The 54,798-nt window shown below is 66.9% G+C and carries 56 protein-coding genes and 4 pseudogenes (2 of these 60 only partly in view); 35 read left to right on the top strand and 25 right to left on the bottom strand.

Annotation, left to right across the window (positions count from 1 at the left end; translation table 11 throughout):
- On the top strand, positions 1 to 546 hold the 3' portion of the coding sequence (locus tag IEW87_RS12620) for an ABC transporter ATP-binding protein (protein WP_188712529.1). 471 nt of this gene lie to the left of the window's left edge; the window shows 546 of its 1,017 coding nt (coding positions 472–1,017); the start codon falls outside the window, past its left edge; it ends in the stop codon at positions 544 to 546.
- Entirely contained in the window at positions 543 to 1,487 is a 945-nt protein-coding gene (locus tag IEW87_RS12615) for a PDR/VanB family oxidoreductase (RefSeq protein WP_188712528.1), read from the top strand. The genes IEW87_RS12620 and IEW87_RS12615 overlap by 4 nt, the downstream gene beginning before the upstream one ends.
- Positions 1,488 to 1,505: 18 nt before the next feature.
- Here the strand turns inward: IEW87_RS12615 and IEW87_RS12610 are convergent, their stop codons facing one another.
- From IEW87_RS12610 to IEW87_RS12595, 4 genes are all read right to left on the bottom strand, one after another.
- On the bottom strand, positions 1,506 to 2,174 hold the full coding sequence (locus IEW87_RS12610; RefSeq protein ID WP_188712527.1) for an SGNH/GDSL hydrolase family protein: 669 nt from the start codon (positions 2,172 to 2,174) through the stop codon (positions 1,506 to 1,508).
- 110 nt (positions 2,175 to 2,284) lie between these two features.
- A complete protein-coding gene (locus IEW87_RS12605; protein WP_188712526.1) occupies positions 2,285 to 3,106 on the bottom strand; it encodes a CPBP family intramembrane glutamic endopeptidase in 822 nt (273 codons plus the stop codon).
- A gap of 109 nt (positions 3,107 to 3,215) precedes the next feature.
- Positions 3,216 to 3,650, bottom strand: coding sequence for a DUF4345 domain-containing protein (locus tag IEW87_RS12600; RefSeq protein ID WP_188712525.1), 435 nt, complete (start codon positions 3,648 to 3,650; stop codon positions 3,216 to 3,218).
- Between the two features lie 3 nt (positions 3,651 to 3,653).
- Complete coding sequence (locus IEW87_RS12595) at positions 3,654 to 4,322, bottom strand: TetR/AcrR family transcriptional regulator (RefSeq protein WP_188712524.1); 669 nt, start codon at positions 4,320 to 4,322, stop codon at positions 3,654 to 3,656.
- Between the two features lie 133 nt (positions 4,323 to 4,455).
- Here IEW87_RS12595 and IEW87_RS12590 point away from each other — a divergent pair, with 133 nt between their 5' ends.
- On the top strand, positions 4,456 to 5,184 hold the full coding sequence (locus tag IEW87_RS12590) for a hypothetical protein (RefSeq protein WP_188712523.1): 729 nt from the start codon (positions 4,456 to 4,458) through the stop codon (positions 5,182 to 5,184).
- On the opposite strand, the gene IEW87_RS12585 is transcribed toward IEW87_RS12590, so the two are convergent.
- On the bottom strand, positions 5,126 to 6,748 hold the full coding sequence (locus IEW87_RS12585; RefSeq protein ID WP_188712522.1) for an FtsX-like permease family protein: 1,623 nt from the start codon (positions 6,746 to 6,748) through the stop codon (positions 5,126 to 5,128). The genes IEW87_RS12590 and IEW87_RS12585 overlap by 59 nt on opposite strands.
- A gap of 77 nt (positions 6,749 to 6,825) precedes the next feature.
- Positions 6,826 to 7,392: pseudogene (locus IEW87_RS12580) on the bottom strand (PhzF family phenazine biosynthesis protein); the annotation flags it as partial.
- A 167-nt stretch (positions 7,393 to 7,559) separates the two neighbouring features.
- On the opposite strand from IEW87_RS12580, the pseudogene IEW87_RS12575 reads away from it, so the two are divergent.
- Positions 7,560 to 8,878 (top strand): annotated as a pseudogene (locus IEW87_RS12575) (ISL3 family transposase).
- A 504-nt stretch (positions 8,879 to 9,382) separates the two neighbouring features.
- Here IEW87_RS12575 and soxR read toward each other — a convergent pair.
- On the bottom strand, positions 9,383 to 9,898 hold the full coding sequence (soxR, locus tag IEW87_RS12570) for a redox-sensitive transcriptional activator SoxR (RefSeq protein WP_188712520.1): 516 nt from the start codon (positions 9,896 to 9,898) through the stop codon (positions 9,383 to 9,385).
- 13 nt (positions 9,899 to 9,911) lie between these two features.
- Positions 9,912 to 11,330, bottom strand: coding sequence for an MFS transporter (locus IEW87_RS12565; protein WP_229731148.1), 1,419 nt, complete (start codon positions 11,328 to 11,330; stop codon positions 9,912 to 9,914).
- A gap of 327 nt (positions 11,331 to 11,657) precedes the next feature.
- Here IEW87_RS12565 and IEW87_RS12560 point away from each other — a divergent pair, with 327 nt between their 5' ends.
- On the top strand, positions 11,658 to 12,167 hold the full coding sequence (locus IEW87_RS12560; RefSeq protein ID WP_229731147.1) for a dihydrofolate reductase family protein: 510 nt from the start codon (positions 11,658 to 11,660) through the stop codon (positions 12,165 to 12,167).
- A gap of 117 nt (positions 12,168 to 12,284) precedes the next feature.
- Here IEW87_RS12560 and IEW87_RS12555 read toward each other — a convergent pair whose 3' ends face one another.
- The 5 genes from IEW87_RS12555 to IEW87_RS12535 form a co-directional block, all read right to left on the bottom strand.
- The gene (locus tag IEW87_RS12555; protein ID WP_188712518.1) at positions 12,285 to 12,872 is read right to left on the bottom strand and encodes a TetR/AcrR family transcriptional regulator; all 588 of its coding nucleotides are present in this window, start codon (positions 12,870 to 12,872) and stop codon (positions 12,285 to 12,287) included.
- Positions 12,869 to 13,285, bottom strand: a complete 417-nt coding sequence (locus IEW87_RS12550) for a DUF4267 domain-containing protein (RefSeq protein WP_229731146.1) — start codon at positions 13,283 to 13,285, stop codon at positions 12,869 to 12,871. The genes IEW87_RS12555 and IEW87_RS12550 overlap by 4 nt, the downstream gene beginning before the upstream one ends.
- Before the next feature lie 289 nt (positions 13,286 to 13,574).
- Entirely contained in the window at positions 13,575 to 13,709 is a 135-nt protein-coding gene (locus tag IEW87_RS15155) for a YciI family protein (protein WP_268234602.1), read from the bottom strand.
- Positions 13,710 to 13,988: 279 nt separating this feature from the next.
- Entirely contained in the window at positions 13,989 to 14,402 is a 414-nt protein-coding gene (locus IEW87_RS12540; RefSeq protein WP_188712516.1) for a VOC family protein, read from the bottom strand.
- A gap of 60 nt (positions 14,403 to 14,462) precedes the next feature.
- Positions 14,463 to 15,035: a dihydrofolate reductase family protein gene (locus IEW87_RS12535; protein WP_229731145.1), complete on the bottom strand. Its 573-nt coding sequence runs from the start codon at positions 15,033 to 15,035 to the stop codon at positions 14,463 to 14,465.
- Positions 15,036 to 15,143: 108 nt separating this feature from the next.
- On the opposite strand from IEW87_RS12535, the gene IEW87_RS12530 reads away from it, so the two are divergent.
- Positions 15,144 to 15,848 carry a winged helix-turn-helix transcriptional regulator gene (locus tag IEW87_RS12530; RefSeq protein WP_188712514.1) on the top strand — a complete coding sequence of 235 codons (705 nt, stop codon included), beginning with the start codon at positions 15,144 to 15,146 and terminating at the stop codon, positions 15,846 to 15,848.
- Positions 15,849 to 15,908: 60 nt separating this feature from the next.
- On the opposite strand, the gene IEW87_RS15100 is transcribed toward IEW87_RS12530, so the two are convergent.
- Together IEW87_RS15100 and IEW87_RS15095 are read right to left on the bottom strand one after the other, a co-directional pair.
- A complete protein-coding gene (locus IEW87_RS15100; protein ID WP_229731144.1) occupies positions 15,909 to 16,451 on the bottom strand; it encodes a hypothetical protein in 543 nt (180 codons plus the stop codon).
- Between the two features lie 289 nt (positions 16,452 to 16,740).
- Positions 16,741 to 17,073: pseudogene (locus IEW87_RS15095) on the bottom strand (ABC transporter ATP-binding protein); the annotation flags it as partial.
- A gap of 371 nt (positions 17,074 to 17,444) precedes the next feature.
- On the opposite strand from IEW87_RS15095, the gene IEW87_RS12520 reads away from it, so the two are divergent.
- From IEW87_RS12520 to IEW87_RS12510, 3 genes are all read left to right on the top strand, one after another.
- Entirely contained in the window at positions 17,445 to 18,527 is a 1,083-nt protein-coding gene (locus tag IEW87_RS12520; RefSeq protein WP_188712513.1) for a sensor histidine kinase, read from the top strand.
- Positions 18,524 to 19,156 (top strand): response regulator, encoded by a 633-nt coding sequence (locus IEW87_RS12515; RefSeq protein ID WP_188712512.1) that lies wholly within the window; start codon positions 18,524 to 18,526, stop codon positions 19,154 to 19,156. Before IEW87_RS12520 ends, IEW87_RS12515 begins: the two co-directional genes overlap by 4 nt.
- 136 nt (positions 19,157 to 19,292) lie before the next feature.
- Complete coding sequence (locus tag IEW87_RS12510; RefSeq protein ID WP_188712511.1) at positions 19,293 to 20,888, top strand: GMC family oxidoreductase; 1,596 nt, start codon at positions 19,293 to 19,295, stop codon at positions 20,886 to 20,888.
- 68 nt (positions 20,889 to 20,956) lie between these two features.
- Here IEW87_RS12510 and IEW87_RS12505 read toward each other — a convergent pair whose 3' ends face one another.
- On the bottom strand, positions 20,957 to 21,370 hold the full coding sequence (locus IEW87_RS12505) for a CBS domain-containing protein (protein ID WP_188712510.1): 414 nt from the start codon (positions 21,368 to 21,370) through the stop codon (positions 20,957 to 20,959).
- A 260-nt stretch (positions 21,371 to 21,630) separates the two neighbouring features.
- On the opposite strand from IEW87_RS12505, the gene IEW87_RS12500 reads away from it, so the two are divergent.
- Positions 21,631 to 22,242 (top strand): flavodoxin family protein, encoded by a 612-nt coding sequence (locus IEW87_RS12500; protein ID WP_188712509.1) that lies wholly within the window; start codon positions 21,631 to 21,633, stop codon positions 22,240 to 22,242.
- A 42-nt stretch (positions 22,243 to 22,284) separates the two neighbouring features.
- Here the strand turns inward: IEW87_RS12500 and IEW87_RS15090 are convergent, their stop codons facing one another.
- From IEW87_RS15090 to IEW87_RS15080, 3 genes and pseudogenes are all read right to left on the bottom strand, one after another.
- Positions 22,285 to 22,851: a thiamine pyrophosphate-dependent enzyme gene (locus IEW87_RS15090; protein WP_229731143.1), complete on the bottom strand. Its 567-nt coding sequence runs from the start codon at positions 22,849 to 22,851 to the stop codon at positions 22,285 to 22,287.
- Between the two features lie 295 nt (positions 22,852 to 23,146).
- A pseudogene (locus tag IEW87_RS15085) lies at positions 23,147 to 23,434 on the bottom strand (thiamine pyrophosphate-requiring protein); the annotation flags it as partial.
- Positions 23,325 to 23,957, bottom strand: a complete 633-nt coding sequence (locus IEW87_RS15080; protein ID WP_229731142.1) for a thiamine pyrophosphate-binding protein — start codon at positions 23,955 to 23,957, stop codon at positions 23,325 to 23,327. The pseudogene IEW87_RS15085 and the gene IEW87_RS15080, both read right to left, overlap by 110 nt.
- Positions 23,958 to 24,097: 140 nt before the next feature.
- Between IEW87_RS15080 and IEW87_RS12490 the strand changes: the two genes are divergently transcribed.
- Positions 24,098 to 25,471: a glucose-6-phosphate dehydrogenase gene (locus IEW87_RS12490; protein WP_188712508.1), complete on the top strand. Its 1,374-nt coding sequence runs from the start codon at positions 24,098 to 24,100 to the stop codon at positions 25,469 to 25,471.
- Positions 25,472 to 25,504: 33 nt separating this feature from the next.
- Here IEW87_RS12490 and IEW87_RS12485 read toward each other — a convergent pair whose 3' ends face one another.
- The gene (locus IEW87_RS12485; RefSeq protein ID WP_188712507.1) at positions 25,505 to 25,789 is read right to left on the bottom strand and encodes a hypothetical protein; all 285 of its coding nucleotides are present in this window, start codon (positions 25,787 to 25,789) and stop codon (positions 25,505 to 25,507) included.
- Between IEW87_RS12485 and IEW87_RS12480 the strand changes: the two genes are divergently transcribed.
- Positions 25,788 to 26,108: a sugar ABC transporter ATPase gene (locus tag IEW87_RS12480; protein ID WP_188712506.1), complete on the top strand. Its 321-nt coding sequence runs from the start codon at positions 25,788 to 25,790 to the stop codon at positions 26,106 to 26,108. The genes IEW87_RS12485 and IEW87_RS12480 overlap by 2 nt on opposite strands.
- A 19-nt stretch (positions 26,109 to 26,127) precedes the next feature.
- Here the strand turns inward: IEW87_RS12480 and IEW87_RS12475 are convergent, their stop codons facing one another.
- Positions 26,128 to 26,340, bottom strand: coding sequence for a hypothetical protein (locus IEW87_RS12475; protein WP_188712505.1), 213 nt, complete (start codon positions 26,338 to 26,340; stop codon positions 26,128 to 26,130).
- A 122-nt stretch (positions 26,341 to 26,462) separates the two neighbouring features.
- Between IEW87_RS12475 and doeB2 the strand changes: the two genes are divergently transcribed.
- The 9 genes from doeB2 to IEW87_RS12430 all read left to right on the top strand — a co-directional run bounded on the left by doeB2 (position 26,463) and on the right by IEW87_RS12430 (position 35,136).
- Positions 26,463 to 27,707 carry a N(2)-acetyl-L-2,4-diaminobutanoate deacetylase DoeB2 gene (gene doeB2 / locus IEW87_RS12470; RefSeq protein ID WP_229731141.1) on the top strand — a complete coding sequence of 415 codons (1,245 nt, stop codon included), beginning with the start codon at positions 26,463 to 26,465 and terminating at the stop codon, positions 27,705 to 27,707.
- Positions 27,708 to 27,730: 23 nt separating this feature from the next.
- Positions 27,731 to 28,996: an aspartate aminotransferase family protein gene (locus tag IEW87_RS12465; protein ID WP_188712504.1), complete on the top strand. Its 1,266-nt coding sequence runs from the start codon at positions 27,731 to 27,733 to the stop codon at positions 28,994 to 28,996.
- On the top strand, positions 28,993 to 30,207 hold the full coding sequence (gene doeA / locus IEW87_RS12460) for an ectoine hydrolase (RefSeq protein ID WP_229731140.1): 1,215 nt from the start codon (positions 28,993 to 28,995) through the stop codon (positions 30,205 to 30,207). The genes IEW87_RS12465 and doeA overlap by 4 nt, the downstream gene beginning before the upstream one ends.
- A gap of 19 nt (positions 30,208 to 30,226) precedes the next feature.
- Entirely contained in the window at positions 30,227 to 31,621 is a 1,395-nt protein-coding gene (locus tag IEW87_RS12455; RefSeq protein WP_188712503.1) for an NAD-dependent succinate-semialdehyde dehydrogenase, read from the top strand.
- A gap of 109 nt (positions 31,622 to 31,730) precedes the next feature.
- Positions 31,731 to 32,567: a transporter substrate-binding domain-containing protein gene (locus IEW87_RS12450; RefSeq protein ID WP_229731139.1), complete on the top strand. Its 837-nt coding sequence runs from the start codon at positions 31,731 to 31,733 to the stop codon at positions 32,565 to 32,567.
- Positions 32,568 to 32,633: 66 nt separating this feature from the next.
- On the top strand, positions 32,634 to 33,305 hold the full coding sequence (locus IEW87_RS12445) for an amino acid ABC transporter permease (protein WP_188712502.1): 672 nt from the start codon (positions 32,634 to 32,636) through the stop codon (positions 33,303 to 33,305).
- Entirely contained in the window at positions 33,302 to 34,027 is a 726-nt protein-coding gene (locus IEW87_RS12440) for an amino acid ABC transporter ATP-binding protein (protein ID WP_308420927.1), read from the top strand. The genes IEW87_RS12445 and IEW87_RS12440 overlap by 4 nt, the downstream gene beginning before the upstream one ends.
- Positions 34,028 to 34,134: 107 nt before the next feature.
- The gene (locus tag IEW87_RS12435; protein ID WP_188712501.1) at positions 34,135 to 34,755 is read left to right on the top strand and encodes a flavin reductase family protein; all 621 of its coding nucleotides are present in this window, start codon (positions 34,135 to 34,137) and stop codon (positions 34,753 to 34,755) included.
- Between the two features lie 120 nt (positions 34,756 to 34,875).
- Positions 34,876 to 35,136: a DUF7218 family protein gene (locus IEW87_RS12430; RefSeq protein ID WP_188712500.1), complete on the top strand. Its 261-nt coding sequence runs from the start codon at positions 34,876 to 34,878 to the stop codon at positions 35,134 to 35,136.
- A 7-nt stretch (positions 35,137 to 35,143) separates the two neighbouring features.
- Here IEW87_RS12430 and IEW87_RS12425 read toward each other — a convergent pair whose 3' ends face one another.
- Together IEW87_RS12425 and pgi are read right to left on the bottom strand one after the other, a co-directional pair.
- Positions 35,144 to 35,614: an FHA domain-containing protein gene (locus tag IEW87_RS12425; protein ID WP_188712499.1), complete on the bottom strand. Its 471-nt coding sequence runs from the start codon at positions 35,612 to 35,614 to the stop codon at positions 35,144 to 35,146.
- Between the two features lie 123 nt (positions 35,615 to 35,737).
- A complete protein-coding gene (pgi, locus tag IEW87_RS12420; RefSeq protein ID WP_188712498.1) occupies positions 35,738 to 37,402 on the bottom strand; it encodes a glucose-6-phosphate isomerase in 1,665 nt (554 codons plus the stop codon).
- A gap of 267 nt (positions 37,403 to 37,669) precedes the next feature.
- Between pgi and IEW87_RS12415 the strand changes: the two genes are divergently transcribed.
- From IEW87_RS12415 to IEW87_RS12405, 3 genes are all read left to right on the top strand, one after another.
- The gene (locus IEW87_RS12415) at positions 37,670 to 39,031 is read left to right on the top strand and encodes an ATP-grasp domain-containing protein (RefSeq protein ID WP_188712497.1); all 1,362 of its coding nucleotides are present in this window, start codon (positions 37,670 to 37,672) and stop codon (positions 39,029 to 39,031) included.
- Complete coding sequence (locus IEW87_RS12410) at positions 39,028 to 41,067, top strand: CocE/NonD family hydrolase (RefSeq protein ID WP_188712496.1); 2,040 nt, start codon at positions 39,028 to 39,030, stop codon at positions 41,065 to 41,067. Before IEW87_RS12415 ends, IEW87_RS12410 begins: the two co-directional genes overlap by 4 nt.
- Before the next feature lie 268 nt (positions 41,068 to 41,335).
- A complete protein-coding gene (locus tag IEW87_RS12405; protein ID WP_373285120.1) occupies positions 41,336 to 42,322 on the top strand; it encodes a fatty acid desaturase family protein in 987 nt (328 codons plus the stop codon).
- A gap of 21 nt (positions 42,323 to 42,343) precedes the next feature.
- Here the strand turns inward: IEW87_RS12405 and IEW87_RS12400 are convergent, their stop codons facing one another.
- Positions 42,344 to 43,750: a dihydrolipoyl dehydrogenase family protein gene (locus IEW87_RS12400; RefSeq protein WP_188712495.1), complete on the bottom strand. Its 1,407-nt coding sequence runs from the start codon at positions 43,748 to 43,750 to the stop codon at positions 42,344 to 42,346.
- Between the two features lie 197 nt (positions 43,751 to 43,947).
- On the opposite strand from IEW87_RS12400, the gene IEW87_RS12395 reads away from it, so the two are divergent.
- The 6 genes from IEW87_RS12395 (at position 43,948) to pepN (ending at position 50,228) form a co-directional block, all read left to right on the top strand.
- Positions 43,948 to 44,769 carry an ABC transporter ATP-binding protein gene (locus tag IEW87_RS12395; protein ID WP_188712494.1) on the top strand — a complete coding sequence of 274 codons (822 nt, stop codon included), beginning with the start codon at positions 43,948 to 43,950 and terminating at the stop codon, positions 44,767 to 44,769.
- Between the two features lies 1 nt (position 44,770).
- Entirely contained in the window at positions 44,771 to 45,439 is a 669-nt protein-coding gene (locus IEW87_RS12390; protein WP_188712493.1) for an ABC transporter permease, read from the top strand.
- Complete coding sequence (locus IEW87_RS12385; protein ID WP_188712492.1) at positions 45,436 to 46,170, top strand: ABC transporter permease; 735 nt, start codon at positions 45,436 to 45,438, stop codon at positions 46,168 to 46,170. The genes IEW87_RS12390 and IEW87_RS12385 overlap by 4 nt, the downstream gene beginning before the upstream one ends.
- 14 nt (positions 46,171 to 46,184) lie before the next feature.
- Complete coding sequence (locus IEW87_RS12380; protein WP_188712491.1) at positions 46,185 to 47,090, top strand: ABC transporter substrate-binding protein; 906 nt, start codon at positions 46,185 to 46,187, stop codon at positions 47,088 to 47,090.
- A 97-nt stretch (positions 47,091 to 47,187) separates the two neighbouring features.
- On the top strand, positions 47,188 to 47,694 hold the full coding sequence (locus IEW87_RS12375; protein ID WP_188712490.1) for a flavin reductase family protein: 507 nt from the start codon (positions 47,188 to 47,190) through the stop codon (positions 47,692 to 47,694).
- A gap of 41 nt (positions 47,695 to 47,735) precedes the next feature.
- Positions 47,736 to 50,228 (top strand): aminopeptidase N, encoded by a 2,493-nt coding sequence (gene pepN, locus IEW87_RS12370; protein WP_188712489.1) that lies wholly within the window; start codon positions 47,736 to 47,738, stop codon positions 50,226 to 50,228.
- 12 nt (positions 50,229 to 50,240) lie between these two features.
- Here the strand turns inward: pepN and IEW87_RS12365 are convergent, their stop codons facing one another.
- Positions 50,241 to 50,828, bottom strand: coding sequence for a TetR/AcrR family transcriptional regulator (locus tag IEW87_RS12365; protein WP_188712488.1), 588 nt, complete (start codon positions 50,826 to 50,828; stop codon positions 50,241 to 50,243).
- Between the two features lie 94 nt (positions 50,829 to 50,922).
- On the opposite strand from IEW87_RS12365, the gene ftsE reads away from it, so the two are divergent.
- The 5 genes from ftsE to IEW87_RS12340 all read left to right on the top strand — a co-directional run.
- Complete coding sequence (gene ftsE, locus IEW87_RS12360; RefSeq protein WP_188712487.1) at positions 50,923 to 52,005, top strand: cell division ATP-binding protein FtsE; 1,083 nt, start codon at positions 50,923 to 50,925, stop codon at positions 52,003 to 52,005.
- Entirely contained in the window at positions 52,002 to 52,913 is a 912-nt protein-coding gene (gene ftsX, locus IEW87_RS12355; protein WP_188712486.1) for a permease-like cell division protein FtsX, read from the top strand. The genes ftsE and ftsX overlap by 4 nt, the downstream gene beginning before the upstream one ends.
- Before the next feature lie 54 nt (positions 52,914 to 52,967).
- Positions 52,968 to 53,444, top strand: coding sequence for an SsrA-binding protein SmpB (gene smpB, locus IEW87_RS12350; protein ID WP_188712485.1), 477 nt, complete (start codon positions 52,968 to 52,970; stop codon positions 53,442 to 53,444).
- Positions 53,445 to 53,516: 72 nt separating this feature from the next.
- A complete protein-coding gene (locus IEW87_RS12345) occupies positions 53,517 to 53,981 on the top strand; it encodes a prepilin peptidase (protein WP_188712484.1) in 465 nt (154 codons plus the stop codon).
- Between the two features lie 10 nt (positions 53,982 to 53,991).
- Positions 53,992 to 54,798: the 5' portion of a YihY/virulence factor BrkB family protein gene (locus IEW87_RS12340; RefSeq protein ID WP_188712483.1), read on the top strand. It continues 282 nt past the right edge of the window; the window shows 807 of its 1,089 coding nt (coding positions 1–807); it begins with the start codon at positions 53,992 to 53,994; its stop codon lies beyond the right edge, outside the window.

Genomic DNA, 54,798 nt, shown 5'->3' with positions numbered 1-54,798 from the left:
TGCCAGCGCATCGCGATCGCTCGCGCGATGGTGCTCGAGCCCGAGCTGCTCATCTGTGATGAACCGGTGTCCGCGCTCGATGTCTCCGTCCAGGCGCAGGTGCTCAACGTGCTCGAGGACATGCGCAGCACCCGCAATCTCGCGATGCTGTTCATCGCGCACGATCTCTCCGTGGTCCGCAACGTCAGCGACCGCGTCGCCGTGATGTATCTCGGACGGATCGTCGAGATGGGTGACGCCGATGAGGTCTATCGCGCGCCCGCGCATCCGTATACGCGAGCGCTGGTCGATTCCGTGCCGGATCCGGATCCTCGCGCGCCGATCAGAGACACGCGTCTCTCGGGAGAACTGCCGTCGCCGCTCGACCCGCCGAGCGGATGCCGCTTCCGCACGCGTTGTCCGATGGCGCAGCCGCGATGCGCGGTCGAGGAGCCGGAGCTTGGCCCCGTGTCCGAGACGAACGGAGACGCTCGTACGGTCGCGTGTCATTTCCCGCTTGTCGGGGCCGCACACGACGACACAGCCACGGAAGGGGCGTCACGATGAGCGCAGACCGGATCGACGTCGTGGTCGAGTGCAAGGAGTCGATCGCGGACGACGCGGTACGCGTCCGATTGCAGTGCGCGAGCGGCGATCCGCTCCCCGCGTGGGAGCCGGGCGCGCACATCGACGTGGCCCTGCCCGGGGATCTGCTTCGGCAGTTCTCCCTCTGCGGGGATCCGACTGACCTGTCGTCATACGAGATCGCCGTGCGACGCGAGGCGGATGGACGCGGCGGCTCCGCCCTCATTCACGATCGCCTGCGCGCAGGCGATGGCGTGCAGATCAGTGTGCCGCGCAACCACTTCGCCCTGGATGACGCCGAGAGATACGTGTTCATCGCCGGCGGCATCGGCATCACGCCGATCCTGCCGATGATCGCGGTGGCCCAAGCGCAGGGGCGGGAGTGGGAACTCGCGTACTGCGGCGGCTCACAGCGTTCGATGCCGTTCGCCGCCGATCTCGCGGATGCATACGGTGATCGGGTGCGACTGTACCCGTCAGACGAGGGGCGTCGACTGGATCTGGTCGAGCTGCTAGGCCGATGCGACGACGCGACGGCGGTGTACTGCTGCGGTCCGACGCGTATGCTCGATGCCGCTGTCGAGCATGCACGGGAGCGCGCATACGACGGAGTGCGTGTCGAGCGATTCACACCGATCGAGGTCACGGAGTCGGACGTGGAGTTCGAGGTCGAACTCGACACAACAGGGGAGGTGCTGCCGGTTCCGGCGGGGCGTTCGATCCTTTCCGTCGTTCGCGAGGCCGGTGTGGAAATCGAGTCGTCCTGCGAGGAGGGCACCTGCGGCACCTGCGAGACCGTCGTCTTCGAGGGGGAGCCTGAACATCGTGATGCGGTGCTGAGCGACCTCGAACGAGAGTTCGGTGACACGATGATGATCTGCGTCTCCCGTTGCCGCGGAGGGCGTCTCGTTCTGGACCTGTGAACACGACGAATGACCGGGTCAGTCGGCGTTCCGGGACGCGGCGGAATCACGCACGGCCTCGCCGATCGCCTCCCCAATCACGCGCGCGCCCGCTTCGGTGGGATGGATCCCGTCGTAGCTCATCTCGTCCGCGTATCCGTCGCCGTCGCGGAGGTCGGCCGCGGAATCCACCCATACCCAGTCCTGCTGGTGCGCGAGGTCTTCGAGGGAGGAATTCAGCTCGGCGGCGCCGCCAAGAGAGAAGGCATTGGGGGGAATCGACGAGAGCACGACCTCGTCGATCTCCGCGGTTTCGGTGATGTCGGCAAGGTGCCTGCCGACCTCTTCGTGCGGCGTCCATGCCGCATCGTTCGTCCCCGCGAGGATGACAAGCACGTCCGCGTCGAACGGCCCCGTCACGCCCTGCGCCATCGCCTCCGCCGAGGCACCCCATTCGGCCCAGCCGCCGACGAAGTCCACCTCCGGTCCGACCGCGTAACTGACCCACGATTGCGGCCCCGGAACGCCGCCCGCGAAGTCTCGACTGTCGCCATCGGTGATCGAATCGCCGACGGCCGCCATGCGAATCGCGTCAGGTTCGGGATCCGCCATCTCCGGAGGATCCTCGCGTGGCGGCGGAGTGCTGCACCCGGCCACCGCGAGGCAGCACGAAACCGCGATGGTCGCCGCGGCCGCTCGTCGTGCCATCACTCCACGGTAGGTGCACTTGTGGTGAACCGGCGCGGGTTGATGCGGATTTTTCTGAGCTGAAGGAGGGCGCCCTCCAAGAGAAAAGCGAGGCGCGGCCGTGGCCTCTGCTACGCAGGTGAGGAGGGGTCGCGCGGAGACCCGTCCATCGCTCGCGCCGACATCCGTCGACGCCAGGGGGCGAGGGCCCTCACGATCACCGCCACCGCGAGCATCGCCATGGCGGCGACGAGAGCGGGGAGGGTGGTGGCGAGCGGCTCGTCGGGCGCGGCGAGGCTCGCGATGCCGAGGTTCACGCCGAGATGAATCACGACTGCGGGCAGCATGCGCTGCCAGACGGATCCGTCGAACAGCGTGAAGATGGCGAGACTCATGAGCGTCGCGGTGACCGCGAACGTCAGGAGCGGGATCGGCCCCAGAGACCAGTAACCGAGGTGCGTCGCGCCGAAGAGGAAGCCCGCGATCGTGGCGACGACGATCGGCGGAGCGAGGCGCTCGCCGGCGCGCTGCACGACGCCGCGCCAGCCGAGTTCCTCGCTCAGGACGCCGAGCGCTTGGAGCGGGAGGAACGCCCAGAGCGGGGACGCGATCCCCGGCGCATCCCACGAGGGAACTCGGTCGGTGAGTGCGGCCAGCGTCACGATGAACACGATCACCGCGACGCACGCGGCGACTGTCGCTGCCGCGACGCGCAACGCTCGCACCGGCGACCACCACGGTGGCATCCACGACGGTCGAACGACCACCACGAGGCTCGCGAACGCCGGAGCGAGCATCACGAACGAGATCAGCTCGAAGGGGATACGCAGCGCAGCCTGCGCGATCGGGGCCAGCGCCGCGAACAGCGCCAGCAAGACGATCCAGGTAGCGAGGAGCAGACCGGGGCGCGCTCGGTGCGAGTGTGCCGCTGCGCCTTCTCGTCCGGTTCGCACGGCATCAGCGTAGCGGGTCGACAAGTCGCCCTCACAGGATCGGCATCGTGCCCGGGCTTCGCGTCATCGGGACCGGTCGCCACGGCTCCCATTGTGTCCCTACTGAACGTCAGCGGCGGCGCGCCGCCATCCTCCGTCGAACGGCAATCAGCACCGGTGGCAGGAGCAGTTCGCTGACCGTCAGGGCTTCAAAGAGCCGATGGGGTCGGCCGCTGGTGCGCATGGCGGCCAGACGGGCGAAGCCGCCGAGGAACATCGTCGCGCAGACGGCCCTGAGTCGGCGTTCGTCGAGGTCAGGGTCGCGGGCCAGACGCCAAGCGGCCGGGCCTTGGGCGGCCCACCAGACCGCATAGAAGCGCAGCGCGCTGTCATTGCTCGCCACGGTCGGAGCGCCACCGGGAATGCTGGCGGTGCCGCGCAGGGCGACCAGAAGGCCAGTGCCAGTGGCTATCGTTCCCAGAATGGCGAGTACGGTGCGAATCACCCCCGCCGAGAGCTCAGGTTCCATCGAGTCCGGGGAACTGCGCCGTGGCGTGGTCTTCATGAACTACTCCTTGTGGTCCGCGTTGAACGTAACGCTAGTGAAGAGTTCGACGTGCTGCAGGACGTCGGCGCGTGCCTGCGTCCGCTCCTCCGGGGTCGCATCCGCGTGGAGGTGCATCACGCGAGCAAGCCCGATCGGGCCAGTGAAGGAGAACGCGAGCCGTTCGGCCGGCCCGAGATGTGCGGGTAGCCATCCGGCAGCGAGCCAGTCGTCGAAGAGGCTGGTGACATATGCGCGCATGCCGACCAGGGCCGTGCGGAGCGCGTCGCTGTGCATCAGCCCGTCGCGGGTCACGAGGCTGATTAGGAGTCGCGCCTCCTCGCGGTCCCAGTGCTCAAGAAAATCGCTGACCATTTTCGCGAGGAACCGCGGGGGATCGGTTTCGGCGAGCATGGAGGCGATGGCGGTGTGTGAATCCGTCGAGCCTTGTGGTCCGAATCTGGCGAGAGTGGCTTCGAAGAGGGCCTGTTTGCTCGTGAAGTGAGCGTAGAGCGCGCTCTCGCTGAGGCCCACCTCTCGGGCGATCGCGCGGGTCGAAGTTCCCGTGAAGCCGTGCCGCGCGAACAGTCGCACCGCGGCCCGGGTGATCTCCGCCTTGGTGTCGCCGGAGTCGGCTTTCCGGGGACGGCCCGGTCGTCGACGTGCGGGCGTGCCCTGCGGCAACGTGTCCATCGGCTGTTTTCCTCGGTGTCGCGGATGAGCTTCCGTTGACAATAATAGAGCAATCGCTTAGTTTTAGTCGTGCCATCGCCTGAGATCGCGCCAGGAGCCGGTCGCACGAGAGGAGCAGCCGATGAAACCAGACATGGTGCGGCACGACGACCGGCCGGTCTTCGGTGAGCCGAGCACGGATCTCTTTCTGTACGCCGGCTGGTGCGTCGACCCCCCGAGGAGGCTGCCGTTCGTGAGGCGCAGTGCCAAGCGGCAGAGGATGGTCGAACGCTGCCGCGAATTTGCCGCGGCAGCCGAGGGCCGCGAGGGAGTGGTCACGGCAACCGCGTATGAGACCGAGCTCATTCCGCCGTTGCCCGATATCCCTCGCTACGACGTGCTCATGCTCATCCGAACTCGCACTTTGGATGCACTGCATCGGGCCGAAGCGAGCGTGCGAGGCCTTGCCCCCGACTTCGTCATGCCAGCCCGGAACAGCCGACGAATCGGAGACACCGACCGCACCCGCCGGGCGAGCTTCCTGTTCAACCACTTCGCCGCGCAACGCCCCGCCGTGGCGATCGAAGCGTTCGATCAGGTAGCGGGCTGGTTCCCCGACAAGTTGGGCGTCGACAACACCACCCTGCTTCAGCCCGTCGACGAGGCGGCAGTTCCTTATGCGTTCGTGAACTACGTCCGCGTCCCCGGCAGCGCGCGCGGCTTTATGCTCGACATGCTCACCCGGCCCAGCTTCCACACCCACGTGCGGCGGATCCTGCGGACGTATGACATGTCCGCACTGCCCTTGTTGGCGAAACCGGCGATCACCGCGCCGCCAGGCCGATCGCCGGCGGCACACGACTCGCGGTCCGCATGGGAATAGTCGCTGCGAGCAGCGCGGCCACGACGACGCCGACAACAAGCGCCGCGAGTGCGATGATCGGCGGGGGACCGGCGGCCATCCCGAGCACTCGCAGGGCGAGCAGACCGTAGACCACGCCGACCAGGGTGCCGAGCACGGCGCCCACGAGCGCGGCGAGCGCGGCCTCGGCTGCGACCGACCGGCGGGGTGCGGATCGGCTGAGGCCGAGAGCGCGGAGGAGCGCGAGTTCCTGGCGTCGCTCCGCCACGGACAGCGCCAGCGTGACGAGCACGCCGATGAGCGCGACGAACAGGGTGACGCCGATCATCGACGAGCCGACGACCTGCCCAATCAGGATCACCTGCTCGATCCCCTCACGCACGTCCGACGCCCAGTAGACGACGGTGCCGACGTCGACGGCGTCCTGCACGGCGGTGCGCAGCGACTCGAGACTCGACCCGACGGCCGGGTCGATGAGGATTTCCGTCTCGCCGACGCGCGCCTCAATCGCCGGATGTGCGGCCAGTTCCTGTGCGAATGACTCCGGATCGGACACGTCCGACGTCAGGATGAGCGCCTCCGTGGGGAAGTTTCGCTCGAGATCGAGCCGGGCATCTTCGGTCGCCCCCGCCACACCGACGGTCAGCGCGGCCGTGAGGCCGACGCCGAGCGTCAGGACCGTCGTCATGGACGCCGTGCGGCGCGAGGCGCGGCGGGCGTTCGCAAGCGTGAGACGGATCGGCGCCGAGCGAACGGCTGCGGGCCGCAGCAGGCGCGCCGCCGATCGGATCAGGAACGGACCCACGGCGACGAGTGCGACGAAGAGGAGGATCCCGCTGAGCGCGGCGAGACCGAGCCCCATGAACTCGTCGGTGCGCGCGATGAGCGTACCGCCGGCGGCCGCGGCGATGGCGGTGAACGACAGGACTCCCGCGAGGGCCAGGCGCGCACCGAGGCGAACAGGCCGAGATTCCGACGACCGCGCGTTCGTCAGTGACTGCACAGGCGAGGCGCGGCTGGCTTCACGGGCCGCGGGCAGTGCCGCGACGACGGATCCGAGGATCGCGAGGGCGATGCTCGCGGCGAGGCCGATCGGGGACGAAACGAACGGGGCGTCGACGAGTCCGGCGCTCCGGGCGATCTCGACGAGCGCTGCCGATCCGGCGAACCCGATCGCCGCTCCGACCACTCCGCCGATCAGACCGATCGCCGCCGCCTCGGACAGCACCAGGCGACGGACCTGAACGCTCGTGGCACCGACGGTGCGCAGGAGGGCGAGCTCGGCGGCGCGACGTCCGAGCAGGATCCGGAAGGTCGATCCGACGATCACGAGCGCGGAGATCACGGCGAGGCCGACGAATACCACCAGCGCCCCGAACACTCCGACGCTCGAATCGGTGACGGTGCGCACCTCTGCGGCGCGCGCCTCGTCGCCGGCAAGCACGGTGGCGTCGTCGTCGACGAGCGCGGCGACGGCATCGACGTCGATATCGCCGGTCGCCAGGATCCGCGCCGTCATCATCGCGTCGCCGAGCGCCGCGGCGTCCTCCTCGTGGATGAGGCACGCACGATAACTACAACACAAAATAAACGCTGCAGGTCGTGTACGAGATGCTAATGGTTGACGGAGCCAGAGAGAACGACCTCTGTTCGCCCGCCGACTCAGACTTTACGGTGACTTTCAGTGACATGGATGCGTCCATGCCTTCCCATCGTGGTGCCCTGCGCGGCGACGTAAGGCGCGTTAAAGTTGCCGGTGCCGATAAGCCATTCGGCGGCTGCGGCGCTCAAACTGCCGGTCACTGGATCTTCTCGCAGCGGTTCAACAACATCGGTGAAGAACGCTCGCAACTCTAGTAACGTCGCCGACTCGGGGTTATGGGCACCGATAACTCCGATATCCCAGCGGCCTGTATGCTTTGACGTATCGGGGTGCAGCTTCAATACAGTGTCAGCGTGATCGAGTAGAAGGCCCACCCAGCCAGGCCAGTTGTCAAGCCACTCCGCTTCCAGGACCTGCTCATGTTCGATCCCGAGAATCTCAATCAGGGTTTCTAGCATCTCTGAATCGACGGGGCCGGAGCGCAATCGAGGAGGCGCTGAGAAGTAGAGTACGTCGCCTTCGATGCGGATGGGTACTAGCCCCGCGCTGCACTCCTGAATCACCAGATTTGGAGTTGCCGGAACGCCCCCTGCATCTAGCCAGGCTCGCGCAGTTCCCAGGGTGGATGGCCTGCAAAAGGTAGTTCAGAATTGAGGCTGAATATGCGCACACTATAGTGGCTCTTGGGGCATCCGGTAGGGGCGACGCGCGCGGAGTGGGGTCCGCCGGGTAGGGGTCGAGGTCCCCGAGGATCAGAAGCGCTAACTCTCTGATCGATCACGAGGACCTCGACGTGTCTCACGATACTTCCGCGCGCCCGAACGCTCCCAAGCCCACCGCCCCGTGCGGACGATGCGATCTGTGCTCGGAATCGACAGCGTCCATGTCGAACGCGTTGACCGTGGCGAGAACGTGATGACGATCACGGTGTCGACATCGCCGGGACTGACGGGATGCCCGGATTGCGGCGTGATCGCGGTGGGGCGCGGGCGTCGCGTTCGTGTGCTGCGCGACGTTCCCGGCGACGTCCGGGTCGAGTTGCGGTGGCGGCAACGTGTGTGGCGATGCGAGGAGCCGGGGTGCGCGCGCCGCGTGTTCGTCGAGGACGTGCCCGCTCTCGTCGCGCGCCGCGGATCGATCACCCGCCGCGCGATCTCGTGGGCGATCGGACAGCTTCGCCGCGAACACGCAACCGTCCGCGGCCTCGCCCGACAGATCGGAACATCGTGGAAGACGCTCTGGCGTGCGCTCCGCCCGGTCCTCGAGGACATCGTCGGCGACGAGGGCCGCTTCGCCGGAGTGAGAACCCTCGGCGTCGATGAACACGTCTGGCATCACGTCGACCCACGCAGGCGCGGCCCGAAGGAGCTGACCGGGATGGTCGATCTCACTCGTGATGCGGACGGCGTCACGCATGCGCGGCTGCTCGATCTCGTCCCCGGCCGGTCAGGGAAGGCCTACGCGGGCTGGCTGAAGGACCGCAGCCCGGCGTTTCGCGACAGCGTCGAGGTCGCCGCGCTCGACCCGTTCGCGGGCTACAAGACCGCGATCGATGACCACCTCGATGACGCGACCGCGGTGCTCGACGCGTTCCACGTCGTGAAGCTCGGCACTGCCGCGGTCGACGAGGTGCGGCGGCGCGTCCAGCAGGAGACTCTCGGGCATTGCGGCCGGAAGGGCGACCCGCTCTATGGCATCCAGACCGCCCTCCGTGCCGGACGCGAACGCCTCACCGAGAAGCAGCACGCCCGCCTCGCGCGTGCGATCGAGGCCGACCCCGCGCACGAGGAGGTGTTCATCGCCTGGCAGTGCGCTCAGCAGCTGCGGTCCGCGTATCGGCAGGAAGATCTCACCGCGGGACGCAGGATCGCGGAGAAGGTCGTCGCGTCGTTCTCGTCGTGCCCGATCCCGGAGATCGCCAGGCTCGGCCGGACCTTGAAACGCTGGAAGGACGCATTCCTCGCGTACTTCACCACCAAGCGAGCGAACAACGGCGGCACCGAGGCCATCAACGGGATCATCGAACTCCACCGCCGCCTCGCCCGCGGGTTCCGCAACCGAGACAACTATCGACTCCGCATGCTCCTCGCCGCCAGCGGACTCACCCCATGACCCCTACCGGATGTCCCAAGAGCCGTATAACTTGACATCGACGCTGAGGGCGAGCGGTTCGTCCAGCCAGTTCATCAACGTCCCTGTGCCATCCTCCCTGGGTGGAGGATCTGGGTGAACTCGGAATAGAGCTGTCCGACCATCCTTCCTCATCGAACTGGTCCGCAAGAAATGCGGCGTGTCGCCAGAAAAACTAGTCGACCGAGAAGCCCGTGTCGACATAGATCGTCGTGAACATGATGCGTCACTCGGGTTCGCTGCCGCAGAGCACGTTCACTCCCAGCGTCACGACGTCCCCGAGCGAGATGGGGCGTTCTCCGAATTCTCCGAATAGGATGGCGGAGCCGTCGCGTACAACGAAGATCTTCGCACAGTTATACATTACTTGTGCGATTGGACGATGGATCGTGCTGGTGCGAGCAATCAGCGGAAAGAACCCCGACTCATGCAAGCTGAACCGGCCCCTCTTCGAAGCCCCCACAGCATTTCCTGTCACTAGCAGTCCTACGGGAACGCGGTTCCATGAGAGTCGTGCTCATCTCGGATTCTTACGGGACCGGGACCTAATGGTTGTAGAGCATCATCGGGATTGAGAAGTAGGCACGCTTTCATTGAAAGACAGCCGCATCCAATGCATCCGGTGAGTTCACGTTCCAAAGATTCGAGCTGACGGCGACGGGCTTCGAGCTGACGCTTCCAAATCCGGGAGACACTCTGCCAATTCTTGTGAGTCGGAGCGTGCTTGGATGGGAGCTGCTGGAAGATCTCTGCAACATCAGCGAGCGGTATACCCAGCCGCTTTGCGACGAGAATCAAGGAAATTCGACGAAGCATGTGGCGTTCGTAGACTCGCTGGTTCGACGAGTTTCGCGAACTTAGGATGAGACCTTTGCGTTCGTAGAAGTGCAGTGCGGAGGCTGGTACTCCGGTTCGCCGGATGACTTCGCCAACGGTTAGTGGCGTTGATGGATCGATGTGAAGACTGGCGGGCGAGTCGGAATCATCAGTGATTTTAAACATTGCTCCTGCGATCTTATGTAAGATGTCGCCGAGTGCGTCCGAATAGAAGGACAGCAACGACGATTGACAGGACTAGACAAACGGCACCGATCACAGTTTGTGTCAGGTGCCAGGCGGTAGTGAATGCCTCGACCTCGACCTGAGAGTCCGAGCCGTTGCGGGAACCGAGGTTACCGGCGGCAACCTCTGATGCGTGACCAGAATCGGTAAGTTGACTTGCGAGGAATCCAAAGAGTAACGCGCTGAAGACCGCGATAACTAGAGCTTCAGCAGCACCTCGAAGGGTGTTAAGGAACCCGGCTGCTGTGCCTACTAACCGCGCTGGAACCAACGACATCGCCTGTCCATCTGTGATGCCAAACGACGTACCCATGCCAATCCCGATGAGCAGCAGGGGTGCTGCGACGAGCGCAGTTGTGTTTTCTGGGCCAAGGAGCAGTAAGCCGAAGTTGCCAGTGACTACCAGCGTCAGCGCAACAAGAATGAGAAGTCGCGCCGAGACGCCGCGATTGACCAGCGTTACAGCGACGATCGGAGCGACAAGCACGGGAGCGGTCAGCAACAGCATCGTCAGGCCTGCTTTGACAGGCGTGCTCCCGGCAGCAGTCTGGAGGTATGTCGGCAAGAACACCAGCGCGCCGAGAAAGCCAATCGAGGTAGTGAGTGTTGCCAGACACCACCCCATGAACGCACGGTGCCCTACAAGTTCAGGAGCCAGAATCGGTGCTGCACTGTGTCGCTGCACGAACGAGAAAGCGATGAATGCGGCCGTGCCGACAGCGAGTGATCCCCAAACCAGCGGATGACCCCAGCCGAGTTCAGGACCTTCGAGGAGTACGAGCATGAACGCGCTCAGCACGATAACAAAGAGCACACTACCGACCCAGTCGGCGCGGCCTTCGTCAGCGCGCGATTCATTTAGACGACTCGCACCACACACGACCAGGACTCCGACAACCGCGAACGCGACAAAACTTCCACGCCAACCTGTCGCAGATATCAGAGCGCCGACGATCGTCGGACCGATGGCGATACCAACGCCCGCCATAGTTCCCATGAAAGCGAAGGCTCGATTTCTGGCGGCACCCTCGTAGTTCGATGCGAGTAGTGCGCCACCAGACGCCATAACTCCCGCGCCGCCGACGCCCGAAATGATGCGCGCCGCGTCGAGGATCAGAATCGACTGTGACGATGCCGTCAGGATGAATCCCGCCGAAAACACGGCCGCTGAGATGATAAAAATCCGGCGCCTGCCTACGCGATCTGCTGCTGCGCCGGCAACGAGTGTGATCGCAGCGAACGCGAGATTATAACCCGCAACTACCCAGTTCAATGGAGAGCCCGACACAGAAAGATCTTGACCGATGTTCGGCAGTGCAATCGCGGTGCCTGAGATCGACATCGCCACTAACGCGACACCAATCAAGACCACGGGTAAAATTAGCCGTGATGGTGAGCCGCGGGCTGATCGGGGCAGAGCGCCAGCGGACGTAGTGGGTGACACAGAATCCATTGCATAGGCCTTTCAGATCTTTCGAACGTTCCCGAATAGCAGTAGTCAAGCACCTCAACCTAAGTTAAGGTCAAACGGGGCTGCCGGGTTAGTTGCAGTTCGTGAGATGGCTGTTGCACCCGTAAACGCGATCCTTTTCCGTGTAGCTTCAGTTCAACGCCTTGAGGGGCCTGTAGCTGCCCCACCCGCCTCAGCATCTCGCTGGATGGCTTCTACACAGGTGTAGACGCAAGCCCCGAGCTCCCGATGGGGCGCGGCGGCGAGCGACTACATGAATGGTTCGCGCAAGACGTCGCGGATCGGGCGCAGCTCACAGTCGACGAGGTCCTGGCCCCCGAATTCGAGCGCACCGGCGCGATGATCATGGGTCGTGACAGCTACGACCACGCCGAGGCCCTGTGGGGCGAGCACCCGCCGTTCGAGATGCCCATCTTCGTGATGACGAGCCGCCTGCGCGAGGATGACGTGCGCGAGGGAACCGCCTTTCAGTTCGTCGACCGCATGGGCGCTGCGCTTGCGCGCGCCGTGCCGGAGGCGAACGGGAAAGCCGTCGGGCTGCACGGGGGCGGCGCAATCCGGCAGGGACTGCGCTCGGTAGCGTTGCACGAGCTGCAGCTGCACCTCGTTCCGGGGTTCCTCGGCAGGGGACGCCGACTGTTCTCGAACCTCGGTGACGGGCCCGTCGCAATGGAACTTATTCGGGTTGCTGAGGGGCCGGCGGTCATGCATCTCAAATATGGGGTGTGTGAGAGGTGACCGTCTCAGGGCGTGCAGCTATAGGGGTCGGGCCTCGGTGAGGTGACGGGTCGAGTGCGCGACGAACGGGGCGTTCCACTACACCCGGCCGCGCAGTTCGGACGGTCACGGTGCTTCTTACGACGAACTGTCGAGGCGTACGATCTCAGCGACACGGTGAATGTGGTGGTCTAGCCTGTCCGGAGGGATGCGTCCGGCGTCAAGCAGCGTTACGAGGCCGTGGCTGCATGCCCAGAACAGTTCGGCGCTGGCTTCGGCCACGCCTGGAGCCTCGCGAGCGATCACGCTTGCCAGTGCGTCGAAAGCTTTCTGCAGCTCTGGCGGAGTCTGGGGCTGGGCGAACGGCAGCTCGGTGGGGTGGGTGAACATTGCCTCGTAGAGGCGGGGGTGTGCTGTGCCAAAGTCGATGTACGCCCGGGCCAGATCCTCCAGCGGGGTGGCGCTCGCCGACTGTGAGACCGAGTTGATGCGGTGAGTTAGGGTGACGAATCCCTCGATGGCGATGGTGCGGATCAACTCGTCGCGGTTCTTGAAGTGCTGATAGATGACTGGCTGACTGTAGTCGATCGCGTCGGCTAGGCGTCGGGTGGTGACGGCATGCCAGCTCTCCTCTTCGGCAATCTGGAGGGCGGTGTCGAGGATCTGGCGGCGGCGCGCGAGGAAGCGGCGCTGCTTGCCACTGGCGCTCCGTTCGGGCGAAGTCATGCGTTGATCAGAAGGATTGCGCCGACGGTCATGATCGCTGCTGTCGTTCCGTGTATACCCCATGCGGCCTTGGTGTCGCCGCGTGCGGCCAGCACGATCGCCGCGTCCCCGACTGGGATGATTGCGAAGGCGAGCAGGATCCATCCAATCACGGTCGGAGGCGCCAGTAGAAGGAGGACGCCAGCTACGACGCCGGTTGTGAGGTCGCGGATGCCTTTGAGGCGGAGCCACGGTGTCGCGTCCTCGTGCGGCAGTGCGGGCAGCCCGAAAACTGTTGCCATCATGCGTGGCCGTACAAGGTAAAGAACGCCAATAGCGGCGATCGCGAGTCCTGCAAGTGCGGCAATCACGAGTCCCATGGTTTCCATCTCCCTCCTATCGTTGATAGTAATACTAGCGTCGACAGAAATCATATGTGCTTTCCGTTCCACTAAAGAGGGAACCGGAACTTAGGAGGCTGGGCTGCGTTGCGCGGCCCAGCGGTCGAGCCAGAGCAAACTTCCTCGCACGTTCGCGTTGGATAGAATCGTGACCTAAGCCGGGGTGTACTTTCCATTCCTTGCTGAAGCACACGAGATCACTATTGCACCCGTAAAGCGAGCCTGCTTCCGTGTAGCTCTGGGTCAACGGCACCGAGGGGTCTGCAAGACCCCACCCGTCGTCTCGCTGGTTGAGGATCTTTCAGTGGGTAACAAGGCTGGGCTAATCCTTGAGTTGCCAGACCTCCACGACGCCGTACGCGATCGCACAGGGAGTGTCTGCGACCAGCTCAATGGCGTGATCGAGGTTGTTTGCCTCGATGAGCATGAAGCCTGCGACCGGCAACTCGGAGCTCATGAAGGTGCCATATTCTCGTTGAACACCTCGCCCTTCAGGGTTTCGGGCCTGTACTGACTGCCCTGCGCGCCCGATTCGTGCTCCGTCTTTGGCTAGCTGTTTGTCGTGTGCATGTGCTCGGTCTCGAACTGTTGGGTCCGTTCTGTCGTACCCGGCTTGATCCCCGTATCCGATGGTGATGAAGGTTGGCATATTCGGCCGCCTTTCTGTGTCTTTAGGTTCGAGTCAAACTTGCGCTCCGAAGGTGGTGGAGTTGCGGATGATCGCGGGTCGTCGTCGTCACGTTGTGGGGGAAGCTGTGAGTTGCCAGGCGTGACCGTCGGGGTCGAGGCAGAGTGCCGTGTAACCCCAGAACTCGGTTCTCGGTGCGGTGATCACGTCACTGCCTGCGTGTCGGACACGCTCGACGAGGTTGTTTACCTCGGCTTCGGTGGCGAGTGTCATGCCCAGTAGGCATTCGCTGACCCCGGGTGGGGCGAGTGGTCGATCGCCGAGGACCCAGCCAAGACCATCGGCAGGAATAAGCGCGAGTAGCGTCTGGCTATCAAGACGAAACTGCAATGGTTCGGGTATGCCGTCCTCCTCGAGAGTGCCGACGAGGTGGAAGGCGAAGGCATCACGGTAGAACGCCATTGCCCGGGCGCGGTCAGTGATGGGGAGGCTGAGAGTGATTGTGGCAGTACTGCTTGTCATTTTGGATCCTGTCCGCGCGTTACGTGGTAAAAGATCTTGCGGAGGACTTGGCCGCCAGGGTTAGTTGTTCACTCGGTATCGCAGCTCAGTTGTGCGTCCGCGAGGCGTGCTGCTGATCTGCTCGATGTTGATGCGACCGTTGCTTCGCTGTTCGAAAAGACGCACCCCGTCGCCGAGCAGCACCGGGAGGACATGCACGAAAATCTCGTCGATGAGGCCTGCCTCCAGGCACTGTCGGGCGACGTTCGCTCCGGTAATAGCCAGATTCTTTCCATCGGCTGCCGCGAGTGCCTGGGCGACGGCATCGATGATGTCGGTGTTGAGGAACGTGATCGATGTCGGTGCGTCCGCCGGGGGATTGTGGGTGAGCACGAACTGGGGGCCGCTCCAGGCGCCCTCGAACGCCGGTCGATCATCACGAACGCCAACATCGTAAGTGTGACGGCCGCCGAGGAACGCCCCTGTTGTCTCCATCACCTCGTCCATGGCAGGGCTAGGTTCGGACAGCTCAAAGATCCATTCCTGTTCATGCTCCGGTCCGGCGATGAACCCATCCAAAGAAACGGATGCGTGCAAGAGAACGATGCCTCGCGCACTATCGTGCCGAACTTGCTGTGCTGTCGCACCATTCACGCTGGGCCTCCTCATGCTGTACCGAAAGGTAGAACGACACTAACATCCAGTAGTCCTAAATAACAACCAAATAGATTGTTTTTAGGATTGCTGTCGTATTATGAGTGTATGGCGACGCGACGGCAGTACGAGGACTCCTGCGGGATGGCCCAAGGTCTCAACATCGTGGGTGAACGGTGGGCATTGCTGGTGGTGCGCGAGCTTCTCCTTGGGCCCAAGCGCTTCTCCCGACTTCGGGATGATTTGCCGGGTATCAGCCCGAACGTGCTTTCCCAACGTTTGACAGAGCTGGAATCGGCCGGTGTGCTGCAGCGACGGAGGTTGGCACCCCCGGCAGACGCGTGGGTATACGAGCTGACCGAGTGGGGCGCTGCACTGGAGCCAATGATTATCGAGCTAGGACGCTGGGCGGCAAGCTCCCCGTTCTTCGATCGGAAACACGGACTGAGCGTGACGTCGGCAGTGCTCTCGCAACGTACGATGTTCCAACCAGAAGCCGCAGCAGGCGAACGATTGAGTATCGTGTTGAAGCTCGGTGACCAGCGATTCTGGGCAAAAGTTGATGATGGTCAATTTTCGATCGAGCCAGGAGATGCCACTGAACCTGACGCTACGGTGAATACGGATCCAGTCGTGCTCGCATCGGTGCTTTACGGCGGACGTGACCTCACTGAGGCGATCGAGGCGCAAGAACTAGAGATCGAAGGAGACACCCGCGCGCTCGAGCGATACCTTGCGATGTTCTGGTTACCCCCGGCCGTGTCTATGACGACTACTGAAGAGATACGCGACATGAAGACCACCCATAGGTAATAGTTGAGCCGCTCCTTGAACCGGGCGGCTAGGCTGAGTGGTCAAACCGGGGTGTACTTTTCATTCCTTGCTGAGGGCGACGTCCTGCCCGAACTCGTTGATCGGGCCGATGCCGCCCACGGTGAGTGTGAGCGCCCCGACCGCGAGCACATCGCCGACGGCCACGCCCGATCGCGCCGCCGTCCGCGGTCCAACGAAGAGTTCCCCGGCCCCGGGCGCGGAACCGGCGGTGATCTCCGACACGGCGCTCAGCGGTCCGGATCCCGGATCGCTGGTGAGTTTCCACGTGGCGGTGGTGCCGTGAGCCTCGACCTCGATGTCTCCCAGGTATTCGACGACGACCTCGCCCGCGTCGGGGAGAGCACGGATGTCGTCCGCGGTGTCGCGGACCTGTGCCCCATCGAGATCGCGGGGCGGGATCACGACAGCATCGACTGTCTCCGGTGTGCTCATTCCGAAGCCGACGAGCGCGACGCGCGCGTTGAGGGCGAGGGTGAGGGCCGTCGCGGCGAATGCGGTCGCAATCACGACGGCGATGCCGATCAGCAGCGCCTGACCGGGGCGGCGTCGAACGCTGCGTGCGGCGATCCTGGCGAGGATCATGCGGCCACCCCTGACGCGCCGCGAGGGCACCGACGCGCGCCAGCACGCTCTCGCGCGTGGGTCTGTGGAGATTGCCCGCTGCTCTTCCGTCCTTCATGAACACGACCTCGTCTGCGACGGCAGCGGCCGCCGGATCGTGCGTGACCATGACGACGGTCTGTCCGAACTCATCCACGCACGCCCTCAGGAGGCGCAGGAGAGCGCTGCCCGATTCGCTGTCGAGCGCACCTGTCGGCTCGTCCGCGACGATGAGATCGGGGCGGGTGAGGAGCGCGCGGGCAACGGCGACGCGTTGCCGCTGACCGCCCGAGAGCTCGGCCGGAAGGTGGCGGAGCCGGTCGGCGATGCCGAGTCGGTCGACGAGCTCGGAACGCCACGCACGGTCGGCTCGTCGGCCCGCGAGCGATGCGGCGAGATCGACGTTCTCACCGGCGGTGAGGTGGGGGAGGAGGTTACCGTCTTGGAAGACGAATCCGATCCTGTCTCGTCGCGTCGCCGTGAGCGTCGTGTCGTCGAGCCTGCCGAGATCGGTGTCTCCGAGCAGGACCTGCCCGGACGTCGCCTGGTCGAGTCCGGCCAGACAGTGCAGGAACGTCGACTTGCCGGAGCCGGACGCGCCCATGACCGCCGTGAACCGTCGGGCGGGAAGGTCGATGCTGAGGCCGTCCAGAGCGCGGACTCGGTTCTCGCCCGTGCCATACTCGCGCACGACGTCCAGAGCGCGGGCGGCGAATTGCGTCGAGGTGTCTGTGGCGACGGAACGTGGGTCATCGGGAAGCGAATGCATGAACATCATGCTCGCGCGGCGGCGCTGCTCGCCGCTTCGACCGCAGGAACGGTCCGCGCCGGGCCGGCTCGTCCTTTCGGACGATCTCTGGAGCACCGCGAGTTCGGAAGGAGTGGTGATTCATAGACTGTGCCCATGACGGACGGGACAGACGCCGCGGGACGCTCGGAGCCGCCGCGGAAGTCGTCGTCCTCGGCGCGCTGCTCATGGTGGACTTCGAAATCGGATCCCGTGCCGTCTCTGCCATCACCGACGACGACATCGTCGTGGGCGCCGTCGCGACCGCGTTCGTCGCGATCATCGTCGCCGTTCTCGCGTTCGTCCGGAGAATGGCGCGCACGAGCGTCGTCGTTGCGGCGGGCTTCGCCGTGTCTCTCGCTGCCTCCGTTGTGGCCGTGTGGCTGCCGCCGCCAACGCTTGCTCTGACGGAGGGGGCAGCGCTCGTGGTCCTCACCGTATCCGGCGTCCGTGCGGCCTCATCACGCGGCGCGATCGTCGTCGGCGCGGCGGCGCTTGCTGTCGGCGCGGGCATCGTCCTGCTGCGTGTCGAGTTCGACGCCGCAGCCATCCTCCTCGTCCTCCTCGTGTGGGGAGCTGCTCTCGCTTCGGGGATCGTCGGCCGCTACCGGGCGCAGAGGCGGGAATCGGCGGTGGAAGAGGCACGCCGCGCGGAACGAATGGAACTCGCACGCGAACTCCACGACGTCGTCGCACATCAGGTCACGGGGATCGTCGTCCAGGCGCAGGCAGCGATCGCCGTGGCGCGCACGGACCCTGCGCGCGCGACCGAGGGGCTCGCCGCGATCGAATCCGCCGGGAGCGAGGCTCTCGCGGGGATGCGCCGAATGGTCGGGGCGATGCGTAACGAGACCGATCGTGCGGCACCGCTGACGGTTTCCTACGAGATCTCCGACATCCCGGCGCTCGTGAAACGCTTCGATCCGGAAGGCGAGCGCGCGACGCTGCAGCTCGATGACCTCGCGGATCCGCTGCCACCAGGGGTCGCGGAGTCGGCGTACCGCGTGGTTCGCGAGGCGCTCACCAACGTCCGGCGACACGCGCCGGAAGGCACCACGCACGTATCCGTGCGAGTGATCGATGCGGAGCTGGTGATCGTGGTGACGAACGATGGTGTGCGTGTGAGGGCATCGGATCCGCGAACTGCCGGATTCGGCCTCACGGGGATGGCGGAGCGCGTCGCAGCGCTCGGCGGGACGATGCACGCCGGGCCGGATGAGCCGGGCTCCTGGACCGTGCGAGCGGCGCTCCCGCTGGAGCAGGCGACATGATTGGCGTCGTGCTGGCGGAAGACCAGGAGATGGTCCGCGCTGGCTTCCAGATGGTACGCGAAGCCGAAGGGGATATCTCGATTCTCGGGGCCGTTGCGTCCGGAGGAGACGCCGTCTCGGCGGTGGAACGTCTGAGGCCGGACGTGGTGCTGATGGATATCCGGATGCCGGGGATGAACGGGCTCGACGCCACGCGCATCATCACGGCGTTGCGCGACGCTCCGCGTGTGGTCGTGGTCACCACCTTCGACACGGATGAGTACCTGCGCGACGCGCTGCAGGCCGGTGCTTCCGGGTTCCTGCTGAAGGACGCGGGCCCGCGGCTGCTCGTCGAAGCTGTCCGTGCCGCGGCGGACGGCGACGCGCTGGTGTCGCCCTCGATCACCGTGCGGCTGCTCGGTGAACTGGCGGGATCCGCGCCCGCCGCCATCGACCACGATCTCTCGGCGCGCGAGCTCGAAATCGTCGCTGCGATCGCCCGCGGCCGAACCAACGACGAGATCGCCGCCGACCTGTTCGTGTCCCTCTCGACGGTCAAGACGCACGCCCGCAACATCAGCGTCAAGCTCGGGGCGCGCAACCGCGTCGAGATCGCGGCGTGGGCCTGGCGGGCGCGGCTCGTCGACTGAATGCCGCACCACGCGCGTCGCGCCCCTGCCGATCGGATCCCACGATGCGAGCAACGTCGACGCGCGATTGTACGCGTCGGGCCGGGCGATATTCCAGGCCCTTGTGGCCACCGCCACGGCTCGTACGGTGGCCGACATGGCTAAAGAACAGTTCGACTACATCGTGATCGGGACTGGGGCCGCAGGAAGCGTCGTCGCCAGCAGGCTCAGCGAAGACCCGAACGTGTCGGTGCTCGTCTTAGAGAGCGGCGGCAACGATTGGGATCCCGTGATCAAGATTCCCAAGGGATTCTATTTTCTCTCCGGCGGGACGCGGCACTCGTTCACCTACAAGACGAAGCCCGTGGGGCCGGACGCCGCCATCGAGATCTGGCAGCGCGGACGCGTCCTCGGCGGCTCGACGGCGATCAACGGATTGCAGTATGAGCGCGGCGGTGAGCACTTCTGGAACCAGCTCGAGGCCGACGGCAACCCCGGCTGGGGATGGGACGACATGCTCGGGGCATTCCGATCCTTCGAGAATCATGAGCTGGGTGCGACCGACGTTCGCGGCAGCGGCGGACCGCTGGATCTGCACGTGTCACGCCCGAAGGATGAACTCAACGAGCGCATCTTCGCGGCAGCAGAAGCATATGGACTGCCGCGGGTCGACGACATCAACGCGTCCGATGGCGAGCGCGTCGGCTACATCCCGAACACCGTGCGGAACGGGTTCCGACTCACGGCCGCTCGGGCGTTTCTGACGCCGGCGCTGAAGCGAAAGAACCTGTCGCTCGAGCTGAACACGCACGTCAGTCGGATCCTGTTCGACGGAACCCGAGCGACCGGCGTTAGCGCGAGATCCGGTGGCGTCGTGCGCGACTTCGCGGCGACGACGGAAGTCATCGTGTGCGCGGGGGCCCTCGACACGCCGCTTCTGCTCGAGCGTTCCGGGATCGGCGATCCCCGGATCCTCCACGGCATCGGCGTGCCCACCGTCGTCGACAGCCCGAATGTCGGAGAACACGCCATCGAGCAGCGCCAAGTCGCCTACCAGGCGAGTGTCAGCGAGAACATCGGATACAACCAACGCCTCTCGTCGCCACTGCGCCAAATGCTTACGGGAGCGAAGTTCCTCTGGAGCAGGAAGGGCGTGATCGGCACCGGCGGCTACGACATCGGAGCGTTCTATAAGACCGCACCGGAGAAGGAATCGGCGGATATCATCGCGATCTTCAATCCGCTGTCGATGGATCTGGAAGCGTCCGGATTGAAGGTTGCGACGCACCCCGGATTCAGCGCCAGCGCCTACCTGCTGCATCCCACAACCGAGAGCTCGGTGCACAGCAGCGGATCGCTGCCCGACAACCCTCCGGTCATCGAATCGAACTATCTCGACACCGAGCACGATAGGGACGGGATCCATGCCGCTCTGCTCGGCACGCGCGCCATTGCGTCGCAGAGCCCGCTGGCGGACATCACGATCGCGGAGGAAGCGCCCGGCGACGACGTGACGAGTCGCGAGGACGCGATCGCCCACGCGTGGGCATCCGGGCATATCCTCCACGGCGTGGGAACCGCCAGAATGGGACCCGGCTCCGACGCTGTCGTCGATCCGGATCTGAAGGTGCGCGGCACCGACAACGTGCGCATCGCGGACACCTCGGTTCTGCCGACGCAACCCGGCAACACGATGGGGCCCACGATCGCCGTGGGATGGCGTGCCGCCGATCTGATTCTTGGGCGGGGCTGACCCCGAGGCACGGGAGCGCCAATGAGCGGTGCTCTCCCGCCTCGAGGCGGGAGAGCACCGCTCATCCGTCAGATCGAGATCTCGGCGACCGTGTCACCCGCGTCACTTGGCGCGAGCGAGAGTGCCACATCCGCCTGGCTGACGATCCCGACGAGATCGTGCCCGTCGATCACAGGCAGGCGGCGCACCTGGTGCTGACGCATCGTCTCGAGCGCGTCCTGCACGTCGTCGTCGGCGCCGATCGTCACGGGCTTGCCTTCAGCGAGGCGTCCCACCTTCGTGTGCGCCGGGTCAGCTCCTTCGGCGACCGCCTTCACGACGATGTCGCGGTCCGTGAGCATTCCCTTGAGTCGGTTGTCCTCGCCGCAGATCGGCAGTGCGCCGACGTCGAGGCTGACCAGCAGCTCCGCGGCGTCGACGAGCGAGTCGTCCTCGCCGATGCATTGAGGGGCCGGTGTCATGATGTCACGTGCCTGAGGCATATCCTGCTCCTCCTTCTGTTCGGTTCGGCTGATGCCGTCCGCCCTCAGCGTGCGCGGCGACGTCGTGAGAGGGCGAGGGCCTTGATTCCCTTGCGGACACGTTGTATGGGCCGGTGTCGGCGTGCGCCGCAACGCAGGGTGCGAGCGCCTCGCCGCGGATCCGCGTTTCCCCGCGGCGCTGAGGCTGCGGACTCCCAACGCATCGGCTCACAAAGCACAACCGGGTTCGCTGCTGCGGCTGCCCGACCTAACGTGCGGTCATGACTGATGAACTGACTGCTCTCGTCCTCAACTGCACGTTGAAGCCTTCGCCGGCCGAGTCGAGCACGGACCAGCTCGCGGGTCTCGTCGTCGCACAGCTGTCGACGCACGGCGTCTCCGGCGACAGCGTTCGCGTGGTCGATCATGACCTGAAGCCCGGCGTGGAGCGCGACATGGGTGCGGGCGACGAATGGCCCGCGCTCCTCGAGCGCGTCCTGGCCGCCGACGTTCTCGTGTTCGCGACGCCGACATGGCTGGGCCAACCGTCGAGCGTCGCGCAGCGTGTGCTCGAACGGCTTGACGCCGAACTGGCGCAAATCGACGACGCCGGGAGGCCGTCGCTGTTCGATCGGATCGCTGTTCCGGTCGTGGTCGGCAACGAGGACGGCGCGCATCACATCGTCGGCATCCTCGCGCAGGCGCTGTCCGACGTGGGGTTCACAATCCCCGCGCAGAGCGGCGTGTACTGGAACGGCGAGGCGATGAGCAGCAACGATTTCAAGGACCTCTCGCAGGTTCCGGATCCGGTCGACTCGACCGCGAAGACAGCCGCATCGAACGCGGCGCATCTCGCGCGCCTGTTGCGCGAGGCGCCGTTCCCCGCGGTCTGACGCGGGTGAGGATCGTCGAGCGACACGGCTCGGCGATCCTCCTCACCCATGGGCGTCCTCGATCTGCGCGTAGAGGTCGAGCAGTCGCAACCCGTGTGCGCCGGCGTCCCCCTCGGCTTCCAGGCCCGTGCGCATCGCGTCGAGCTTCGCTTGACCGTGCGGGAACGGCGGCAGCAACGGCATGTCCGGATCCGTGATCGCCTCGACGACGACGGGCCTGTCCGATGCGAACGCCTCCTCCAGAGCCGGATCGATCTCCTCCGGGCTTCTGATGCGGATCCCACGAAGCCCGAGCAGCTCCGCGTAGCCGGCGAAGTCGAAACGCGGCACGTCCTCCGAGGCTGCGAACCGCGGCTGCGCCTCCGTCTCGCGCTGCTCCCACGTCACCTCGGCGAGGTCGTGGTTGTGCAGCACGAGCACCACGAAACGCGGATCCTGCCAGTTGCGCCATCGCTCGGCGACCGTGACGAGGTCGCTGTTGCCGAGCATCAGCATCGCACCGTCGCCCGCGACGACCGCGACAGGCCGCTCGCTCGCCGATTCCTTCGCGCTGAGCCCGTAGGGGACCCCGCCCCCCCATGCTCGCGAGCGTGCTCGAGAGGTGCGCATCCGCCGTCAGAGGGAGCGTCACCTGTCGGACGTAGTGGTAGACGGCACTGCCGACATCGATCGCGAGTCGCGTGTCGCCTGAGAGCCGCTCGCCGAAACGCCTCACGACGAGCTCCGGGTTGACGGGTCGCGCGTCGATCTCGGCGCGCTCGCGCGCCACGTCACGCCAGCTGCGCACGAGGCGCTCGACCTCCTCCCGCCACGGCGTCCGGCCCCGTGGTCGCAGGCGGCTCATGAGGGCGTCGATCGCTGTCCCGCCGTCGCCCGCCAGCCCGACTTCGACCGGGTAGCGGTTCGCGATGACGGCTGGATCCGTGTCGATCTGCACGGCGCGCGCCTGCCCGGGCGGCGGATAGAACTCCGTCCACGGGTCGTTGGAACCGATGATGAGCAGCGTGTCGCAGCCCTGCAGCACGCCGGCGGAAGCCGTTGTGCCGAGGTGCCCCATCGTTCCCGTCGCGAGGGGATGCGTTTCATCGACGTAGGGCTTGCCGAGCAGACTTGTTGCGACGCCAGCGCCGAGGTGGTCGGCGAGACGGAGCGCCGCGTCTTCGGCACCGCGAACCCCGCGACCGGCGAGGATCGCGATGCGCTCGCCGGATTCGAGGACCTCCACCGCCGCGCTCAGATCCTCCTCGCGCGGCACGAGCTGCCCCGACGTCCACCGCGGCGACATCGTGGAACACGTGCTGCAGGTCGATCTCCTGCTGATAGTCCGAGCCGAGCACGCTCTGGTGCTGCTGCGCGACGAGAGCGACGACGGGGGCGCTGTCGAGCTTGGCGTCGTAGAGCGGATTGAGCAGGTGCACCGCTCCCGGGCCCTGAGTCGAGGTCACCACACCGACCCCGCCGGTGAACTTGGCCTCACCGACCGCCATGAACGCGGCGCTCTCTTCGTGCTTCGCCTGAATGAAAGCCGGGCCGTCGGACGCGCGGCGAAGAGCACCGAGCAGCGGGTTGTTGCCGTCGCCAGCGTATCCGTAGATCCGCTCGGTTCCCCAGGCGCGCAGCCGTTCGACGATGAGACCTGCGACCTGCTTGTCGGATCCGCCAGACGCCCCGTCGGCGCTCGTGTCGGACTCGTCGTGCTGGTTGCGCGTGTGCATGCCCTCTCCTGTCGGGGAACGTCGTCTCGCGCTACATTCACTGCGGGCGGCGTCACGCGACAAGGGGGGGACATCACCCGCACAGTGCCGTAAGACGCAAGGGGGTTGGCGCCAGCGGGGTCGCTGAATAGCGTGACGGCATGACCCGCACGACTCTTCTCATCCTCGGTGCATCCGGCGACCTGACGAGTCGCCTCCTCCTCCCGGCGCTGGCGCAGCTGCTCGAGCGACAACCCGAGCTGGAGCTCGACCTGGTCGGCGCCGGTACCGACGACTGGTCCACCGAGCGGTGGCGCGCGGTCGTGCGCGACGCGTTCGAAACGATGCGGCGCGGCAGCGGGGCGCACCGCATCGCGGATACGACCTACGCCAGGGCCGACGTCACGCGCGCCGACGACCTGCGGCGATTGATCGAACCGGTCGACGGTGCGCTCGTGGTCTATTTCGCACTCCCGCCCGCGGTGGCCGAGGAGGCATGTGAGGCGATGCGCGACATCGAGCTGCCCGAGGAGACCGTGCTGGCGCTCGAGAAGCCCTTCGGCGGTGACGAGGACAGCGCGCGCCGGCTCAACGCCCTGCTGCAGACGCTCGTGCCGGAGGAGCGGATCTTCCGCGTCGACCACTTCCTCGGACGCGCCACGTTGCTCAAACTGCTCGGCGTGCGGTTCGCGAATCGCGCCATCGAGCCGGTGTGGTCGGCGGAGCACGTCGCGTCGGTGCTTGTGCGGTTCGACGAGACGCTGGGACTCGAGAACCGCGCCCGCTACTACGACCACGCGGGTGCGATGGACGACATGCTGCAGAGCCATCTGCTGCAGGTCCTCGCGGTGCTCGCAATGGAGCCACCCGCCACCCTCGACGAACGCGATCTGCGAGACGCGAAGGCGCAGGCGCTGCGTGCGACGCGTCTCTGGCGCGACGATCCGGCGACGTCGTCCCGTCGCGCGCGGTACACGGCGGGACGTATCGACGGACGCGAGCTGCCGGCGTACGTCGACGAGCCCGGCGTCGACGCGGTCCGTGAGACGGAGACCCTCGCCGAGATCGTCTGCGAGGTGCGCACGGCACGCTGGGCCGGTGTGCCGTTCACGCTGCGCTCAGGCAAGGCGCTGGGCGAGAGTCGCGCCGAGATCGTCGTCACGTTCGCTCCTGTGCGCCACCTGCCGTCGGGGCTGTCGGGTACGCCGCGTGACGGCGGCATCCTCCGGTTCGGGCTCGGACCAGAGACCATGTCGCTCGAACTGAATGTCAACGGCGGAGAGGATGGCCTGTTCGCCCTCGAGCGGGAGACACTCCGCATCGAACCCGGCGACGAGGAGCTGTACGCCTATACCGAGGTGCTCGGCGAGATTCTGGAGCGCGACGTGACCATATCCGTCCGAGCGGATTCGGCCGAGCGATGCTGGCGCATCGTCGAGCCCGTCCGCCGCGCATGGGAGCGCGGCGAGGTCCCGCTCGAGGAATATCGCGCGGGATCCGCGGGGCCGCAGGACTGGGCTTCGTCGCAGGTGTGACAGCCGTCGAGGGTGTCCGGCGCTCGCGAGGTGTCAGCCCGACGGGTTGTCGACGGGAAGCCCATCGTCGTCGGTCGTCGCGGGGAGTCCGTCCGTGGACCCGGGGGCGTCGTCATTCCCGCGGCCTGCGAGGGGTGCCGCGCCAGCGCGCGCGACGGGGTTGATTTTGCGGTGGCCTCTCGCTAACGTCCCGGCCGCCGGAGCGTGACGGTATCCCGCGCGGACGCCGACCGCAACCCCCTGAACACCACGCGCGTCGACGGGAAGAATCGAGCGCGAGCGGTGGATCTCCGCCACCGCCGTGGAAGGAGCAATCATGCGATCGATGAGCGATGCTGGCAACGAGGACCGAGGGATCGATGACGCCGAGGCCACCGCGCCCGACGGCACCGTGGAGGACCCTGCGCAGGCCGAGTGGGAGCGCACCGAGGCCGTCGAAGAACGCGCCGCACAAGAGGAACTTGACGCCACGACGGCGACGGGAAGAGACCCGGACGAGTTCGCCGCCGCGGACGACGTGATCCCCGGCAGCGAGCCCCACGGCGTCGAGCCGCAGCCGGAGAGCCAGGGCGACGAGATCCTCCTCGCCGAGATGGGCGAGGACGGCGAAGGGGATATCTCACCCGAGGACGTGTGAGGGCGGTCGCCGCCGTGAGTCAGGCGCGTGCGCCGTCAGGGCAGTGGACCTCGCCGCCGATGAGCAGATGGTCGTTCTTCTGGCGGCCGCAGTTCATGCACAGCGGCTTGGCGCGCACGCCGACATGCGGGGGCCCCGCGAGACGGATCAGCGTCGCGTTGAACCAGTGATAGAAGCCGCCGGCTTCGCGGATCCGCTGCCGGAGCGGCTTCTTTGGAGGGGCCTGCCACATGCTTCCCAGTCTACGGAGTCGCCGTCCTCTGAGGGCGCCGGAAACTCGCGGCGGAGAAGGGGGCAGACAAACCGCGGCGTTGGGGATAGGCTCCTCGCACGACATACGGAACCGGAGGCGAATTGGCACCAGCGCACGTCATCGGCACCGACCTCGTCGGCGCCTGGCAGAAGATCCTCAGCTCTGCGTCCGCGCTGCGTCACGACCTCCACCGGATCCCCGAACTCGCGTGGTCCGAACACGTCACTGCCGCCCGGATTCGGGTGGAACTCGACACCATCGGCATCGCGTGGCGCGCGTGCGCCTCGACCGGCACGGTGGCGACTCTCGCGCCGGACGCCACCGGGCGGCATGTCGCACTGCGCGCCGACATCGACGCGATGCCGGTCGAGGAAGCCACGCTCGTGCCGTGGTCGTCGACGCATCCGGGCGTGATGCACGCGTGTGGCCACGACGGCCACACGGCGACGCTCCTCGCCACGGCGCGGTGGCTCGCACTGCAGGAGCACCTGTTGCCGGGGCCCGTGACGCTGCTGTTCCAGCCCGCGGAAGAAGGCGGGCACGGTGCGAAAGCGATGATCGAGGACGGTGCCCTCGACGGCGTCGATGTCGTGTTCGGCTGGCACAACTGGCCGGCGCTCGGCCTCGGACGCGTCGCCTGCCCGGATGGCGCGGTGATGTCCGGCAACGGCACTTTCGACATCGAGGTCTCCGGCGTCGGAGGTCACGCCAGCCAGCCCGAGCAGACCAGGGATCCCGTGCTCGCCGCGGCGGCCATCACCGTCGCCCTGCAGCAGATCGTCGCTCGCCGATTGGCACCGCAGACGCCGGCTGTCGTCGCCGTGACGTGGATCGACGCGCCGAGCGGACCGACCGTCACCCCGGCGACCGCGCGTCTCGGCGGCAGTATCCGCGTGCCCAACACGGTGCTGCGGGATGAGCTGTTCGGTCTCATCGCCGAGGTCGCCGACGCCACGGCCCGCGCCCACGCGGTGACCGCCACGACGACCACCACACGGCGGTACGACGCGACCGTGAACCATCCCGCCGCGGCCTCCGAGCTGCGCGGCGCGCTCGAGCCCGCCATCGCCGATGCGTTCGGCGGCGCGGAACGGACGCCCGACATCCCGATCCCCGTGATGGCGTCCGAGGACTTCAGCTATTACCTGGGTGAGGTGCCCGGTGCCTTCGCGCTCGTCGGCGCGGGGGATCCGCACTCGTGCCACAGCCCCCAGTACGACTTCAACGACAACCTGATCGCGCCCGTCGTCCGCGCCTACGCGCGGCTCGCGGGTGCCCCTGAACTCCCCGCGCCACTGAGCGGCGGGGCGACCGATGACAGCCAGCACAAGGTGAGTGATACCTAGCTACAACCCGAGAGGAGCCGATCATGGACATGAGTCCGTTCGAGCAGTGGGAATCTGAAATTCGCGGCTATTGCCGCGCCTATCCGACGGTCTTCTCTCATGCGTCTAATGCGCGTCAGGTCGCAGAAGACGGCACGAGCTACATCGACTTCTTCGGCGGTGCCGGAGTGCTCAACTTCGGGCACAACAACCCGAAGATGAAGGAGGCGATGATCGCGTTCCTCGAGGCTGATGGCATCGCACACAGCCTCGACACCTACACGACGACGAAACGCGACTTCATTACGAAGTTCCACGACGTCGTGCTTGCTCCGCGGGGCATGGACTACAAGATGCAGTTCATGGGGCCGACGGGCACGAACGCGGTGGAGGCGTCGCTCAAGCTCGCGCGTCGAGCGACCGGTCGCGAGGACGTCGTGGCGTTCTCGCACGGGTTCCACGGAATGACGCTCGGCGCGCTCGCAGCGACCGCGAACCACGCCTTCCGGGCGTGGGCCGGAGTTCCGCTGAACCACGTGCTGCGCCTGCCCAACGAGTTCGCTCCGGGCGGGGGGATCGCGGGCCTCGACGCCTACCGGGCCGCGCTCGACGACGCCTCCTCCGGATTGCGCCCGCCGGCGGCATTCATCGTCGAGGCGGTGCAGGCCGAAGGTGGCGTGTGGGTGCACAGCGCGGAGTGGCTGCACGCGGTGCAGAAGCTCGCCCGCGACGTCGGGGCGCTCTTCATCATCGACGACATCCAGGCCGGGTGTGGCCGTACGGGCTCGTACTTCAGCTTCGACGGCATGGGTCTGGATCCGGACATCATCAACCTCGCGAAGGGGCTCGGTGGTTACGGAACGCCGATCGCGATGAACCTCAACAAGCCCGAGGTCGACGCGCACTGGAGCCCCGGCGCCCACACGGGCACGTTCCGGGGACAGGGCCTGTCGTTCGTCGCCGGAGCTGTCGGCCTCGACTACTTCACCGACGACGTCCTGATGGAGGCCGTCGCTGAGAAGGGCAAGCGGATGGCCGAGAGCCTCGACCGCATCGCGGCATCCGCACCGGACCGCGGCTGGGAGGTGCGCGGTGTCGGCATGATGCAGGGGATCGACGTCGTCGACGGCGCCTTCGCCAAGCAGGTGCAGGCGGAGTGCTTCGCGCAGGGCCTGTTGATCGGGCCGTGCGGAACCGATGGCCGGGTCGTCAAGTTGATCCCGCCGCTGACCACGCCGGATGACGACCTCGACGAGGGACTCGCGATCTTGGAGCGTGCCGTCCAGACGGTCGCGGAAGGGGGTGCATGACGATGCGCATGCGAGACGACATGACGTTCCCGCCGGAGGAGTACGAGCGGCGGATCGGTGAACTGCGGGCACGGATGCACCAGCGGCTCCTCGACGCGGTGGTGATCACCGACCCCGAGAACCTCATGTATCTGACCGACTATCAGACGACGGGGTACTCGTTCTTCCAGGCCCTCGTCGTCCCGCTCGACTCCGAGCCGTTCATGATCACGCGGCAGATGGAGGAGTCGAACGTGATCGAGCGCACCTGGGTCGAGCTCACGCGCCCGTATCCGGATACGGGCGACGCGATCCAGCAGCTGGTCGCTTCGTTGCGCGAGTTCGGTCTCGACCGTGGACACGTGGGATACGAGCGCAACAGCTACTTTTTCCCGGCGTATCACCAGGACCGCATCCACACGTCGTTCCGTCAGGGGCGGCTCATGGACTGCTTCGGGATCGTGGAAGAGGGCCGCGTACGCAAATCGGCGTACGAGATCGACGTGATGCGTCGCGCCGCGCACGCGACGCAGGAGGGCATGCGCGCCGGAATCGCGGCCGCCGAGGTCGGCGCGACGGAGAATGACGTCGCTGCCGAGATCTCTCGCGGGATGTTCTCGGCAGGCGGCGAGTATCCCGCGGTGATGCCGTACGTCACGAGCGGGCCGCGCACGATGATCGGTCACGCGACGTGGGAAGGGCGCGAACTGCAATCGGGCGATGCCGTGTTCCTCGAGGTCGGCGGATGCTATCGGCGCTACCACACGGCCATGATGCGCACCGTGCTCCTGCACGACATGACTCCGGCCATGGCGCAGGCAGAGGAACGGATGAAGACGGCGCTGCGCGAGCTGAAGTCGGTGTTGCGACCGGGGACGACCGTCTCCGATGCCGACTCGATCGTGCGCACGATCATCACCGACAACGGCATCGGCGCCGACCTCGTGACACGCGCAGGGTACTCGATCGGGATTGCGTTCCCGCCGTCGTGGGATGAGGGCTACATCATGAGCCTCATGCCCGGCGGCAACGATGTGCTCGAGGAGGGGATGACCTTCCACGTGATCCCGTGGATGTGGGGCGTCGAAGGCACCCGGACGGTGGGCATCTCCGACACGATCCGCATCACGGAGAGCGGCTGCGAGTCGTTCTTCGACTTCGACGAGGACTTCGTCGTGAAATCAGCAGGCGAGCAGTCGGGTCACGGCCCGGCCGAGCTCAAAGCGGTGTGAGCCGCGGGAGGAGGACACGATGACTGAGTCATTTACCGCGACGGATCCGACGACCGGCACGGTGGTGCGGGCGGTGCCCGTGCTCGACGAGGCCGCGCTCGAGGGCGTGCTTGCCGCCGCTGAAGACGCATACGAGACGTGGCGGCGGTGGCCGATCGCGGATCGCGCGGCGGTGCTGCGAGATGTCGCGCGCGCGATGCGCGACGACGTGGAGCGGCTGGCGATGCTCATGACCGAAGAGGTCGGCAAGCCGATTACCGAGGCGCGCGGGGAGGTGAATAAGGCGGCGTGGGCGGCTGAGCATTATGCCGATCACGCCGAGGAGTACCTCGCACCGGATGAGATCGCCAGCGACGCGACGCGGTCCTATGTGCAGCACTTGCCGCTCGGGCCCGTCCTGGGCGTGCTGCCGTGGAACGCACCGTTCTGGCTGGCCTTCCGCTTCTGTGCGCCCGCGCTCATGGCCGGTAATACGTGCGTGATGAAGCATGATCGCAACGTGCCGGGGTGCGCCGAAGCGATTGCGGAGGTCATCGCCCGCGTCGCGGCAGAGCACGGGGCGCCGACGGCGATCCTGCAGAACGCTCCGATGGGGCACGAACTCGTCCAGACCGCGCTGCGCGACGGTCGGATCCGCGCCGTGTCGTTAACCGGATCCGAGAGAGCGGGGGCGGCTGTCGCTTCGACGGCCGCTCGCGAGATCAAGCCGGCCGTGCTGGAGCTCGGCGGCTCCGACCCCGCAATCGTGCTCGCGGACGCCGACCTCGAGAAGGCGGCGGCCGCGATCACCACGATGCGGATCATCAACGCGGGGCAGTCCTGCATCGCCGCCAAGCGCGTGATCGTCGAGGAGACGGTCTACGAGGAGTTCCTGGCGATGTACGCCGAGCGACTCTCGTCGCTGAAGATGGGGGATCCGCGCTCGGAAGAGACGCAGGTCGGTCCCATCGCGCGTGCGGACCTGCGCGAGAACCTGCACCGTCAGGTCACCGAGTCGGTCACGCAGGGCGCGAAACTGCTCTTCGGGGGAGAGATCCCGGACGGCGAGGGGTATTTCTATCCGGTAACGCTTCTCAGCGACGTCGAGCCAGGAATGACGGCCTGCGCGGAGGAGACGTTCGGTCCGGTGGCGGTCGTCATGCCCGCTGCGAACGCCGACGCTGCCCTGGCGATGGCCAACGACACCCCCTACGGGCTCGGTGCGAGCGTGTGGACGTCGTCTCCCGAGCGCGGAGAGCAGATCGCGCGCGAGATCGTCGCGGGCCAGGTTGCGATCAACGGCATCGTGAAGACGGATCCGCGGCTGCCGAGCGGTGGCGTGAAGCGCTCGGGATTCGGTCGCGAGCTCGGTCTGGACGGCATCCGGGAGTTCGTGAATCGCCAGCAAATCTGGGTCGGCCCCGCCGTGACGTGACGCCGATTCCGGCCAGGAGGAGCGTTTGACAGTGCATTGTCCGGATGTATACGTTGCAGACATCTGAACACCGCTGACGCGGACATCACCCGAGACGGAAGGTCCTTTCGTGAAACTCACCAAGAAAACCGCAGCAGTGGCATCGGCACTCCTCCTGGCCGGCGGTCTCGCGGCCTGCTCCAGCGACGAAGGCGGCGGTGATAACGGCGGCGGCGACGCTGACGCGTCGAACCTCGAGGACACGTACGTCGTCGCGACCGACACCTCGTTCGTTCCCTTCGAGTTCGAAGAGGACGGCGAGTACGTCGGCTTCGACATCGACATCGTGAACGCGATCGCCGACCGGGTCGGATTCGAGATCGACCTCGAGACGACCAACTTCGACGGCATCATCCCGGGACTGCAGACCGGCACGTTCGACATCGCGATCGCCGGGATCACGATCACCGAAGAGCGTAAGGGCGCTGTCGACTTCACGAGCCCCTACTACAAGTCGGGTCTGCGGATCGGGGTCCCGATTGACAACACGGACATCAACGGCGTGGAAGACCTCGAAGGCCTCGACATCGCGACGCGTCTCGGTTCGACGAGCGCCGACTACATCAGCGAGAACATCGAGGGCGCGACGCCGAACACGTACGAGCAGCTTGACCAGGCCTACCTGTCGGTCGAGGGTGGCGGCTCCGATGCTGTGCTCTACGACGCGCCGAACGTCGAGTACTACATCCTCACCCAGGGCGAGGACAGCCTGAAGACCGTCGGAGAGCTGCTCGAGGGGCAGGACTACGGCCTCGCGGTCTCGAAGGGCAACGAGGACCTCGTGACGGCCATGAACGAGGCGCTCGCCGAGATCATCGACGACGGCACCTACGCCGAGATCTACAGCGACTGGTTCGGCAGCGAGCCCGAGTGGCTGGATGAGCTGGCCGAGTCGCAGGTCGGTTGATCAGAACCGAATGCATAACGATCATGGCCGCGCCCCTCGTGCGCGCTCACGAGGGGCGCGCGTGACATGAACATCATCACGGACTTCGACTGGGTCGGTGTCGTCGCGTACTTCCCGAACCTCGCGGTGGGCCTGCTCTACACCCTCCTGGTGTCCGTTGTCGGACTCCTGATCGGCTTCGTGCTCGGAGCCGTCTTCGGACTCGCTCGTCTGAGCCGCTTCCGCGTCATCCGGGTCATCGCGGTGATCTACATCGAGGTGCTCCGCGGCACGCCGCTGCTCGTGCAGGCGATGTGGATCTTCTTTGCGCTGCCCTTGATCATTCAGTACACGCTGCCGTCGCTCGCCGCTGGCATCATCGTGATCGGGCTCAACTCCGGCGCGTACATCGCCGAGATCGTGCGCGGCGCCGTGCAGTCGGTCGACAAGGGGCAGATGGAGGCGGGCCGCTCGCTCGGCATGAGCCACCACATCACGATGCTCAAGGTGATCTGGCCGCAGGCCTTCAAGCGGATGATCCCGCCCCTCGGCAACCAGTTCATCGTCAGCATCAAGGACACGTCGCTGCTGTCGGTCATCCTCGTTCCCGAGGTCCTGTTCCAGGCGCGGACGGTTGCCTCGACCTACTACAACGCCGTGGAGATCTACACGGCGGCCGCGGTGTTCTACCTCGCAATCACGCTGACCCTGTCCGCCGTGCTGCGGTACACCGAGAAGCGTTTGGAGCTGCGGTCATGATCATCGAGGTCTCCGACCTTCACAAGTCGTTCGGCACGAACCACGTGCTCACGGGCATCGATCTGGAGGTCGAGGACGGCGAGGTCGTCTGCGTGATCGGGCCGTCCGGATCGGGCAAGAGCACGCTGTTGCGCTGCCTGAACCGCCTAGAGGACATCACGGGCGGCGACGTCGTCATCGATGGGCACCGCCTCACCGATCCGAAGACGCGGATCGACGGCGTCCGCGCCGAGATCGGCATGGTGTTCCAGCAGTTCAACCTGTTCCCGCACATGTCGGTCATCGAGAACATCTGTCTCGCGCCGATGATGGTCCGCAAGCTCGGTAAAGCCGGAGCGAGGGACCGCGCCCGCGCGCTGCTCGACAAGGTCGGGCTCGCCGACAAGGAGAACGCGTATCCGTCGAGCCTGTCGGGCGGACAGCAGCAGCGCGTCGCGATCGCCAGGGCGCTCGCGATGGAACCGCGGGTGATGCTCTTCGACGAGCCCACTTCCGCGCTCGACCCGGAGCTCGTCGGCGAGGTCCTCGCGGTGATGAAGGATCTCGCGCACGAGGGCATGACGATGGTCGTCGTCACCCACGAGATGGGCTTCGCCCGCGAGGTCGGCGATCGGGTGGTCTTCATGGACGGCGGCGTCATCGTCGAAGAGGGCGATCCGCAGCAGGTGTTCTCGAGCCCGCGCGAAGTCCGGACGCAGGAGTTCCTCAACAAGGTCCTCTGAGGAGCATCCGTTACGCGCTGTGAAGCGCAGAACCGGCTCGCGCGGGCGTTCGGCGCACCGCCGTACTAACGTCGAAAGCGCCCGCCGACCCGAGGAGGTCCCTTCCCGTGCCCAGCCATGTCATCGCGCAGCCCGAGACGCTCTACGTCGGAACGCCGGCGTATCTCATCGCGAGCGAGAACCCCGACGGAACGACGAACCTCGCGCCCGCGTCCTCGTATTGGGCACTCGGGAACATGCTCGTGCTGGGCCTCGAGACGGACGGGCAGACGGTGACGAACCTGCTCGAGCGCGGGGACATGACGGTGAACTTCCCGTCCGGCGAACTCTGGCGCGCGGTCATTGCGCTCGACGGCACCACCGGTCGCAATCCGGTGCCGGACGGCAAGCCGCGTTTCCGCCATGAGCCCGACAAGTTCGGCGCCGCGGGCCTCACCCCGCAGGAGTCGGAGGTCGTGACGGTGCCGCGCGTCGCCGAATGCCGCCTGCAGTTCGAGGCGACTCTGCGTCGCGCGACGCCGGGCCTCGACGGCAGCTACTACATGGTCGAGGCGGAGGTCGTCCGCGTGCACGCGGACCCGGAGATCCTGAAGCCGGGAACGCCGCTTCCGGATCCGAGTCGGTGGAGCCCGCTGGTATACCGGTTCCGTCACTTCTTCGCGGCGCACGACGAGCTGGGGTGGCTCGCGAAGAGCCCCACTGCTGACGGGCCGCCGCCGACCTCCTGACCAGCTCGCGGCGACTTGCGCAAGGTGGTTGTGTCGCCGGCTGACCGGTGCGAGGGTGACAGGCGTATGGCCACTCGGATGGCTGTCGGCTCACGAATCTCGAACGGGAGGAGAACGGCCATGGCACCCAGCAAGAGGATCAAGGACGAGGAAGTGTACGAAGAGGTGCGCGAATCGGGCGCATCGAAGCAGAAGGCCGCGCGAATCGCGAACGCCGCTGCCCGCGACGGACGGAAGTCGGTGGGACGGCGCGGCGGGGAGTCCGGATCCTACGACGACTGGACGGTGCCGGAGCTGCGCGAGCGCGCCAGGGAGATCGGCCTCACGGGGTACTCCGACCTGCGCAAGGCCGAGCTGATCGACGCGTTGCGCGACAGCTGACGGCCGGTTACGTGCGCGGGTCGTCCTCGCGAGCGTCGCTCGAGTAGTCGGGACGCGGCGGCTGCGGCTGCTGGTCCGACATCTCGCCGCCCTCGCGTCCACCGTGGGGTCGACCGTGGTCGGCGAATTCCTCGCGGTCGAAGACGAACCGCCACGGCCCGGCCGTGAAGCTCGCCCCGGTCCGCAGCGTCTCGCTGCGCTCGTCCGGGTGCGTTGCGGCTGAGAGCGGGTTCGCGTTCATCTCGCCCTCGCCGTGCAACGTGACGACGTATTCGTCGCGTTCGTCGTGCACGACCGTCGCGTGGAGCGCGTCGATGCCGGCGAGTCGTAAGCCGCTGCCCTCGGCGGATCCGATCGTGAGCTCGTCCGTCGTGAGCGGCTGGATCATGCGCTCCGCGTCCGAGCGGACGAGGAGTCGGGGGTTTCCTGCTCCCCACGCGGCGTGCGTCGTGGTGGGGCCGCTGTTGTCATCCTGCATGGTGTCGTCGGCTCCTTTCGCAGGGGACCGCCGGTGCGGCCCCGGATCTCACATGATGCCTGTTCCGCATCCAAAACGACAGGGGCGCGGCCGAGACGGCCCCGCCCCTGTCGTCGGTACGTCTCAGCCGCGCCGGTGCTCGCGGTAGTACGCGAGCAGCGCGCGCGTTGACGGATCCTGAGCCGCGATCGCGCTCTCGTCGCCTTCGATCGCGGGAGCGATCTCGAGCGCGAGCTGCTTGCCGAGCTCGACGCCCCACTGGTCGAAGGAATTAAGGCCCCAGATCACGCCCTGCGTGAAGGTGATGTGCTCGTAGAGCGCGATGAGCTCGCCCAGGACGCGCGGCGTGAGATCCGGCGCGAAGATCGACGTCGTCGGGCGGTTGCCGTCGAAGGTCCGCGCGGCGACGAGGGCTCCCGTCGTGCCCTCGGCCTCGACCTCGTCCGCCGTCTTGCCGAACGCGAGCGCCTTCGTCTGCGCGAGGAAGTTCGCCAGGAACAGCCCGTGCACGTCGCGCCCGCCGTCCTCGAGGGGGTAGGCGGGGTTCGCGAAGGCGATGAAGTCGGCTGGAATGAGGCGCGTGCCCTGGTGGATGAGCTGGTAGAAGGCGTGCTGGCCGTTCGTTCCCGGCTCGCCCCAGAACACCTCGCCGGTGTCGGTCGTGACGGGGGATCCGTCCCACCGCACCGACTTGCCGTTCGACTCCATCGTCAGCTGCTGCAGGTACGCGGGGAAGCGATGCAGCAGCTGCGCATACGGCAGCACCGCGTGCGACTGCGCGCCGAGGAAGTTGGTATACCAGATGTTCAGCACGCCCATCAGGACGGGCACGTTCTTCTCGAGCGGTGTCGTGCGCACGTGCTCGTCGACGGCGTGGAAGCCTGCCAGGAAGTCGCGGAACCGCTCGGGTCCGAGGGTGATGGCGAGCGATGCTCCGATCGCCGAGTCGACCGAGTAGCGTCCGCCGACCCAGTCCCAGAACCCGAACGCGTTGTTCGTGTCGATGCCGAATTCGGCGACCTTGTCGAGGGCCGTCGACAGCGCGATGAAGTGCTTCGACACGGCGTTCGCGCGCGCGGCCTCGTCGGACCCGATGCCGAGGCCCTCCCACAGCCACTCGCGGGCGAGGCGCGCGTTCGTCAGCGTCTCGAGCGTGGTGAACGTCTTCGATGCGACGATGAACAGCGTCGTCTCGGGGTCGAGCCCCGCCGTCTTCTGCGCCAGGTCGGTTGGATCGATGTTCGAGATGAAGCGCGCCTCGATTCCGGCGTCCGCGTACGGTGCGAGAGCCTCGAAGACCATCACGGGTCCGAGGTCGCTGCCGCCGATGCCGATGTTCACGACGTGCGTCACGCGCTTGCCGGTGACGCCGGTCCATTTGCCGGAGCGCACACGGTCCGCGAACGCGTCGAGACGCGTCAGCACCTCCTGCACGTCGGCATCGATGTCCTGGCCGTCGACCGAGAGCGGCGCGCCCGCCGGGCGGCGCAGCGCCGTGTGCAGGACGGCGCGGTCCTCGGTCGTGTTGATGTGCTCGCCCGCGATCATGGCCGCGTAGCGCTCGGCCACACCCGTCTCCTCCGCCAGCCGCACGAGCGCGGCGAGGATCTCATCGGTGACGAGGTTCTTCGACAGGTCGACGCGCAGGTCGGCCAGGTCGAGGCTCAGGCGCGCGGCCCGGTCGGGGTCCTCGTCGAACCAGGCGCGGAGGTCGGGGGAGAAGCCATCGCCGAGCTCGAGGAGTTCCGCCCAGGCGCGAGTACGGGTGGGGTCGACAGGAGAGGTCATAGTGAGAATCTACCGACCCGAGCCGCCGCACGCGAAGGCGCCGTCGTCGGCCCGCAGTCCGCGCCGACGAACACTCCCGCTTCTGCCGCGCCGGCTGCTCGCGGAGGTGAGTACGACGCACTTAACCGCACGCGCCCGCGACCTACACATGGTTCGAGTCGTGCGCAAGGCCCTCGGCCCGGAGGAGAAGCCCGCCTACCGTCGTGCCCAATGACCCCGCGGCGGCCGCCGACGAGCAGGCCGCTGCCCGACAAGTGACGGAGCGGCATGTTGGATCACGACTCACTGCTGAACACATCGGCCGATCGCGGGACGGAGAGCGATGAGAAGAACATCTTCGTGCTCGGGCTCACGGAGGTGCAGAGGGACGAACTGCAGACGGTGCATGGCGCGCGCAGCTATCGGTCTCATGACCTCCTCGATTACGAGACGCTGGTGGATGCGTCACACGTCGAGTTCCAGAAGCTACTCGACGCGGCCCGGCGGGAACTCGACGCATTCGGCGGCTCCGTCGACGCGATCGTCAGCCATTGGGACTTCCCGACGAGCGTCATCGGTCCGATCCTGGCGAAGGAACGTGGGTTGCCCGCGCCGTCGCTGGAGAGCCTGCTGAAGTGCGAGCACAAGTACTGGAGCCGCCTGGAACAGCGCGCCTCGGTACCGGAATGCGTTTCGCAGTTCGCCTCCTTCGATCCCTTCGACGACGATGCCTTCGATCAGATCGACCTGCGGTTTCCCTTCTGGGTGAAGCCGGTGAAATCTCACTCGTCGAATCTGGGGTTCGAGGTTCGCGATCGCGCCTCGTTTGACGAGGCCGTCGCACAGATCCGGGAGGAGATCGAACACGTCGGAAACGCCTTCAACGCTGTTCTCGACCGCGTCGACCTGCCGCCGGAACTGCAGGGCGCAGGAGGAAATACGTGTCTCGCGGAGCAGCTGATCTCCGGGATCCAGGTCGCGCCTGAGGGCAGCGTGTTCCGCGGCGAGTTCGCGGTGCACGGCATCTTCGACATGCATCGTGACGCCAGCGGGACGAGCATCGAGCGGATCGACTACCCCGCGAGCAGTGTTCCCTCGCACGTGCAAGAGCGCATGACCGACATCTTGGAACGGTACCTGCGGCGCGTCGGCTTCGACGACGCCTGCTTCAACGGGGAGTTCATGTGGGATGAGGAGACGGACGATCTCTGGCTCATCGAGGTCAACACGCGCATCTCGCAGTCTCACAGCGAAATGTTCGTCATGGTCGACGGCGCTTCCAACCATGAGGTCGCGATCGATATCGCTCTCGGCCACGCGCCGCGTCCGTCCTCCGGTGATGGCGAGTTCCGCGTGGCGTCGCAGTGCATGATCTTCCGCGACGACGACGCGATCGTCACACGGATCCCGACGGCGGACGAGATCGCGGAGCTCGAGCGACGGCACCCGTGGTGCGTCATCACGATCGAAGCCGAGGAGGGCGTCCAGCTGTCCGAGATGGCGAACCAGAACAGCTACCGCTACATCGTCGGCCGTGTGTACGTGGGAGCAGACGACCGTGAGCAGTTGGCTGAGCGCTTCGACACGATCGTGAGCGAGCTGCCTTTCGAATTCGAACCGGCGGGAGGAGAGGAGAAGGCAGACGTATGAGAACGGTGACCGAATTCCCGGAAGACGTCCGTGTCATCGAGAACGTGTTCATTCCCATGCGGGATGGCGCCCGACTCGCCGCGCGGATCTGGCTCCCGACGAGCGCCGAGCAGAAGCCGGTGCCCGCGGTCCTCGAGTACCTGCCGTATCGCAAGCGCGACAGCACGCGCGGTCGCGACGCGGTCAATCATCCGTATATCGCTGGCCACGGTTACGTGGTGGCGCGCGTCGACCTTCGCGGCAGCGGCGACTCCGATGGTGTGATCGTCGACGAGTATCGGCCGCAGGAACACGAGGACGCGGAAGACGTCATCGCCTGGCTCGCCGATCAGCCCTGGTGCGACGGTGCGGTGGGCATGATGGGGATCTCGTGGGGCGGATTCAACAGCCTGCAGGTCGCCGCCCGTCGTCCGCCCGCGCTCAAGGCCATCATCGCCGCCTCCGCCACCGAGGACCTGTACGTGGACAACATGCACTACATGGGCGGCTGTCTCCTGACGGACAACCTCTCGGAGGCGACCGTCATGTTCGCGTTCAACAGCCTGCCGCCGGACCCGATGATCGTCGGCGACCGGTGGCGCGACATGTGGCAGGAGCGACTTGAGGGAAGTGGCCTCTGGCTGCACACCTGGCTCACGCACCAGCGTCGGGACGACTACTGGAAGCCGGCATCGGTCTCGGAAGACTACAGCGACATCGCATGCCCCGTCTTCGCCGTGGGAGGCTGGGCGGACGGGTACACCAACGCCATCTTTCGTCTCATGGAGCACCTCGACGTGCCGCGCAAGGGCCTCATCGGGCCGTGGGGGCACAAATACCCGCACCTCGGCGTGCCGGGACCAGCGATCGACTTTCTCCAGGAGGTCGTGAGGTGGTGGGATCACTGGCTGAAGGGCATCGACACGGGACTGATGGACGAGCCCATGCTGCGCGCATGGATGCAGGACAGCGTGCCTCCCGCGACGTCCTACGACACGCGGCCGGGCCGGTGGGTGGCCGAGCGCAGTTGGCCGGCTCCCGAGGTTCGCGAGCGCCGTTACGTCCTGAATCGCTACGCGCTCGAACAGGACGGTGCGGCGATCGAACCCGGGCACGATGTCCGGCTGCAGTCGCCTCTCAGTGTCGGGATGTTCGCTGGAAAATGGGCGTCCTACGCTGCGGTTCCCGATCTTCCCTTCGATCAGCGCGAGGAGGACGGCGGTGCGCTCGTCTACGAGACCGAGCCGCTCGACGCGCCCATGGAGATCTTCGGACTGCCCGCGGCCGAGTTCGAGGTCTCCTCGGACAAACCCGTCGCAATGCTGGCGGTGCGGCTATCGGACGTCGCCCCGGATGGTGAGGCCACGCGTTTCACCTACGGACTGCTCAATCTCACTCACCGCGACAGCAGCGAGCACCCGCAACCGCTCGAACCGGGGCGAAGTTACCGCGTGAGGGTTCTCCTCAACGGCATCGCGCAGCACATCCCCGAGGGACACCGACTCCGGCTGTCGGTCTCGACGTCCTACTGGCCGCTCGCCTGGCCGGCTCCCGAATCCGCGACGGTCACCTTCGCGGCCGGACAGAGCCGCCTCTCGCTGCCGGTGCGTGCTCCGCGAGCGGAGGACGACGAGCTACGGCCGTTCGGTGAACCGGAGGGGGCGCCCGACCTCGAGATCACCCCGTTGGAGGAGGGCGAGCATGCGTGGCGCGTCACGCGTGATCTCGCCACGGACGTCTCGAAGCTCGAAGTGCTGAACGATCAGGGCAGCTTCCGGATCGACGAGACGGACACCGTCGTGCGCCGCGACACGAGCGAGTGGTACACGTTCCGGCGCAACGACGTGAACTCGGTGCGCGGAGAGACGCGGACCGTGCGCCGTTACGAACGCGATGACTGGCGGATCGAAGTTCTGACGCGCACCGTGCTCACCTCGACGCCGGAGGAGTTCCACGTCAACGCCGAGCTCGATGCCTACGAGCTCGACGCGGAACACGGCGACTCGCGATTCTTCGCCGACAGTTGGCAGCTGTCCGTGCCGCGCGATCTCGTGTAGCGGCGCACACGTGCACGCCCGCGTGCGCGGGACGCATACCGCCCGCGGCATGTCGACGCACCTAGTGTGAGAAAGGCGATCGGCATCCGCCGTTGGCACCTGTACGACGGCGTTCCGAATCCGTCGCAACCGAAACGGAGCGGTTATCTCCTCCACCCAGACTGCCCGCCCCGAAACACTCGGGCCCGTTCGCCAGACCTACGCGGGAACCGATGATTTCCCACCCCTGACCCGTGTCTATTCACAGCTGTCCAACGTCGTGCGTGAGATGGGGCTGTACCGCCGGGCTCACGTCTTCTACGCTCTGGTCGGCGCCGCGCTCATCCTGGCCCTCGCCGGCGCCGTCGCCGGCTTCATCCTGCTCGGCGACTCCTGGTTCCAGCTGCTCATCGCCGGTGCGCTCGGCATCATCTTCACGCAGATCGCCTTCCTCGCTCACGAAGCCGCGCACCGCCAGGTGCTCGCGTCCGGCCCCGCCAACGTCCGGCTCGCGCGCATTCTCGCCGGCATCGTCGGCCTCAGCCTGTCGTGGTGGGATAGCAAGCACTCGCGGCACCACGCGAACCCGAACCGCGTCTCGAAGGATCCCGACATCGAGGTCGATACCATCTCCTTCCTCGACGAAGACGCGGCCCAGGCACGCGGCCTCCGACGCGCCATCACACGCCATCAGGGTTGGCTGTTCTTTCCTCTCCTGACGCTCGAAGGTCTGAACCTGCACTTCTTGAGCATCATGCATCTCGCCTCGCCCGGGAAGGTGAAGGGTCGTTGGATCGAGATCGGCATCATCACGGCGCGTTTCGCGGTGCTGCTTGTTCCGCTCTTCCTGATGCTTCCCATCGGTATGGCGTTCGCCTTCCTCGGCGTGCAGCTCGCTGTCTTCGGTGTGTACATGGGGGCGTCGTTCGCGCCGAACCACAAGGGGATGCCGGTCATCGCGAAGGACGCCAAGCTCGACTTCTTCTCGAAGCAGGTGCGGACCTCGCGCAACATCAGTGGCGGCTGGTGGGCCACCACGCTCATGGGCGGTCTGAACTACCAGATCGAGCACCATCTCTTCCCGAACATGGCCCGTCCGAACCTCGCGCGTGCCCGTGCCGTCGTCCGCGAGGTCTGCGAGACCCGTGACGTGCCGTACACCGAGACGACGCTCATCGAGTCGTACGGGATCGTCGTGCGCTATCTCAACCGTGTCGGCCTGGCCGCGCGGGATCCGTTCGACTGCCCGGCCGCGGCACAGTTCGGCCGCAGCTGAGCTGGCCGCGCCCGACGCGGGTCAGTTGTACGCTTCGAGCAGCCGCAGCCACACCTCGCTGATCGTCGGGTACGACGGCACCGCGTGACGGAGCCGTTCGATCGTGACCTCGCCCACGATGGCGATCGTCGCGGCGTGGACGAGCTCCGCGGTGTCTTGGCCGACGAAGGTCGCGCCGATGATGATGCGCCGCGCGCGGTCGATGACGAGCTTCGCGCGGCCGCTGTAGCCGTCGGCGTGGAGCGCTGCGCCCGCGATGGCTCCGAGGTCGTGCTCGACGGCGTCGACGTCGATTCCGGCGTCGCGTGCGGCAGCCTCGGTCAGCCCGACGCTCGCCACTTCGGGGTCCGTGAACACGACGTGCGGCACGGCCGCGTGGTCGGCGCTCGCGACATGACGTCCCCACTCGGCATCGTCAACCGGATCCCCGGCAAGTCGGGCGGCGATCGCGCCCCCTGCGGCGCGTGCCTGATACTTGCCCTGATGAGTGAGCGGGGCGCGCCCGTTCACGTCGCCCACCGCGTACAGCCAGTCGGTGCCGCGGACGAGCATCGTGTCGTCGACCTCGGGGTTCGCGCTGAGCCCGAGCTCCTCGAGGCCGAGGCCGTCCGTGTGCGGCCGACGCCCCGTCGCGACCAGCAGTTCCTCGGCGTGGATCGCGGTGCCGTCATCCAGTTCGACCGTGACGATGCCGTCGCCGTCGCGATCGACGCGCGCCGGGGAGGCCCCGATCCGCACGTCGCCGCCGAGCTCTTCCAACGCCTCGGCCACCAGATCGCCGACGAACGGTTCCTCCGACGTCAGCAGGCCGCTGCGGGACACGAGCGTGACCTGGGAACCGAGCGCGGCAAAAGCGAACGCCAGCTCGGTTCCGGCGACGCCGCCGCCGATCACGATGAGGCGCGGGGGGATCCGGTCAGCGGACGTCGCCTCCCGCGTGCCCCAGGCCCCGACGCCGTCGAGGCCGGGAACGTCGGGCAGAACCGGCGCGGATCCCGTCGCCAGTGCCACGGCGCGCGCGGTGTATCGTCGGCCATCCACCTCGATCTCACCCCGGCCAGTCAGACGCGCGCGGCCGCGGATCAGGTCGACGCCGACGGAGGCCAGCCACTCCACCTGGCCGTCGTCCTCCCAATTGCTCGTGAACGTGGTGCGGCGCGCGAGGACCGCGTCGACGTCGATCTGCCCGGACGCCGCCTCGCGCGAGCCGGCAACGCGCCGCGCCGCGCGCAGGGCGTGGCCGCTCCGGAGGAGAGCCTTCGACGGCATGCAGGCCCAGTAGGAGCACTCGCCACCGACGAGCTCTGCCTCGACGATCGCCGCTCGCGCTCCCGATCTCGAGGCGTAATCGGCGACATTCTCGCCGACGGCGCCCGCTCCGATCACGATGACGTCGTAGTGCTCGGCCGATGGCTCGACGGCGCTCATGATGCCTTCTCTCGCTGAACGGTCTCGGTCGGCGGGACCGCTGCGCGCGGGTACGCCTGCGTGCAGGCTAGGGCATCTCGAGCACGGTGAACAGGGGTGCGCGAGGGTGGATCCGTTCTGCCGCGCGACCGCCGTGCGAGGGTAGGCTGTGCGCAGCGTAGCGACCCCGCCGGCGGTGCTGAGGAGCAGAAACACTCATGATCGAGTTCCGACACGTATCCAAGCGATTTCCGGATGGGACAACCGCTGTCACCGATGTCGACCTCCTCGTGCCCTCGCGCAAGACGACCGTCCTCGTCGGTTCTTCCGGCAGCGGCAAGACGACGCTCCTGCGGATGGTGAACCGCATGGTCGAGCCGACAAGCGGCTCCATCGCGATCGACGGCGAGAACATCGCCGACGAGTCTCCCGTGGCCCTGCGGCGCCGCATCGGCTACGTGATGCAGAACTCCGGCCTGATGCCGCACTTCACCGTCGCCGACAACATCGCGACGGTGCCGCGGCTCGTCGGGCGGACCCGCCGCGCGGCACGGGAGCGCGCCCTCGAGCTCATGGAGATTGTCGGGCTCGACGCGCACATGGCCGATCGCTACCCGAATCAGCTCTCCGGCGGACAGCAGCAGCGTGTCGGCGTCGCGCGCGGACTCGCCTCGGATCCGAACATCCTGCTCATGGACGAGCCGTTCGGTGCCGTCGATCCGATCGTGCGCGCGGAGCTGCAACAGGAGCTCATCCGGCTCCAGGCCGAACTCGACAAGACCGTCATCTTCGTCACGCATGACATCGACGAGGCCTTCCTCCTCGGCGATCAGGTCGTGATACTCGCCCAGGGCGCCCGCGTCCTGCAGGTGGGGTCGCCGAGCGAGATCATCGAGGCGCCGGCCGACGACTTCGTCTCGGCGTTCATCGGCGCCGACCGCGGGAAGCGGGCGCTGCGCATCAAGCAGACTCCCGCAGGTCCCGTTCTCGTCGATGGCGAGGGTCGCACGCAGGGGACCCTCGTCGAGGACGGCGCGTGAGATGGGCTGGGCTCTCGACAACCTGCCGCTGATCGGCTCGCTCGCGGTGGATCACCTCCGGCAGAGCGTCATCGCGATCGTGGGGGCGTTCTTGCTCTCGCTGCCGCTCGGCTGGGCAGCCTGGCGTTATCGCCGAGCGCGCGCGATCCTGCTCACCGCGTCGGGCCTGCTGTACACGATTCCGTCCCTCGCACTGCTGCTGATCCTGCCCCTCGTCGCTGGATTCCCCGCGACGAGCGAGACGAACCTCATCCTCGCCCTCATCCTCTACGCGATCGCGATCATGGTGCGCGCCGTCACCGAGGGGCTCGACTCGGTCGACCCGGCGGTCCGCCAGGCCGCCACGGCCATCGGATACGGGGGAGGGCGGCGCTTCTGGACGGTCGACCTGCCGCTCGCCGGTCCGGTCGTCCTCGCCGGTGTGCGCGTGGCCGCGGTGAGCACGATCTCGCTCGCCACGGTGGGGATCCTCGTGGGCGTGACGAATCTCGGGTACCTCTTCACGAACGGACTGCAGCGCCGGATCATCGCCGAGATCCTGGCCGGACTCATCGCCGTCGCGCTCGTGGCCCTCCTCGTCGATGCACTCCTCGTCATCGCCCGCCGCGTGCTGCTGCCGTGGGAGCGCCGCGCCCGTCTCGGATCCGAGCGGATCGGAGCGGCATCATGACGCTCCTCACCGACGCGATCGCCTGGATCTTCGCCTCCGAGCAGTGGAGCGGCGACGGCGCCCTGCCCATTCTCTTTTTCGAGCATCTGTGGCTCACGGCGGTCGGCGTCATCGCCGCCGCGATCATCGCGGCGCCCGCCGGATGGCTGATCGGACACACCGGTCGCGGCCGTGAGATCGCCGTCGGACTGACCGGTGCGGCACGCGCCGTTCCGTCGTTCGGGCTGCTCTTGCTGCTCGTGCTGCTGTTCGGTGTGCTGCACAAGCCGGAAGCGGCGATCGTGACGTTCGTGATCCTCGCCGTGCCGTCGCTGCTCGCGGGCGCGTACGCGGGACTTGAGGCGATCGACCGTCAGACGGTCGGAGCCGCGCGCGCGGTCGGGATGTCGGAATGGCAGATCTTTTTCCGCGTCGAGCTTCCCCTCAGTCTTCCGCTGCTGATCGGCGGCCTCCGGTCCGCCACGCTCCAGGTCGTCGCGACCGTGACGATCGCCGCGTACGTCAATCTCGGCGGGCTCGGCATGCCGATCATCACCGGGCTCGCGCTGCGCCGCTACGACATGGTGCTCGGGGCCGCGATCCTCGTCGCCCTGCTCGCGCTCGCCATCGACGGCGTCCTCGCGATCACCCAGCGCTTCGCGACCCCGCGCGGGGTGCGCGCCGGGCGCGGCACCGTCCGTCGCGCGCGCCGCCGGCCGGCCGCGTCCGCCAGACAACACACGTCAGCCTGACCGAAAGGGATCCCATGAACGTGAAACGCATCCTGCCCGTCGCCGCGGCGCTCGCGGCCGCGAGCCTCCTCACCGCCTGCGCGGCGGACGACCCCCTCGCCGACCCCGAGACGGGCGGCGACGAGGCGGCCGGATCCATCGTCGTCGGCTCACAGGCCTACTACTCGAACGAGATCATCGCCGAGATCTACGCGCAGGCACTCGAGAACGCCGGGCACGAGGTCGATCGGCAGTTCACCATCGGCGAGCGCGAGGCCTACATGCCGGAGGTCGAGAGCGGGGCGATCACCCTGTTCCCCGAATACACCGGCAACCTGCTGCAGTACCTCGATTCCGAGACCACCGCGCGATCGGCCGATGACGTGTACGCGGCGCTGGAAGAGGCGCTGCCGGACGGTCTGACCGCGCTCGACCAGGCCGAGGCCACGGACCAGGATTCCTACACCGTGACACGTGCGTTCGCCGACGAGCACGACCTCGCCTCGATCGCCGATCTCGCGGACGTCTCTGGGTCACTCACCCTCGGCGGTCCGCCCGAGCTGGCGGAGCGCCCGTATGGGCCGTCGGGGCTGGAGAGCGTCTATGGCATCGAGGTCGACTTCTCGGCAACCGGTGACACCACGGTCGAGGACCTGCTCGCGGGCACGATCGACGTCGCCAACGTGTTCACGGCGGATCCCCGGATCCAGACGGAAGACCTCGTCGTGCTCGAGGACCCGGAATCGCTGATCCTCGCCTCGAACGTCGTCCCGATCGCGAGCACGGCGATCGCCGACGAGATCGCGTCGACGATCAACGAGGTCAGCGCCGCGCTCACGCCGGACGCGCTGGTCGCGCTCAACGTCGCCAGCAGCGTCGACGAGAAATCGTCGCCCGACATCGCCGAGGAATGGCTCACCTCGAACGGACTCGGCGGCTGACGCCGCGCCTCCGCGGGTCGCGGGATGCGCCCGGTGCTGTGACATCCTGTGACACCCGCGGAGGCCGTGCTCTCGAGGAGACGTTAGCGTCGAAGACATGCAGTTCGACGACTCTGACCTCGGTGACGGCCTCAAGGTCGTGTTCCGCGACCACCCCGCCGCGGTGACCCTCATCACGGCGATCACGCCCGACGGCCCCGTCGGATTGACGGCATCGAGTCTCGCCTCGGTTGCCGTGGATCCACCCGCGGTGTCGTTCTCGGTGACCCGGGCGACCGGCACCGCGGGCGCCCTGCTCGGGGCCGGCACGATTCAGGTGCATTTCCTCGCGGGTCATCACGCGGATGTGGCGAGTCAGTTCGCCGTCACGGGCGGCGACCGGTTCACCGACGGGCAGGGGTGGAGCAGCCACCCCGATGGCGCCCCGCGGCTTGCGGGTACGCGGGCGCGCTTCGTGGCGAATATCGTCGAGACGGTGCCGGTGGGTGGATCCGTGCTTGTCGTCGCCGAGGTCGTCGCGATCGAGACGGGCGAGACGGCGCCTCCACTGCTCTACGCCGATCGCGTCTTCTTCACGGCCGACCCCGCAAACGCCCCGCTCTGAGACACGGCCGCGCGCACACGCGCGCGCCATACGATGGAGCGATGAGCACTAACCTCGCTGCCAACCTCACGCGCGAGGAGACCGCGGCGCGATCCGCCGCCCTCTCCCTGCGCAGCATCCGCGTCGAGCTCGACGTCTCCGCGGCGCCGGACCCCGACGAAACCGGGTTCATCACCAACACCACGTTGCGCTTCGGTGCCACAGCGGAGCAGACCTGGATCGACTTCATCGGGCAGTCGGTCGACCGCGTCGTCGTCAACGGCGTCGACCACCCGGTCATCTGGGATGGGGCGCGCATCGTTGTCACGGGTCTGGCCGACGACAACGAGGTGCGCATCGAAGCGGTGGGCGCGTACAGCCGCTCGGGCGAGGGGATGCACCGCTTCGTCGACCCGGTGGACGGCGAGACCTACCTCTACACGCAGTATGAGCCCGCCGACTCGCGGCGAGTCATGGCCTGCTTCGAGCAGCCCGACATGAAGGCCGCGTACACATTCGTCGTCACGTCCCCGACGGGGTGGGAGATCCTGAGCAACCAGCGCGCCGTGGTGACCACGGGTGGCGGATCCGCGCAGACGGTCGAGTTCGCCGAGACGCTGCCGATGTCCTCGTACATCACTGCGGTCGCCGCAGGCCCCTACCACCGGGTGCACGACGTCTGGACGCGTGGCAACCAGCGCGTCGAGATGCGCGCCCTGTGCCGCGCTTCACTCGCCGAGCACCTCGACCATCGTGAGATCTTCGAGATCACGCGCCAGGGGCTCGACTTCTTCACCGACGCGTTCGGCGTCGACTACCCGTGGGGCAAGTACGACCAGATTTTCGTTCCCGAATACAACCTCGGTGCGATGGAGAATCCCGGGCTCGTCACGTTCACCGAGCAGCTCGTCTTCCGCGGAGCTTCGACCGACGCGCAGCATGAGGTGCGGGCGAACACGATCCTCCACGAGATGGCGCACATGTGGTTCGGCGACCTCGTGACGATGACGTGGTGGGATGACCTCTGGCTCAAGGAGTCGTTCGCCGATTACATGGGGTCCCACGCCTCGGTCGCGGCCACCCGATTCAGCGATGCGTGGGCGACGTTCGCGAATCGCCGTAAGGCCTGGGCGTACGAGCAGGATCAGCTGCCGTCGACGCACCCGATCGTGGCCGACATCCCCGACCTCGAAGCGGCGAAGCTGAACTTCGACGGCATCACGTATGCCAAGGGAGCCTCGGTGCTCAAGCAGCTCGTGGCGTTCGTGGGGGAAGAGGCGTTCTTCGCGGGATCTCGGGCGTACTTCCGCGACCACGCCTACGGCAACACGACGCTCGATGATCTCCTCGTGGCGCTCGAGGCGGCTTCCGGTCGCGACCTGCGCGCATGGTCCCGGGCATGGCTCGAGACGTCGGGAATGTCGACCCTCCGGTTCAACGAGGACCGCACCGCGATCGTCCAGTCGGATCCGCGTCCGCATCGACTGCGTGTCGGACTGTTCGCCGAGCAGAATGGTTCGCTCGTCCGGACCGGCCAGATCGACCTCGACATCGCGGATGCGTCGACCAGCATCGAGCTCCCCGCCGATGCGGACCTCGCGCTCATCAACGACGGCGATCTGACCTACGCCAAGGTGCGCCTCGACGACCGCTCGCTCACCGCCGTCGAACGCGGGCTTGCCACGATCGACGAGGCGCTCACGCGTGGCCTGGTGTGGTCGGCGCTCTGGAACGCCGTACGCGACGGTCAGCTCGGGGCGCTGCGCTACCTCGAGATCGTGCGCCGGCACGCTCCCGCCGAACGAAACGTGTCGATCCTCGCTGGCACGCTGGCGAACGCCGCCTTCACCGTCGAGCACTACCTGCCGGCCGAGCTGCGAGACGGCGCCCGCCCCGCGTGGCTCGACACCGTCTGGCAGGGTCTCGCATCGGCCGCCCCCGGCAGCGACGCACAGCTGTCGTGGGCACGCGCGCTCGGCCGCGCCGCCGCATTCCATGACGGTCGCGCCGGCGAGTTGCGCGCGATCCTTGCCGGCGACCAGCCCGGGCCCGATGGGTTGCCCCTCGATGCCGATCTGCGGTGGGTCTGGGTCCAGGCGCTCGCCGCGACCGGTGCCGCCGACGAGACCGACATCCGCGCCGAGCTCGCGCGCGACGACACCATGTCCGGGCGCACCGAGGCCACGGAAGCGCTCGCGGCGCGGCCGACCGTCGACGTGCGTGCCGCGGCATGGAACGCGGCGTGGACCGACGAGACGCTCTCGAACGACCACCTCGGGGCGACGATCGCCGGCTTCGGCGCAGGCGGACGGCGCGATCTCATCTCACAGTTCGACGAAGAGTACTTCGTTCGCATTCGCGAGACGTGGCAGACGCGGTCGATCGAGACCGCGCGGCGCCTCGTGCGCGGCATGTTCCCCGAGACCGAGACGCTCGACCTCGTCGATGCATGGCTGGACGACAACGTCGCTGCACCCGGCGCGCTGCGCCGCCTCGTGGTCGAACAGCGCGATCACCTCGCGCGCGGTCTCGCGGTGCGCGCGGCGAACAGCTGACCGGGGGACGGCTTACGGCCACCACGCAGGCATGTTCGCGCGGATCCGTTCGGCGAACGTCTCGGCGTCGTCGCTGTCGATCTGCGCCCATAGCTCGATCGCACTGACCGTGCCCCCCGCGATCACGGCCGCGCCGACGGCCGCGTCGCGGGGGAGGTCGACGCCGCGTGCGCGGATCACGTCGATCGCGTCGGTGGCGCGCTTCAGGAAGTGCGTGCGCATGCGCTGGCGGAAGTTGAGCGAGACGGACGAGTCGAGCAGGGCGCGGATCGCATCGCGCTCGGCGGCGACGGCGTCGAGCACGGCCACCGTCGCGCGCAGGTAGTCGTTCGAGATCTCTGGCAACGGCGCATCGTGAGCGGGCACAACCGAACTCGCCTCGTCGATGATCGATGCGTACACGTCGGCGGCGAGGTCGCCGACGCTGTCGTAGTGTCCGTAGAACGTCGTACGGTGCACACCCGCCGCGCGACACAGTTCGGCCACGCCGATGTCAGCGAGCGGGGTCCGGGCGAGCAGATCCCTCATCGCATCGTGTAGCAGTCGGCGGCTGCGCAGTGCCCGCGGGTCGACGTCGGTCGAGTCGGAGGATCGGGCCATAGCTCGATTCTGCCGCATAACATCGTGAACTGTCAGGTTGATGGGTATGTCGATTCCGCCCGGGCGGGCAACCGGCACGTAGCCTCGTGACGACATGATCCGGTTCGAAAACGTCACCAAGCGCTATCGCGGTACCAAGCGCCCCGCGCTCGACGCCGTCGATTTCGAGATCGAGCGCGGCGAGTTCGTGTTCCTCGTGGGCGCCTCGGGGTCCGGCAAATCGTCGTGCCTGCGCCTCATTCTGCGCGAGGACACCCCGTCCGATGGGCGAGTGCTCGTCCTCGGGCGCGACACACGTTCGCTCAGCGACCGCCGCACTCCGTTCTTCCGTCGCAGCATCGGCGCCGTGTTCCAAGACTTCCGGCTGCTGCCGTCGAAGACCGTCACGCAGAACATCTCGTTCGCGCTGAAGGTGATCGGCCGTTCGCGCGCCTTCATCAAGTCCGCCGTTCCTGAGGCGCTCGAGCGCGTGGGACTGGAGGGCATGGGCAAGCGCATGCCGCACGAACTGTCCGGTGGCGAGCAACAGCGGATCGCGATCGCGCGCGCGATCGTCAACCGTCCTCAACTTCTGCTCGCCGACGAGCCGACGGGAAACCTCGACCCGACGACCTCGGTCGAGGTCATGCGGGTGCTGGAAGCGATCCACGCCGGCGGCACCACGGTCGTCATGGCCACGCACGAGGCGGGCTTCGTCGACAAGATGCAGCGCCGAGTGCTCGAACTGCGGGGCGGCGTCCTCGTTCGCGACGAGATGCGCGGGTCCTACGGCGACACCTCGGCGGTCAGCACGCTGCGCGCGGAGCCAGAACGTGGGGCAGCTGCGATCGCCGCGCTCACCGCGGCCCTCGACGTACAGCGTGAAGTCGCCGGGCCCGCGGCAGAACCCGACAGTGGCGGTGACGACATCCGGCCCGAGCCGAGCGCCGAGAAGACGGCCGAACGAGCCGGCCCCGACGACGTCGCTGCCGAGGCCGTCGAGGACGAACGCGCACACGAATCCGCCGACATCCCCGAAGCTGAGACCGAATCCGCCGAGGAGGACGTCGCGCCCGAAGACGAGGCGCCCTCGCGCTCCGCGTTCCCGGCGGTCGACGTGCATCCCGATGAGCTCGGCATGGCCGACCGGCTCGGGCTGCCGAACCGTGACGACGACGAAGTGGGACCGACCTCGTGAACCTCTCGCTCATCCTCTCGGAGGCGCTCCAGGGGCTCCGGCGGAACGCCTCGATGGTGGTGTCGGTGATCCTCGTCACGTTCGTCTCGCTGACGTTCGTGGGCGCCGCCGTACTCATGCAGGCACAGATCCAGAAGACGAACGAATACTTCGAGGACCGCGCGCAGGTCGACATCTACATGTGTTCGTCCATCTCGGACGGCGACACGTGCGTTGACGGCACCGCGACCGAGGAGCAGATCGCGCAGGTCGAGGAGCGGCTCGGCGGATCCACCCTCGCGCCGTTCATCGAGCAGCACGACTTCGAATCGCAGGAGGACGCGCACGAGGCGCTCGTCGAAACATTCGACGAGGAGCTCGCGGGCCTGCTCACGGTGGAGCAGACGAGCGCGATCTTCCACGTGAAGCTCCTGAACCCCGAGCAGACGAACGTGATCCGCGAGGCGTTCAGCGGCGTGCAGGGCGTCGAGGAGATCGCGGACCAGCTCGAATACCTGGATCCGCTGTTCTCGACGCTCACGATCGCGACCTATATCGCGGTCGGAATCGCGGCGCTCATGCTCATCTCGGCGGTCCTGCTCATCGCCACGACGATTCGTCTCTCGGCGTTCGCACGGCGACGCGAGGTGGGGATCATGAGGCTCGTCGGAGCATCGAATGGCACGATCCAGACCCCGTTCGTCCTCGAGGGGGTCATTGCCGCCTTCGTCGGCGCGGCGCTCGCGAGTGCGACCGTTCTCGTCGGCGTGCGCTTCGGCGTCGAGGACTATCTGTCACGCGAAGCCGGTGCGATTCCGTGGATCACGTTGGCCGACGCGTGGTACGTCGTGCCGATCATCGTGGGGCTCGGTGTCGTGCTCGCGGCGATCTCTGCGGGCGTGGCGATCCGCCGGTGGCTGCGCGCCTAGATCCAACCCGATAGACTGAACGGCTGTTGCCGAGTCGAACTGGGAGGTGAGTGCATGGCACGTGAGAAGGGCGAGAAGGTGGTGGCGGTGAACCGCCGCGCGCGCCACGAGTACGCGATCGAGAAGACGTACGAGGCGGGCATCGTGCTCACCGGAACCGAGGTGAAGTCGCTTCGGGCCGGACACGCCAACCTCACCGACGGATACGCCTTCGTCGACAAGGGCGAGGCCTGGCTCGACCAGGTGAACATCCCGCAGTATTCACAAGGCACCTGGACGAACCACGCCGCGAAGCGTCAGCGCAAGCTGTTGCTGCACAAGGACGAGATCGTCAAGATCGGTCAGAAGGCGGCGGCTGGCGGCTATACGCTCGTGCCCCTCCGGCTGTACTTCTCCGACGGCCGCGCGAAGGTCGAGATCGCGATCGCCAAGGGCAAGACGCAGTACGACAAGCGCCAGACCCTGCGCGAACGCCAGGACAAGCGCGAGGCCGAGCGCGCCATGCGCACGCGCAACCGGCTCGGCGACTAGAGAGCCACGCCCTCGCCCCACGTTCTCCACAGGCATGAAGTCGACCCCGCCGCGGGTCCCTAATCTGGCGGCGTGACCGATGCGCTGCTCGTGACTGCCCAGCTGGGGTTCGTCGCCGTGGGTGCATGGCTGACGCACATCGACATCAGCGAGCACCGGTTACCGAACCGGATCGTGGCGCCGACGGCGGTAGCGATCGCCGTGCTGTGCGCGCTCGCGGCTGCCGTCACCGGATCCGTCGCGCCGCTCGTGAGCGGGGCGCTGGGAGCGCTGCTGCTCGGTGGGTTCTACCTCGTGCTCCGCGTCGCGAGCCGAGGGTCTCTCGGCGCTGGCGACGTCAAACTCGCCCTCCCGACCGGGCTGATCCTGGGGTGGGACGGCGGGCTCGCCCTCGTCGTGGGTGCCGTACTCGCGTTCGTGGTGGGCGGGCTGTGGGCCGTCGGAGTGATCGTCACCGGCCGCGGCACGCGCTCGACGCACATCGCGTTCGGCCCGTGCATCATCCTCGGAGCGGTCCTCGGCCTCGCCGTCACGTAATCTGGCGAGCATGGGGAAGGTGATGGCTTTCGTTGACCAGGCGATGAAGCGCGTGTTGCGACTGCGGATCGTGCGTGCATTCTTCCTCTTCAGCGACCACCGCGGCGGCCTCCTCGCCGCGGCGATTACGTTCCGCATGCTGTTCGCCGTGTTCGCCGCCGTGCTTCTCGGGTTCTCCGCTGCGGCGATCTGGCTGTCGACGCGCGACGACCTGTGGGACGCCCTCATCGAGACGGTGAACGGCGTCGTGCCCGGTCTTCTGAAGACCGATGACGGCGGCGGCACGGGAGACGGCCGGACCGGCCTCATCGATGTGAGCCAGGCCACGACGCTCGGATCCGAGAACCTCGTCGCCGGAATCATCGCTGTCGTCGCCCTCATGTGGGCGCTGGTGAGCGCCGTCGGCAACTTCCGTATCTCGATCCGCATGGTCGCGGGGACGCGTCACGAGAATTCCAACGCGCTGATCATGCGCGCCTTTGACCTGCTCTTCGCCCTCTCCGTCGGTGTGCTTCTCGTCGCCTCGGCCGTGGTGTCGTTCCTCGGGTCGGCGTTCATCGACCCGATCCTCGCGTGGGCGGGGATGACGAGCGGTGGTGGCGCGGAACTGCTCACGCGCGCTGGCACCGTGCTGGTGACGTTCACACTCGACGCCGTCGTCATCGCGTGGCTGTTCTGGCTGCAGTCCGGGGTGAAGGCCCGCGTGCGCACGATGATCCCGGGCGCGCTCATCGGAGCCGCCGGGCTCGTGATCCTGCAGCAGGCGTCGGGCCTGTTCATCGGCGGCGCCGACAACAACCCGCTGCTCGGTTCTTTC

This window comes from Microbacterium faecale (assembly GCF_014640975.1).
In the GTDB taxonomy this organism is placed as follows: Bacteria; Actinomycetota; Actinomycetes; order Actinomycetales; family Microbacteriaceae; genus Microbacterium; species Microbacterium faecale.
The sequence above is the reverse complement of the archived record's forward strand: the minus strand, read 5'-3'. Positions and strand labels throughout refer to the sequence as shown.

What these genes read in the sequence shown, in the direction of transcription:
- IEW87_RS12590 (WP_188712523.1), top strand. Translation starts at nt 4,456, where the DNA reads ATGGTGCGGCACGACGACCGGCCGGTCTTCGGTGAGCCGAGCACGGAT.
- IEW87_RS12475 (WP_188712505.1), bottom strand. Translation starts at nt 26,340, where the DNA reads ATGTGGCAGGCCCCTCCAAAGAAGCCGCTCCGGCAGCGGATCCGCGAA.
- IEW87_RS12490 (WP_188712508.1), top strand. Translation starts at nt 24,098, where the DNA reads ATGACCCGCACGACTCTTCTCATCCTCGGTGCATCCGGCGACCTGACG.
- IEW87_RS15090 (WP_229731143.1), bottom strand. Translation starts at nt 22,851, where the DNA reads ATGCGCACCTCTCGAGCACGCTCGCGAGCATGGGGGGGCGGGGTCCCC.
- IEW87_RS12390 (WP_188712493.1), top strand. Translation starts at nt 44,771, where the DNA reads ATGGGCTGGGCTCTCGACAACCTGCCGCTGATCGGCTCGCTCGCGGTG.
- IEW87_RS12550 (WP_229731146.1), bottom strand. Translation starts at nt 13,285, where the DNA reads ATGATTTCTGTCGACGCTAGTATTACTATCAACGATAGGAGGGAGATG.
- IEW87_RS12510 (WP_188712511.1), top strand. Translation starts at nt 19,293, where the DNA reads ATGGCTAAAGAACAGTTCGACTACATCGTGATCGGGACTGGGGCCGCA.
- IEW87_RS12615 (WP_188712528.1), top strand. Translation starts at nt 543, where the DNA reads ATGAGCGCAGACCGGATCGACGTCGTGGTCGAGTGCAAGGAGTCGATC.
- IEW87_RS12385 (WP_188712492.1), top strand. Translation starts at nt 45,436, where the DNA reads ATGACGCTCCTCACCGACGCGATCGCCTGGATCTTCGCCTCCGAGCAG.
- doeA (WP_229731140.1), top strand. Translation starts at nt 28,993, where the DNA reads ATGACGATGCGCATGCGAGACGACATGACGTTCCCGCCGGAGGAGTAC.
- IEW87_RS12410 (WP_188712496.1), top strand. Translation starts at nt 39,028, where the DNA reads ATGAGAACGGTGACCGAATTCCCGGAAGACGTCCGTGTCATCGAGAAC.
- IEW87_RS12415 (WP_188712497.1), top strand. Translation starts at nt 37,670, where the DNA reads ATGTTGGATCACGACTCACTGCTGAACACATCGGCCGATCGCGGGACG.
- IEW87_RS12425 (WP_188712499.1), bottom strand. Translation starts at nt 35,614, where the DNA reads ATGCAGGATGACAACAGCGGCCCCACCACGACGCACGCCGCGTGGGGA.
- IEW87_RS12505 (WP_188712510.1), bottom strand. Translation starts at nt 21,370, where the DNA reads ATGCCTCAGGCACGTGACATCATGACACCGGCCCCTCAATGCATCGGC.
- ftsE (WP_188712487.1), top strand. Translation starts at nt 50,923, where the DNA reads ATGATCCGGTTCGAAAACGTCACCAAGCGCTATCGCGGTACCAAGCGC.
- IEW87_RS15080 (WP_229731142.1), bottom strand. Translation starts at nt 23,957, where the DNA reads ATGCACACGCGCAACCAGCACGACGAGTCCGACACGAGCGCCGACGGG.
- IEW87_RS12365 (WP_188712488.1), bottom strand. Translation starts at nt 50,828, where the DNA reads ATGGCCCGATCCTCCGACTCGACCGACGTCGACCCGCGGGCACTGCGC.
- IEW87_RS15100 (WP_229731144.1), bottom strand. Translation starts at nt 16,451, where the DNA reads ATGATCCTCGCCAGGATCGCCGCACGCAGCGTTCGACGCCGCCCCGGT.
- IEW87_RS12395 (WP_188712494.1), top strand. Translation starts at nt 43,948, where the DNA reads ATGATCGAGTTCCGACACGTATCCAAGCGATTTCCGGATGGGACAACC.
- IEW87_RS12515 (WP_188712512.1), top strand. Translation starts at nt 18,524, where the DNA reads ATGATTGGCGTCGTGCTGGCGGAAGACCAGGAGATGGTCCGCGCTGGC.
- IEW87_RS12430 (WP_188712500.1), top strand. Translation starts at nt 34,876, where the DNA reads ATGGCACCCAGCAAGAGGATCAAGGACGAGGAAGTGTACGAAGAGGTG.
- soxR (WP_188712520.1), bottom strand. Translation starts at nt 9,898, where the DNA reads ATGTTTAAAATCACTGATGATTCCGACTCGCCCGCCAGTCTTCACATC.
- IEW87_RS12455 (WP_188712503.1), top strand. Translation starts at nt 30,227, where the DNA reads ATGACTGAGTCATTTACCGCGACGGATCCGACGACCGGCACGGTGGTG.
- IEW87_RS12600 (WP_188712525.1), bottom strand. Translation starts at nt 3,650, where the DNA reads ATGAAGACCACGCCACGGCGCAGTTCCCCGGACTCGATGGAACCTGAG.
- IEW87_RS12440 (WP_308420927.1), top strand. Translation starts at nt 33,302, where the DNA reads ATGATCATCGAGGTCTCCGACCTTCACAAGTCGTTCGGCACGAACCAC.
- smpB (WP_188712485.1), top strand. Translation starts at nt 52,968, where the DNA reads ATGGCACGTGAGAAGGGCGAGAAGGTGGTGGCGGTGAACCGCCGCGCG.
- IEW87_RS12465 (WP_188712504.1), top strand. Translation starts at nt 27,731, where the DNA reads ATGGACATGAGTCCGTTCGAGCAGTGGGAATCTGAAATTCGCGGCTAT.
- IEW87_RS12380 (WP_188712491.1), top strand. Translation starts at nt 46,185, where the DNA reads ATGAACGTGAAACGCATCCTGCCCGTCGCCGCGGCGCTCGCGGCCGCG.
- IEW87_RS12555 (WP_188712518.1), bottom strand. Translation starts at nt 12,872, where the DNA reads ATGACTTCGCCCGAACGGAGCGCCAGTGGCAAGCAGCGCCGCTTCCTC.
- IEW87_RS12595 (WP_188712524.1), bottom strand. Translation starts at nt 4,322, where the DNA reads ATGGACACGTTGCCGCAGGGCACGCCCGCACGTCGACGACCGGGCCGT.
- IEW87_RS12540 (WP_188712516.1), bottom strand. Translation starts at nt 14,402, where the DNA reads ATGACAAGCAGTACTGCCACAATCACTCTCAGCCTCCCCATCACTGAC.
- IEW87_RS12530 (WP_188712514.1), top strand. Translation starts at nt 15,144, where the DNA reads ATGGCGACGCGACGGCAGTACGAGGACTCCTGCGGGATGGCCCAAGGT.
- IEW87_RS15155 (WP_268234602.1), bottom strand. Translation starts at nt 13,709, where the DNA reads ATGAGCTCCGAGTTGCCGGTCGCAGGCTTCATGCTCATCGAGGCAAAC.
- IEW87_RS12560 (WP_229731147.1), top strand. Translation starts at nt 11,658, where the DNA reads ATGGGGCGCGGCGGCGAGCGACTACATGAATGGTTCGCGCAAGACGTC.
- IEW87_RS12520 (WP_188712513.1), top strand. Translation starts at nt 17,445, where the DNA reads ATGGTGGACTTCGAAATCGGATCCCGTGCCGTCTCTGCCATCACCGAC.
- IEW87_RS12485 (WP_188712507.1), bottom strand. Translation starts at nt 25,789, where the DNA reads ATGATTGCTCCTTCCACGGCGGTGGCGGAGATCCACCGCTCGCGCTCG.
- IEW87_RS12445 (WP_188712502.1), top strand. Translation starts at nt 32,634, where the DNA reads ATGAACATCATCACGGACTTCGACTGGGTCGGTGTCGTCGCGTACTTC.
- pepN (WP_188712489.1), top strand. Translation starts at nt 47,736, where the DNA reads ATGAGCACTAACCTCGCTGCCAACCTCACGCGCGAGGAGACCGCGGCG.
- IEW87_RS12375 (WP_188712490.1), top strand. Translation starts at nt 47,188, where the DNA reads ATGCAGTTCGACGACTCTGACCTCGGTGACGGCCTCAAGGTCGTGTTC.
- IEW87_RS12610 (WP_188712527.1), bottom strand. Translation starts at nt 2,174, where the DNA reads ATGGCACGACGAGCGGCCGCGGCGACCATCGCGGTTTCGTGCTGCCTC.
- IEW87_RS12500 (WP_188712509.1), top strand. Translation starts at nt 21,631, where the DNA reads ATGACTGATGAACTGACTGCTCTCGTCCTCAACTGCACGTTGAAGCCT.
- pgi (WP_188712498.1), bottom strand. Translation starts at nt 37,402, where the DNA reads ATGACCTCTCCTGTCGACCCCACCCGTACTCGCGCCTGGGCGGAACTC.
- IEW87_RS12400 (WP_188712495.1), bottom strand. Translation starts at nt 43,750, where the DNA reads ATGAGCGCCGTCGAGCCATCGGCCGAGCACTACGACGTCATCGTGATC.
- IEW87_RS12405 (WP_373285120.1), top strand. Translation starts at nt 41,336, where the DNA reads ATGGGGCTGTACCGCCGGGCTCACGTCTTCTACGCTCTGGTCGGCGCC.
- IEW87_RS12480 (WP_188712506.1), top strand. Translation starts at nt 25,788, where the DNA reads ATGCGATCGATGAGCGATGCTGGCAACGAGGACCGAGGGATCGATGAC.